Origin of the sequence: Thiocystis violascens DSM 198, from assembly GCF_000227745.2 — a bacterium.
In the GTDB taxonomy this organism is placed as follows: domain Bacteria; phylum Pseudomonadota; class Gammaproteobacteria; order Chromatiales; family Chromatiaceae; genus Chromatium; species Chromatium violascens.
Genome location: NC_018012.1, coordinates 2,494,759 through 2,552,429, shown reverse-complemented (window position 1 = coordinate 2,552,429; position 57,671 = coordinate 2,494,759). Strand labels below are relative to the sequence as shown.

Below are 57,671 nucleotides of genomic sequence, written 5' to 3'. Positions count from 1 at the left end.
AGCAGGAACTGCTCGCCCGCCGCCGGGAGAACCTCGACCAGGAACAGGCGTTCGCGCACCAACGCCGCAACCTTGAGTTGACGGCCTACGATCAGGAGTTGCGCGCGCGGGTTGCGCAAGTACAGGCGCAACTCGATCAAGAGACCAAGGCGCGCATGGATCATCGCCGGAGCGAACTGGCGAACGAGTTGCAGCAGGCGCGCGAGGAATGGGAGCGACACAAGACTCAGGAAGCGGAGGATCTGCGCCAGCACCGGGAAGCCTTTGAACAGTCGCAGGCATTGGCGCGGGAAGAGCTGCGCCTGCGCGCGCGGGAGATCGAACGGCTCCGCGAGGAGCACCAAGCGGCGATCCGCCAGACCGACCGCGAACTCCAGCAGACCGAGCAGCGGCTGATCGGCGAGCTGGATCTCAAGCGCAGGCGCGAAGCGCTTCAGGTGCGTCAAACCGGCATGCGCGAGGAAATCGACCGACTGCGCGGCCTGGAAGCGCGGCAGGCTGCGGACCGTGCCGTGCTGCGCGAGAGCGGGCGCGCGGCGGGAGCAAGGATCGCTGCTCTACGCCAGCAAATCGAGACGGCGGAAACCGAACTTGCCGCACGGCAGACGCAGCTCGCCACTCTGACGCGAACCATCGCCGAAGCAACCGCGCAGTCCGCCGAAACGGATCGGCGAACCATAAAAGGTTTCTGGTCGCGCGGGAACGCATCCAGCGACACCAAAACCCTGCGCGAGTCCACGCGGGATTTGAAAGCGCTCGAAAAATCCGAACGTCTGGAGCGCGAACGCCTCGCGCGCCTGCGCGAGGAATTACAGACAGTGGAAACCCGCAAGCTGAACCAGGACAGCGAACTGGATGAAGCGGAGACCCGTCTCTCGGCGCTCCAGGCGCGCATCCTCTTTTACGAAGACGGCCTCGGCAACCTCCTCTCCTCGCGCCTCGACGAGGATGACGAGGGAAAACCGGTAACCGAGGGCCGGGAGCTTCAGGGCTAAACCGCGCCTAATGTGCGATCGCTTGTGGTGACCTTGAAGCCGTTCGTGGTGAGGCTCTCGAACCATGAACGGCTTCACGCGCCGAAGCCGGATTTCTCGCCCGTCCCCCATTCGACTGGGCTCGGGACGCACGGGAAATCCCTTCACCGAAGGCATCATTCATCGGGGCCTTTCACCCCATCGACTCATCCTGAGCATTGCTGGCGACCGGCGGCAAACCCTTGCCGGGGTTCAGAATCCCGGCGGGATCGAAGCCGCGCTTGATCTCCGACATCAGCCGTAGCGCGACCGGATCGATCTCCCGGCCCACGAAATCGCGCTTTTCCAGCCCGACGCCATGCTCGCCCGAGAGGGTTCCGCCCAGACGCAGCACCAGCGAAAACATGGCGTCCAGGCAATCCCGGGCACGCTCGACCTCCCCGGCATCGTCCGGATCGATCAGCAGGTTGACATGGATATTGCCGTTGCCGGCATGACCGAAATTGACGATACGAATACCGGTCTCGTGCGACAGCCGCTCCAGTCCCTCAATGAACTCGCCCATGCGCGACACCGGGACGACCACGTCCTCGTTGATCTTTTTGGGGGCGATGTGACGCAGGGTCGGCGAGAGCGATTTGCGCGCCTTCCAGAGTGCGGCGACCTCGGCGGCGGAGTCGGCGCGTCGCAGTTCGAGCAGTCCCGCGACCTGGGCGGCGGCGGTCACAGCGTTCAGCGCCGCGTCGATGCAGGCTCGCGGGCCGTCGACCTCGATCATCAGCAGCGCCCCCGCGCCCTCGGGCAGATCGATCTCAGTGAAGTGGCGCACGGTGGCGATGGCGGCGGCATCCATGAATTCGAGCGCGCAGGGGGTGACCGGTTGGGCCATGATGGCCGAGACGGCGGCGGCGGCGGCGTGGATGTCGGCATAGGTGGCGCGCAGCGTGCGCCGGGCCTCGGGCAGCGGGGTCAGCTTCAGGGTGGCCTCGGTGATCAGCGCGAGGGTGCCCTCCGAGCCGATGACGAGCCGCGTCAGATCGTAGCCAACGACGCCCTTGGTGGTCAGGACGCCAGTGCGAAAGGACTCGCCGCATCCATCGACGGCCCGCAGACCCAAGGTATTGTCGCGCGGGGTGCCGTACTTGACCGCGCGCGGACCGGCGGAGTTGTAGGCGAGATTGCCGCCGATGGTGCAGGTCGCCGCGCTGGTGGGGTCCGGTGGCCAGAAGAAGCCGAGTGGCTCCAGTGCCTGCTGCAGGGTTGCGTTGAGCACGCCCGGCTGCACGACCGCCAACCGGTCGGCGGGGACGAGACGGAGAATCCGGTCCATGCGCTCGAAGGAGAGGACGATGCCGCCCCGGTCTGGCACCGTGGCGCCGGTGGTGCCGGTGCCGCGCCCGCGCGCGATCAGCGCAACGCCCGCTTCGGCGCAGAGTCGGACTAGCGCCGCGATCCGGGCCTCGTCGGTCGCGAACACGACCGCCTGCGGCAGCGCGTGGCGGCGGCTGTTGTCATAACCGTAGGGCCAGCAATCGGCCGGATCGGTGAGCAGGCAGCCGTCGCCGGCGATCCGTGTGAGCGAAGAGCGGAAATTAGCGGAAAACGCGACCCCGCTCGCGATTCTGTTCAATGTGTTCGACCTTTTTTTCTCATCATATAAACCGCGTCGCACCAACCGTTGCAGGCACTGCGAGGCTGGAATTGCCCGCGATCAGGCATGTTGCTCTGGACGCGGTTTACTGGTACTCGAAAAGTTTGACCACACGCTTGACGCCGGGGACATAGCGCACCCGCTCGGTTGCCGCATCCGCCTCCGCCGGGCTGACCAATCCCAGGAGATAGACCACGCCGTCCTCGGTGACGACCTTGATCCGGGTCGCGTTGAAATCCGGGAGATCGACCGCTGTCATCGCTAGTTTGGCGCGCGAGGTGATATAGACGTCCTCGGATTGACGCATCAGGTCGGTGTTGGGTCCGATGGTCAATTCATCGATGACGCGCTGAACCTTGGGGAGACGGCTCACATGATCGATCGCCTGGCGAACCACGTCCGCCGATTCCGCCTGGCCGGTCAGAAGGACCGTTCGGTTGTAGCTGGTCACCGCGATTCTGGAGTGCCCCTGAATCGCGGAATCCTGGAGCAATTGATGAATGGCGGTGAGTTCGATCTGCTGATCTTCGGCTACGACCTGTGCTGGACGGCGATCATAGACGGCAGAGGCGCCGACCACTGCTCCGCCCACGACCAGGGGAACGCAACCGGACAGCGCGACCGTTAGCGCCAAACATCCCGCGAGAAAATTCAAATATCTATGAGGAATCGGCGGTAAAAGCATGTTTAATCCACTGAATCTGATTCTGGCCGCTGATGGCGACGACATCGAAGCGGCAGGGTAGGGCGCTGGGATGCGACTGAAGATAGTGCTTGGCGGTCGCGATCAGGCGTCGCTGTTTGCGGGCGTCGACCGTTTCCGCCGGGCTGCCGAAGCGTGTCGAGCGGCGAAAACGCACCTCCACGAACACCAGCATCGCGGACTCGCGCAGAATCAGATCGATTTCGCCGTATCGGCAGCGGTGGTTACGCGCAACGAACTTCAGACCCTGGCGTGTCAGAAAAGACTCGGCGAGGCGCTCCATCTCCTCGCCGACCGACCCGGCGCTGGGTTTCGATTCCTGACTGACCATGGTCATCTCCATCCCGGATCGTTGAAGACTATCCGTTCATTGCGCTTGCCTTATTTGGATCTCGCGCCCTGTAAATAATTCCTTGTCCCTTGTCCCTTGTCCCTTGCCTCTCAGCGCACCTCCGGTTTGTCCTTGTCCGCAGTGACATCGGCCAGGCGCGGGCCAGTTTCGGTAAAGCGTCCAAGCTCAAGCTGGCGCTGGATCCGTCCCAAACGATCGAGCGAGAGTCCGCCGGTCTGTCCCGGATAGTAGGCGCCAGGGTTTTTGGCAAGGTCCGCGAGACGCGGCGCCAGTCGGTAGGCGTCGATGCCCATGGCATGCAGCCGGGCGAGCGGGTCCGTGCCTTTGCTCAGGACGCGGCGCGAGAGCGGTCCCGCGCCGCCGACATCGAGCATCCAGGGAATATCGACGAAATACAGTCCGACCAGTCCCGCGTCGCGTTTGGGGTCGAAATCGCCCGAATAGACATGGGAGGTGGAGATGACGACGATGGGTTTGGTCGACGCGGCTTGCAGGCTGGGGTGAAGTTTGCGCGCCATGTCCGCGGTCGCGACCAGGAACACCAGATCCGCGTCGGCCCCGCCGAGTAGCTTGGCCGCCACCCGGTCGGCGCTGGCCCCGGTCGGCTGGTAGCTTGACTGCCGCGTCAGAGTGCCTCCCTGATGACTCCACTGGCGCCGAAAGGCACCTGCCAGCCGCTCGCCCCAGGCGCTCGCCGGGTAGAGCAGCAGCGCGTGTCTCAGACCCATGGCGTAGGCCTTGCTGGCAACCTCGGCGGCTTCGTTCTCGGGCGAGAGCGAGAATTGGTAGAGGTTTTCGGCGCGTTTGTCGGTTCGGGTCGCCTCGTTGAGCGCCAGGGTCGGAACTCCGAGCAGCCGCTCGGCCGCCAGGGCGTCAACGGCTTCCTTCTGTAAGGGGCCGATCACATAATCGGCGCCGTCCTGGATTGCCTTGGCATGCAGGCCCCGGGAGCGGTCGGCATTGGAGATGTCCGTGAAATTCAGGCTTGGCCGTTGGCCCGCCCGATCCGCGCGGCCGGCGGCCTCGATGCCGTCCTGCACGGCCTTGGCGGCGGCGGCGAAGCGACCGCCACGCGGGAGCAGAATGCTGATCCGGTCGCCGTTCGCATAACCGCCGGCAAGCGTGCCCGTGTAGGCGCTGGCCAGTTCGGGGAGCGCCGGGTGCCCTGAATGCCGTTGCTGCCATTGGCGGTAACGGGCCTCCAGCGGTTGCGGATCGGCGCCGGCGTTGCGTGTCAGCAGGGCGACTTCGGCCCAACCTTTCATCGCGCCGCTTCCTGTGCTCGTGAGATCCTGTAATCCCGTGTTGCCAATCAGGCTTAATGTCGAGATCAGAGAGACCTGATTGAGCAGGCGTTCGTCCTGTTGGTCGAGCAGTCGATCAAGATCGTTGAGGGTTTGAGCGGCGGCGAGGGGCGAGTTGGCAAGGCGCTGGGCGGAGGCAAGGGTTCCCAGCCGCTTGGCCTTCAGTTCCTTGGGTAAGGTCTGAATCTGCATGCGCTCCAGCAATCCGATCGCGTCCTTGGGATGGTCTGTCAGCAGCGCCAGATCGGCCTCGGTCAGCAGCAGCAGATCCCGTTGCGAGGGTGTCATGTCCGGACGGGAGATCGCGTCGACGGTTGTCTTCGCGGGTGCGATTTGACCGCCCGCGAGAGAGGCGCGGGCCGCCTTGAGCTGGAGTTGAGCGCGCGCGGGCGGTTGCGCCTTGGCCGCGAGGGCGAGATAAAGTTCGGCGGCCTCCGCGGTCTTGCCCTGGGCTTCCAGGGAGGTCGCGCGATTCAGTTCCGCGACGGGGATGGGGGCGAGTACCCTGGCCTCCTCTTGGATTGGGTTGACCGCGCAGCCGGACAGGATGGCCGCCAGCAGCAGGGGCGATAGCCGCCACGCGCGGGTCGGGCGCATGGTGGACAAAAGGATGCGGTCAACGCGATTCTTGAGCATGTTCAGTTCCGTTTCAGAGTCTGTCGAGGGCACAAGATGCAGCAGCAACGAGGAATACTATACGTGGTCGCAACGCCGATCGGCAATCTTGCCGACATGACCGAACGCGCGCGTAAGATCCTGTCCGAGGTCGCTTTGGTGGCCGCTGAGGATACCCGCGAGACCCTGCATCTCCTCAACCACTTCGGGATTGCGGCGACGCTGGTCGCCTACCACGATCACAATGAGTCGCGGGTCGCGCCGCGTTTGCTGGCGGATCTGGAGGCGGGGCGCGATGTGGCGCTGGTCTCGGACGCGGGCACGCCCTTGATCAACGATCCTGGCTATAGCCTGGTCGCCGCGGCGCGCGAACGGGGTCTGACGGTGGTTCCCGTGCCGGGCGCCAACGCGGCGATCTGCGCGCTCTCGGCGGCCGGTTTGCCGAGTGATCGGTTCCTGTTTCTTGGGTTTCCGCCGCGCACCAGCAGTCAGCGTCGGACCTGGCTCGGTGAGGTTGCCGACGAGCCCGGCACCCTGATTCTTTACGAAAGCGCGAAACGGGCGCTGGCGACGCTCGAAGATCTGGGCGCGGTGCTCGGCGAGCACCGCCGCGTGGTGCTGGCGCGCGAACTCACCAAACGCTTCGAGACCTTTCTGTCCGGTCAGCCGCGGGAATTGATCGCTCGGCTGGAGGCGGATCCCGAACAGCAGCTTGGCGAACTCGTCATCCTGGTCGAAGGCCGGAGCCTGGATCCGGACGAGGGCGAGCGCATCGAGCAGGAGCGGGTGCTGCGGATCCTGGGCGAAGCGCTGCCGCTGCGTCAGGCGGTCGACCTGGCGGCCCGCCTGACTGGTGCCCGGAAAAATACGCTCTATCGATTGGGTCTCGATCTGGGCCTGGGGGCGGCTGGCGATTGAGGTGCGCGAATTTTCAGCCGCTGCATGATCGCTTTTTCGGTATACTACCCGGCTGGGAGTTGGTCAGGCAGTCGCTCGTTTCGTCCGCGAAACGGGAGGAAAGTCCGGGCTCCAACGGGCAGGGTGCCAGGTAACGCCTGGGGGGCGCGAGCCCACGGAAAGTGCCGCAGAAAAGATACCGCCGATCCCGCGCCCGTCGCGGGAGGTAAGGGTGAAATGGTGCGGTAAGAGCGCACCGCGCCGGTGGCAACATCGGTGGCAGGGTAAACCCCACCCGGAGCAAGACCAAATAGGGGGACATGCGGCTTCGACCGCGACGCGCGGCCCGCGCGTGTTCCCGGGTAGGTCGCTTGAGGCGCATGGCGACATGCGTCCCAGATGAATGGCTGTCCTCGACAGAACCCGGCTTATCGGCCAACTCCCTCCTCATGATCCCCGCGCTCCCGCTCATCCGATGAGCATCCGCGACTTGCGCGCTTTAACTCAAGTCGTTTCTAGATTGATTGCCTCACCTACCTGAAATCAAGCATCTTTTTTTGAGTTCGCATCCATGCTGAACTATGGCGTGTAAGTCGCTGACTGCCAACGCGAATACGCGAACGGATTCTTGACGATGTCTCTGGCGATCACTAAGATGACGTATAAGTGGGTGAGAGTGGGGAATTAGGGGGCAAGGCGCGATCGGCGAGTCGCCAGGGGGACGGTTGGTGTTTCGGGGGGTGGCCATCGTCAATCTGGATGCGAAAGGTCGTCTTGCGATTCCGTCGAGGCATCGCGACCGCCTGCAGGCGTCCTGCGAGTCCCATCTGGTGATAACGGTGGACCGGGATCGCTGTCTTCTGCTGTATCCAGAGCCCGAATGGGAAGTGATCGAGCGTCAATTCGCCGCTCTCCCTGCTCTCGATCCCACTGCACGCGCTCTCCAGCGGCTCTATGTCGGAAATGCACAGGAAGTGGATATCGACGCCCAGGGCCGAATCCTTGTACCCCCATATCTACGCGATTTCGCCGCTTTGGATAAGCGGGTCGCGTTCGTGGGTCAGGGGATTAAATTCGAGCTGTGGGACGAGGCGGCCTGGCAGGCGCGTACCGAGGCGGCCCTGAACGATTCGGCGCTCGGCGAACTGGCGTCGACCACCGGTTTGGGCACCCTGATACTGTAATCGCCGCCGCTCTGAAAATCTTGGTTTTAATATATAAAACAGATGTTTAATGCATAAACCTGTCTTACTGGAGGAGAGTGTGGCGGCGCTGGCGCTAGATCCGTGCGGTCTCTATATCGACGCGACGTTCGGGCGTGGCGGGCATAGTCGCGCCATCCTGGCGCGCCTGGGCGCGGCCGGGCGTTTGATCGCGCTGGATCGCGATCCGGATGCCGTTGCCGCCGCTCGCCCCCTGGCGGCCCTGGATTCGCGCTTTTCCATTTTTCAGGGGCGCTTTGGCGCGCTCGGCGAGGTTCTGGCCCAGGCCGGTCTACGCGGTCAGGCGAACGGAATTCTGCTCGATCTCGGTGTGTCGTCTCCCCAATTGGACACCGCTCGGCGCGGGTTCAGCTTTGGGTCGGACGGGCCGCTCGACATGCGCATGGATCCGCAATCTGGCGAGTCGGCGGCGCAGTGGCTCGCGCGCGCCGATCAGGACGAGATTGTCGCGGTGCTGCGCGATCTGGGTGAAGAGCGTTTCGCCAGACGGATCGGCCGCGCCATCCTTGAGACGCGCGCCAGCGGCGAACTTCTGACCACCTCCCAGCTTGCCGACCTCGTGGCCCGCGCGGTGCCGACCCGCGAGCCGGGCAAGCATCCGGCGACCCGCACCTTCCAGGCGCTACGGATCCAGGTCAACGACGAATTGAACGAGATCCAGCGCTGTCTTGCCCAGATTCCGGATTTGCTGGCGACCGCCGGGCGACTGGTGGTCATCAGTTTCCATTCCTTAGAGGATCGGATCGTCAAACGCTTCATCCGTCAGGAGTCGCGCGGCCCTGTCTTTCCCAAGGGAGTTCCGGTTCGGGCGGCCGAGACGCATGGCTGTCTGCGCGCGCTCGGGAAACCGGTGCGTCCATCGCCCGAGGAAGTGGCGGCGAATCCCCGTGCGCGGAGCGCGATCATGCGCGTTGCCGAGCGGCTTGCCCCAAGCGGTATCGAGTTGGATGCACGGCATGGCTCGGGGAGGGTGTCATGATCCAAAGCCGGGTGTTCATGCTCGCCGTTCTCGCCCTTGCCGTTATCCTGTCGGCCATCGGGGTGGTGCATGCCAAATATCTGACGCGGGTCAATTTCAGCCATTTACAGGATCTGCGTGCCCAGCGCGATGCCATCGACGTGGAGTGGAATCGTCTGCGACTCGAGGAGGCGACCCTGACAACGCATGCCCGCGTCGAGCGCAAGGCACGTTATGAACTCGGTATGTTCGCCCCTCGGATTGGCGACGTACTCCTGATCGAGGAGGCTGGTCATGGCAACCCGTAACCGTCGCCCCCGGCGCGACTTGTCCACGCGCGCCAGGCCCTTGCGCGCGAAACCCAATTTACCGCTGCGCCGCCGTCTGCTGGTGGGATTGCTCTCGGGTGCCTTCGTGCTGCTTTCGGGCGCGGTTTTTTATCGTCAGGTCATCGAGACCGACTTTCTGCAAAACGAGGGCGAGCGACGCTATTTGCGCATCGGCGAGATCGCGGCGCGGCGCGGCATGGTCACCGACCGGAACGGCGAACCGCTGGCCGTGAGCACGCCGGTCGAGACGGTCTGGGCGGATCCTCGCAAACTGGCGCAGAACCTGGATGCGCTGCCGCCGCTGGCCATCGCGCTTGGGTTCGCCCCAGACGCTTTGCGCGAGAAGATCGAGACCAATCGGGAACGTGGATTCCTGTACCTGAAGCGCCGGGTGAGTTTCGACGAAGCGCGTGCGGTAAGGCTGGCGATTGCCGAACACAACATCGACGGCGTCGATTTCGAGACCGAGTACCGGCGTTTCTATCCTGGCGCGGAGGTGTTCGGTCATGTCATGGGGTTCACGGATATCGAGGATCGCGGCCAGGAGGGGGTCGAACTCGCCTATGACCAGCACCTGAAATCCGAACCTGGTTTGCGCCGGCTGATCCGCGACGGTCGCCAGCGCATCGTTCAGGAGGTCGAGCAGATCCGCCCGCCCCGTCAGGGTAAGGATCTGGTTCTGAGCCTGGACCGTCGACTGCAATTTCTCGCCTATCGCGAACTGTTGACCGCGGTTAAGGAACACAAGGCCAAGGGCGGGACCGTGGTGGTGCTGGACGTGAACACGGGCGAAGTGCTGGCGATGGTCAATCAGCCCGGTTACAACCCGAATGCCGACCGCGACAGCGGCAGCGATCGGCGTCGCAATCGTGCCCTGACCGATGTCATGGAACCGGGCTCCACGCTCAAGCCCTTCGTGGTCGCAGCCGCCCTGGAGCGAGGGCTGATAACGCCGACGACGCGCATCGCAACGGGGCCGGGGACGCTCAAGGTTGGCAGCAACGTGGTGAAGGATGTCCATAACTACGGCACCCTGGATGTGACCGGAGTCATTACCAAGTCGAGTAACGTCGGCTCGGTCAAGATCGCGCAGAAGATGGATTATGCCAGCCTCTGGGGACTCTACGATCAGCTTGGATTCGGCCATGCGACCGGTGTCGGCTTTCCCGGCGAGAGTGCCGGACGTCTGCGCCATTATTCGCGCTGGCGACCCTTCGAGCATGCCACCATGGCCTTCGGTTACAGCCTCTCCGTCACCTCGCTCCAGCTTGCCCAGGCTTACAGCGTGCTGGCGGCGGATGGGATCAAGCGTCCGGTCACTCTGATCAAGCGCGATCCGGCGCTTGCCCTCGGCACGGACGAGGGGACGCCCGACCCCGTGTCCAAGGAGATTCGCATCTTGAGCGCGGACACGGCGCGCAAGGTCCGCGCCATGATGGAAACCGTGGTCTCCGACCAAGGGACGGCCAAGCGGGCACAGATTGCCGGTTATCGCGTCGGCGGCAAGACCGGCACGGCCAAGAAAGCGGGCCCTGGCGGTTATGGCGGCGGTCGCTATCAGTCGGTCTTCGCCGGCTTCGTCCCAGCCGGTCGGCCGCGTCTGGCGATGGTGGTCATGATCGACGAACCGGGCGGGAGTTCCTACTACGGCGGTCTGGTGGCGGCGCCGGTTTTCCAGAAAGTGATGGAGGGCGCGCTGCGGCTCTTTAATGTGCCGCCGGACGATCCAGTTCCCTCGATGCTGCTTGCGCATCGGGAGCCGAAGCCATGATGTGGACGCTGACTCAAGCCGTCGCGCAGGCTGGCGGATCCCTGCACGGTCAGGATCGGGCGTTCGCTGGCGTTGGGACCGATTCGCGCGCCGATTGCACCGGGCAACTCTTCATTGCCCTGCGCGGCGAAAACTTCGACGGTCATGACTATGTTGCCGCTGCCCAAAAGGCCGGCGCTGTCGCGGCCTTGGTGGATCGTCCGCTGTCGCTGGATCTGCCGCAATGGGTCGTCGACGACACCCGTCTCGGTCTCGGGCGTCTGGCGGCGGCCTGGCGCGATCGCTTCCCCGGTCGGGTGATCGCCATTACGGGCAGTAACGGCAAGACCACCGTCAAGGAAATGCTCGCGGCCATCCTGGCGCGGGCCGGTCGGGTGCGGGCCACGCAGGGCAATCTCAACAACGACATCGGCATGCCGCTGACCCTCCTGGGGGCGCGCGACGAGGATTTCCTGGTGCTTGAAATGGGCGCCAATCATCCGGGCGAAATCGGCTACATGACCGAGATTGCCCGCCCGGATCTGGCCCTCATCACCAATGCCGGACGTGCCCATCTGGAAGGATTCGGCAGTCTCGGTGGGGTGGCCCGCGCCAAGGGCGAGATTGCGCGCGGGCTCTCCCCGGATGGGCTATTCCTGGTCGCTGGCGATTCGCCGCATCTGGGTCTGTGGCGCGAGTTGTCCGCTGGCCGACGCCTGCTGACCTTCTCTCTCGACGACGGCACGGCGGAAGGCGCTGACGTGACCGCCCGCTCCGATGTCATTCGAGTCGCCTGGGACGATGACGGTTTTCGCACCGAGTTTTCGGCGCGCGTCGACGCGCGCGAGATTCCGCTCAGGCTGCGTCTGGCGGGTCGTCACAACGTCCGCAATGCCCTGGCGGCAACCGCCGCCGCCTTGGCGCTCGGCATCGACGAACGCCTCATCCGCGAGGGGCTGGCGGGGCTGCAACCGGTCAAGGGCCGTTTGTGCCCACGCCGCTGCGGTGAGTTTGGCGTCATTGACGACACCTATAACGCCAACCCGGATTCCATCGCCGCCGCGATCGACGTGCTGGCCGGACTGTCCGGGCGGCGCTGGTTGGTGCTCGGCGATCTCGGCGAGCTGGGGCCGGATGCGCCGCGACTGCACGCGGAGGTTGGCGCGGTCGCGCGCGCGGCCGGAATCGATCGCCTGATCACGGCCGGCACGCTGAGCGAGTCGGCCAGCCGCGCCTTTGGCGAGGGCGGTCGGCATTTCGCGGATCGGCAGACGCTGGCCGACTGGCTGCCCGCCGAACTGGCCGCGGGGGATCGGGTGTTGGTGAAGGGTTCGCGTCTGGCGCGGATGGAATTGATCGTGAATGCGCTGTGCGCTGGGTCGGGACTTTAGAATGCTGCTCTATCTCACCGAATGGCTTGCTGAATTTTATAGCGGCTTCAATGTCTTCCGCTATCTGACCCTGCGCGCGATCCTCGGCGTCATGACCGCTCTCGGGATCGCCCTGCTGGTTGGTCGCCCGATGATCCGGCGTTTGCGAGCCTTCAAGATCGGTCAAACGATCCGTGACGACGGTCCGCAGAGTCATTTGTCCAAGTCTGGCACGCCCACCATGGGCGGCGCGCTGATTCTGGTCGCCGTCGGGATCAGTACCCTGCTTTGGGCCGATCTGGGGAACCGCTATGTCTGGATCGTGCTGCTTACGACCCTGGCCTTCGGCGCGATCGGGTTGGTGGACGACTATAAAAAGCTGGTGAAGCGCGACCCGCGCGGGCTCGCCGCGCGCTGGAAATATTTCTGGCAGACCCTCGCCGGGTTCGCCGCCGCCATTGCGCTCTACGCCTCCGCCGTCTCGCCGGCCGAGACCGCGCTGCTGATCCCCTATTCCAAGAATTTTGCGATTCAGCTTGGTCCCTGGTTCATTCTGTTGACCTACTTCGTCATCGTCGGGGCCAGCAACGCGGTCAATCTGACCGATGGGCTCGATGGCCTGGCGATCATGCCGACCGTGCTGGTGGCCGGCGCCCTGGCGATCTTCGTCTATGCGGCGGGGCATGCGCAGATCGCCAATTATCTCCTGATTCCCTTTCTCCCCGAGGTTGGCGAACTGGTCATCTTCTGCGCCGCTCTGGTGGGCGCCGGGCTGGGGTTTCTCTGGTTCAACGCCTACCCGGCCCAGGTCTTCATGGGCGACGTGGGCGCGCTCGCCCTGGGTGCGGCCCTGGGCGTGGTCGCGGTCGCGGCCCGTCAGGAACTGGTGCTCTTCATCATGGGCGGCGTCTTCGTGGTGGAGACGATCTCGGTGATGATGCAGGTGATCTCCTTCAAGCTCACCGGAAAGCGGATTTTCCGGATGGCGCCGCTGCATCATCATTTTGAACTCCAGGGCTGGCCGGAACCGCGCGTCATCGTGCGCTTCTGGATCGTGACCGTGGTGCTGGTCCTGATCGGGCTGGCGAGCCTGAAGATCCGGTGAACGTCATGGCCCATTCACTGCCACTCGACCCCCGTGGGCTTGGCTGCTCGGAGGGCAAAACGCTGATCGTCGGTCTCGGCAAGACCGGGCTGTCCTGCGCGCGCTATCTGCGCGCCCAGGGCGTGTGGGTGGCCGTCACCGATTCGCGCGCCCGGCCGCCCGGTCTGGAGACCCTGCGGGAAGAACTGCCCGAGGTCGCGGTTTTTGTCGGCGGCTTCGAGCCCGAGGTCTTCGCATTGGCGACGCAACTGGTGGTGAGTCCGGGGGTGCCGATGGCCGAACCCCTGATCCAGGCGGCGCTGGACCGTGGCGTGCCCGTGATCGGCGACGTGGAACTCTTCGCGCGCGCGGCCCGGGCGCCGATCTGCGCCATCACCGGTTCCAACGGCAAGAGCACGGTGACGACCCTGGTTGGCCTGATGGCCCGGCAGGCGGGACGGCGGGTGGCGGTCGGCGGCAATCTCGGCGAACCGGTCCTGGATCTGCTCGCCGACGACATCGATCTCTACGTGGTCGAATTGTCGAGTTTCCAATTGGAGACGACGCCTGGACTGCGGGCCGACGCGGCGGTGGTGCTCAATATCGCGGCCGATCATCTGGACCGCTATCCGGATCTGGCGGCCTATGCCGCAACCAAGGCGGGCATCTATCGGAATGCACGGGTGGCGGTGGTCAATCGCGACGATCCGCGGGTGGTTGCCATGCCGCGCGTGGGGGCGGTTGAGATCGGCTTTACCTTGGGCGAGCCGGACGCGGGCGATTTCGGGTTGCGGTCTTGCGATGGTGTCCTGTGGATTTGTCGTGGAGACGACGCCTTGATGCCGGCGTCCGAGGTGGCGATTCCGGGGCGGCATAATCTGGCGAATGCCTTGGCGGCCCTGGCGTTATGGGCGGCTTGCGGGTTAGTCGGGGACGATGGGTTTCGCTGCGCTCTACCCATCCTACGGAGTTTTCCCGGTTTGCCGCATCGTAGCGAACTGGTCGTCGAGCGGGATGGGGTGCGCTGGTATGACGACTCCAAGGGCACCAATCCGGGGGCGACGGTGGCGGCGCTGGAGGGTCTGGTTCCTGACGGTGCGTCGGGGCGGGCCGTGCTGATCGCCGGGGGTGACGGTAAGGGCGCCGATTTCGCGCCGCTGCTGCCCGCCGTGGCGCGCGCGGCGCGCGCGGTGGTGCTGATCGGGCGCGATGCGCCGCTGATCGAACGCGAACTGGCCGGGTGCGTGCCCCTGGTCCATGCCTCGGACATGCCGGATGCGGTTCGTCAGGCCGCCGGTCTGGCGCGACCGGGGGACTGCGTTCTGTTGTCTCCTGCCTGCGCCAGCTTCGATATGTTCGACAACTATGAACATCGCGGCCGGGTCTTTGCCGAGGCCGCGCGGAGGCTTGCGTCATGACCGCGGCCGTTCGCTCGACTCATCCTGGCCAGCGTCGGCGCGAGCGCATTCCGGCGCTGGATTATCCGTTGCTGGTTTGTGCCCTGGGGCTGCTGGCGTTCGGTTTGATCATGGTCTCCTCGGCGTCCATGTCGATCGCCGAAAAATGCTGCAACGATCCCTTCTATTACACTATCCGGCACGCGATCGCGCTGGGGCTTGCGTTGTCCGCGGGTCTGCTGACCTTCAACGTGTCGGTGGCCCGCTGGGAGCGCACGGGAACCTGGTTGTTCCTGCTGGGCGTTCTGGTGCTGATCCTGGTTTTGACGCCGGGGATCGGACGCACGGTCAATGGCGCGACGCGCTGGATCCCGCTTGGGCCGCTGAATCTTCAACCCTCCGAATTCGTCAAACTGTTCGCGATCGTCTATGTCGCCGGCTATCTGGTGCGCCACGCGGATGCCGTCGCCAATCGGTTGTCTGGCTTCATCCGACCCATGATCCTGATCGGGATCGCGGCGGCGCTGATTCTGATGCAGCCGGACTTTGGGACCACGGCGGTCATGCTGGCGACCGTGATGGGTTTGCTGTTCCTGGGCGGGGTCAGCCTCCTCCCGTTCGCGTTTCTGATTGGGGTGGTCGCGGTGGGACTGGTGGCGCTGGTCTTCCTGTCGCCCTATCGGATGCAGCGCGTCATCTCCTTCCTGGATCCCTGGCAGGATCCCTTCAACACGGGGTATCAGCTCAGTCAGGCGCTCATCGCCTTCGGGCGTGGCGAATGGCTGGGGGTAGGGCTCGGCAACGGGATCCAGAAACAGTTCTTTTTGCCGGAGGCTCACACCGATTTTTTGGCCTCGGTGATCGGCGAGGAGTTCGGTTTGGTCGGCATCCTGGCGCTGATCGCGGCCTTCGCCTTTCTCTGCTGGCGCGCCTTCTCGATCGGCGCCCGCGCCGAGGCGGCGGAGCAGCCGTTCGCGGCCTACGTGGCCCAGGGCATCGCGCTGTGGCTCGGTCTGCAAGCCTTCGTCAACCTCGGCGTCAACGTGGGTTTCCTGCCCACCAAGGGGCTGACCCTGCCCTTCCTGAGTTATGGCAGCAACAGCCTGATCGTTGGCTGCATGGCGGTCGCCATCCTCTTGCGCATCGATCTTACCATGCGTCAACTGGAGTCGGATGCCGGGCCCAGGCGCCGGCCCACCACGTCGGCTTCCCCGGGCGCGAGAAGCGGAGTCGAAGGAGGCTCGCCATGGGCACGTGCATAGGCGTCATGGCCGGCGGTACCGGCGGTCATGTGTTTCCGGCGCTTGCGGTCGCCGAGTGTCTGCGTGCGAGCGGTGCGGAGGTCTTCTGGATCGGCACGCGCCAGGGGATGGAGTCGCGGTTGGTTCCGGAGCATGGCTTCGAGATCGAATGGATCCGCATCGAGGGGTTGCGCGGCAAGGGGCTCGGTCAACGGCTGCGCGCGCCCTTCCGACTGGCAGGCGCGCTCTGGCAGGCGCGCGCCATCCTGCGGCGGCGGCGGCCTTCGCTGGTGCTCGGCATGGGCGGATTCGCCTCGGGGCCGGGCGGTCTGGCGGCGCGCGCGATGGGGTTGCCGTTGGTGATCCATGAACAGAATTTTGTCCCCGGCATGACCAATCAATGGCTGGCGCGGGTCGCCACGGCCGTCTTCGAGGCCTTCCCGGGGAGTTTCCCGCACGGGCGTGGCGCGGTGGCGGTGGGGAATCCGGTGCGTCAGGCGATTCTCGGAATGCCGCCGCCGCGCGAGCGATTGAGCGAGCGTTCCGGCGCGTTGCATCTGTTGGTGCTGGGCGGTTCGCTGGGGGCTCGGGTTCTGAACGAAACGCTGCCCGCCGCGCTGGCGGCGATGCCGGCGGACGCGCGCCCCGAGGTGCGCCATCAGGCGGGCGAACTCACCCTGGAGACCGCTCGCAATGCCTATCGTCTGGCCGGTGTCGAGGCCGAGGTCATGTCCTTCATCCGCGACATGGCGGAGGCTTACGCTTGGGCCGATCTGGTCGTGTGCCGGGCCGGCGCCTTGACGGTGTCCGAACTGGCCGCCGCCGGGGTGGCGTCGGTGCTGGTGCCCTATCCCTTCGCGGTCGATGACCATCAGACCGGCAACGCCCGCTATCTGGCCGATGCCGGGGCGGCGCGTCTGGTCATCCAGCGCGATCTGGACCAGGGCGGTTTGACGACGCTGCTGACCGAACTGCTTGGCGATCGCGCGCGTCTGCTGGCCATGGCCGAGCGCGCGCGCGGTCTTGCGCAATCCGATGCCGCGGCGCGAATCGCTGCCGACTGCCTGGCGCTTGCGCGGGGCGAAACCCTAGGAGCCATGACGCCATGAACGCCCATCTTCAGCATACGGCGGCCCGCATGGGGCGGGTGCGTCGACTCCATTTCATCGGTATCGGCGGTTCCGGCATGAGCGGAATCGCGGAACTCGTGGCGAATCTGGGCTACGAGGTGGCCGGATCGGACCTGCGCGAGAGCGAGACGACGCGCCGACTGCGCGGGCTTGGGATCGAGGTCTTCATCGGCCATCGGGCGGAGCAGGTCGCCGACGCCGACGCCGTAGTGGTCTCCACCGCGATCGATGAAGCCAATCCCGAGATTCAGGCTGCCCGCGCCGCGCGCATTCCGATCGTGCGTCGCGCCGAGATGCTGGCCGAACTCATGCGCTTCTACTATGGCGTCGCGGTGGCCGGCACCCACGGCAAGACCACCACCACCAGTCTGGTGGCGAGCATCCTCGCCGAGGGCGGTCTCGATCCCACCTTCGTCATCGGCGGGCGGCTCAATAGCGCTGGGGCCAATGCCAAGCTGGGCACGACCAAATATCTGGTGGCCGAGGCCGACGAGAGCGATGCCTCCTTTCTCTATCTCCAGCCCATGATCTCGATCGTCACCAATATCGATGCCGATCACATGAGTACCTACGGCAACGACTTCAACCGTCTGCGCGGTACCTTCATGGAGTTCCTGCACCATCTCCCGTTTTATGGGCTGGCGGTGCTCTGTCTCGACGACGACGAGGTCCGGTCGCTGATTCCCATGGTGCCGCGCTCGGTGCGGACCTATGGCACCCGGCCCGAGGCCGACGTGCGGGCGACCGATCTGCATCATGAGGGCATGTACACCTCCTTTCTGGTCCATTGCGCCGATCTTCGGCGTCCCTTGCGGGTCACGCTCAACCTGCCCGGCCGGCACAATGTGCTGAACGCGCTGGCCGCGATCTGCGTGGCGCTGGAGCTTGGAGTCGACGAAGAGGCGATCAGCCGCGCGCTCGCCGGATTCGAGGGGGTCGGACGGCGGTTCGTGGTCAACGAAATCACCGACGCGCAGGGCCGCAACCTGCTGCTGGTGGACGATTACGGCCATCATCCGCGCGAACTGGCCGCCACCCTGGAAGCGGCGCGGGCCGGTTGGCTGGGCCGGCGTCTGGTGCTGGTCTTTCAGCCGCATCGGTACAGCCGGACCCAGGAACAGTTCGAGGATTTCGTGGCGGTGCTCTCCAGCGCCGACGTGCTGGTGTTGTGCGATGTCTATCCGGCGGGCGAGGCGCCCATCCCCGGTGCCGACGGACGCGCCCTGAGCCGTGCGATCCGGGTACGCGGCGATCTCGATCCGGTTTTCGCGCAGACGGTCGACGAGGTGCCCGATCTCCTGCCGAACCTGCTCGTGGATGGCGATATCGTGCTGGTCTCGGGCGCCGGCGACATCGGTGCCCTCGCGGCGCGGCTGCCGCAACTGCTCGCGCGGGGGCTCTGAATGTCCAGCGCCGATTTGATATCTCCGCGCGGCGAGATGCGACTGAACGAGCCGCTTGCGCGACACACGAGCTGGCGGGTCGGCGGTCCGGCGCGACGGTTCTATCGACCGGCGGACGCCGAGGATCTATCGGCCTTTCTGGGACGACTGGATCCGGACGAGCCGCTTCTGTGGCTGGGGCTTGGCAGCAATCTGCTGATCGCCGACCAGGGCTTCGCCGGTACCGTGATCCAGACTCAGGGTTGCCTGACGGGTCTTGAACGACGTGGCGAGACAGGCATCTGGGCCGAGTCGGGGACCGCGTGCGCCAAGCTCGCGCGTTTTGCCGCCCGGCTCGATCTGGTCGGCGTCGAATTTCTGGCCGGTATTCCCGGCACCATGGGTGGCGCGCTGGCCATGAACGCGGGCGCTTGGGGCGGCGAGACCTGGCCCCATGTGCGCCGCGTGCGGACCATCGACCGAACCGGGACGATCCGGGAGCGTGGCACCGGAGATTTCACGCCAGGGTACCGCGAGGTCAAGGGGCCGGAGGGCGAGTGGTTTTTGGATGTCGAACTGGAGCTGACGCCAGGAGACGGCGCCGCGGGTCTGGCGCGCATCCGCGAATTGCTCGACCGGCGCGCCGCGACCCAGCCCATCGGTCTGCCGAGCTGCGGTTCGGTCTTCCGCAATCCGCCGGGCGATCACGCGGCACGTCTGATCGAATCGCTGGGGCTTAAAGGTTATCGGATGGGAGGCGCTCAGGTGTCTGAAAAACACGCCAATTTTATTATCAATACCGGCACGGCGACGGCGACGGAGATTGCCGGCCTGATCGATTACGTGAGGAACGTCGTCGAGCATCGCACGGGGATCAGCTTGATTACCGAGGTGCGTCGCGTCGCGGGAGGGCGTCCATGACCATCGAGACGACCCCATCCGCGGCCGCGACAACCGACCGGATTCGCGCCTTCGGCAAGGTCGCGGTGCTCCTCGGCGGGCGCGCGGCGGAGCGCGAGATTTCGCTCAAGAGCGGTCGCGCGGTCCTCGCGGCGTTGCAGCGGCAGGGGGTTGACGCCCATCCGCTGGATCCGGACGCCACCGTGCTGGCGCAATTGCGCGCGGGCGGCTACGACCGCGCCTTCATCGTGCTGCACGGGCGCGGCGGCGAGGACGGTCAGATTCAGGGCGCGCTGGAAACCATGGGGCTTCCCTATACGGGCTCCGGCGTGCTCGGTTCGGCGCTGGGAATGGATAAATACCGCTGTAAGCTGGCCTGGGCGGGTTGCGGGCTGCCGACGGCGGAGTCCGTCCTGCTGCGCGGCGAGGCGGATCTGCCCGCGGCGGCGGCGCTCGGATTTCCGCTCATGATCAAGCCGGTTCACGAAGGGTCGAGCATCGGCATGGCGCGCGTGGAGACGGTCGACGCGCTCGAACAGGCCTGGCGGAGCGCCTCCGAATTCGATGATCTGGTACTCGCCGAGCGCTGGATCCAGGGTGCCGAATACACCTGCGCCATTCTGGGCCGGGAGGCATTGCCCCTGATCCGGCTGGAGACGCCGAATGCCTTTTACGATTTCGAGGCGAAATATCAGGCTAACAGCACCCTCTACCATTGCCCGTGCGGTCTCGACGCGACGGCGGAGTCCAGACTGCGGCAACTGTCCCTGGACGCCTTCGAGGCGGTCGGGGCCAGCGGCTGGGGCCGGGTCGATCTGATGCTGGACGGGACTGGCCGACCCTTTTTGCTGGAGATCAATACCGTGCCGGGCATGACCGACCATAGCCTGGTGCCCATGGCCGCGCGCGCCGCCGGGATCGATTTCGACGCCCTGGCGCTGCGCATTCTGGACACGAGTCTGAGTCGTGGCTGAGTCGACGCCCGACAGCGTCCCAGCGCCGAGCGGGCCGCCGCCGCGTTCGCGTCTGCGCGCCTTCCTCGGGTTGGCGTTGTTGTGCGCCATGGTCGCGGCTGTCTGGCTGTTCGGTTACTGGGAACCGCGTCTGTTGCCGATCCGCGTGATCGAGGTGGAGGGCGAACTCCATCATCATTCGTCACGCTTGCTGGAGAAAACCATCGGCGAACGGCTGCGTGGCGGGATCCTGACCGCCGACCTCGTCGATCTCAAGAGCGCGGCCGAGGAACTTGCCTGGGTCGGCCGCGTCAGTCTGCGGCGGGTCTGGCCGGATCGGCTGCAGGTGCGGGTCGAGGAACATCGACCGCTTGCCCGCTGGAACGCCGATCGCCTGGTGACCGCCGAGGGGGTCGTCTTCCATCCAGGGACCGGAACGATTCCCGCCGGTCTGCCGGTGCTCGAAGGCGACGACAGCCGGGCGCCCGAGGTGGTCAGGCAGTATCTGAAATGGCGGGAAGATCTGATGCTGGCGGGGCACCTGATTCAGGTTCTCACGCTCGATCCCCGCGGCGACTGGCGTCTTGAGTTGGTCATGGGCACCGAACTGCGACTGGGCACCGGCGCCATCGAGGAACGTCTCGCGCGCTTCATCGCCAGTGCGCCGCAACTTGAGGCGGCGGGTCAACCGTTGGAGGTGGACCTGCGTTACAGCAACGGTTTCGCCGTGAAATGGGCGCCGAGCGCGGAGTCGCCGGTCCCCGCGAACACGGGTCGCTCCAAGCGATCCGGCAATCGAGGATAACTGGATGTCGCGACGTAACGACAAAAATCTGTTGGTTGGACTGGATATCGGCACCTCGAAGATCGCCTGTCTGGTGGGCGAGCTCAAGGACGACGATCAGATCGAGATCATCGGCATCGGTATCCATCCGTCGCGGGGTCTGAAAAAGGGCGTGGTGGTGGATATCGAATCCACCGTCCAGTCGATCCAGCGCGCGGTCGAGGAAGCGGAGTTGATGGCCGGTTGCGAGATCAATTCGGTCCATGCCGGGATCGCCGGCAGCCATGTGCGCAGCCTCAATTCGCACGGGATCACCGCGATCAAGGAGGTCGAGGTCTCGCAGGCCGACGTGGATCGCGTGATCGACGCGGCGCGGGCGGTGGCGATTCCGGCGGACCAGAAGATCCTGCACATCCTGCCGCAGGAATTCATCATCGACAATCAGGAGGGCATCCGCGAACCCATCGGGATGTGCGGCGTGCGCCTGGAGGCGCGGGTGCACATGGTGACCGGCGCGGTCAGCGCGGCCCAGAACATCATCAAATGCATCCGGCGCTGCGGGTTGGAAGTCGACGATCTGGTGCTCGCCCAGTTGAGTTCCAGTTACGCGGTGCTCAGCGAGGACGAGAAGGAACTCGGGGTCTGCGTCGTCGACATCGGCGGCGGCACCACGGATCTGGCGGTTTTTACCGATGGTGCCATCCGGCATACGGCGGTGATCCCGATCGCGGGCGATCAGGTCACCAACGACATTGCGGTGGCGCTGCGCACGCCGACGCAATATGCCGAATTGATCAAGATCCAGCACGCCTGCGCCCTGACTCAACTCGCCGGGAATAGCGAGACCATCGAGGTACCCAGTATCGGCGACCGCCCGCCACGGCGGCTGTCGCGCCAGACCCTGGCCGAGGTGGTCGAGCCACGCTACGAGGAGCTATTGACGTTGCTGCATAACGAGTTGCGCCGCAGCGGTTTCGAGGATCTGGTCGCGGGCGGGGTGGTGCTGACCGGCGGCAGCGCGAAGATGCAGGGTCTGATCGATCTGGCCGAGGAGGTCTTCCACATGCCGGTACGCCTGGGGTTGCCGCAGCATGTGATCGGCATGGACGAGGTCGTGAACAATCCGATCCACTCCACGGGCGTGGGGTTATTGATGTACGCGCGCCAGCATCGCTATGCGCGCGGCCCCGAGATGTCCGAGAATCTCGGCCTCAAGGGAACCTGGTCGCGCATGCGCAGTTGGTTCCAGGGCAATTTTTAGCAGGGGGTTGGCTGTCCGACCCCAAGGGTAGATGGACCGCGGCCTGCGGTCTCGGATCGGCGGGTTTCTGGCCTGCCGGTCATTTCGGGGGGTGGTCGCGTGCGTGGCGCGCGGCTGAACGAGGTTTCAGGTATTGCTAAAACGTTCTTCATATCGGGAGACAGATCAATGTTCGAGCTCATGGATACCCATAGTCAGAATGCCGTCATCAAGGTCATCGGCGTCGGCGGCGGCGGCAACAACGCGGTCAATCATATGTTGGCCTCGACCATCGAGGGCGTGGATTTCATCTGCGCCAACACCGATGCCCAGGCGCTGAAAAGCTCCAACGTCAAGACGATCCTGCAATTGGGCGCGGGCATCACCAAAGGGCTGGGAGCCGGGGCGGACCCCGAGGTGGGTCGGCATTCGGCGATCGAGGATCGCGATCGCATTCAGGACGCGCTCGAAGGCGCGGATATGGTGTTCATCACCGCCGGCATGGGCGGCGGCACCGGGACGGGCGCGGCGCCAGTGGTGGCCCAGGTGGCAAAGGAACTCGGGATCCTGACCGTGGCCGTGGTGACCAAGCCGTTTCCGTTCGAGGGCGCCAAGCGGCGGCGGATTGCCGAGGAAGGGATTGCCGAGCTCGCCAAGTCGGTCGACTCGCTGATCACCATCCCCAACGAAAAGCTGCTGGCCGTGCTTGGCAAGGACATGAGCCTGCTCGACGCCTTCAAGGCGGCGAACGATGTCCTGCTCAATGCGACCCAGGGCATCGCCGAACTCATCACCTGCCGCGGACTGATCAACGTCGACTTCGCCGACGTCAAGACGGTGATGTCCAACATGGGGGTCGCCATGATGGGGACTGGCTCCGCGCGGGGTGCGAATCGCGCTCGCGAGGCCGCCGAGGCCGCCATCAAGAGCCCGCTGCTGGAAGATATCGATCTCGCCGGGGCGAAGGGCATTCTGGTCAATATCACGGCGGGTCCGAGCCTGACCATCGGCGAGTTCGACGAGGTGGGCAACACGGTGCGCGACTTTGCCGACGACGAGGCGACGGTCGTGGTGGGCACGGTCGTCGATATGGAGTTGGAGGACGAACTGCGCGTGACCGTCGTGGCGACTGGACTGGGCGAACGCCGCGCTGCCGTCACCAATAAACGCGCGGGCGGGGAAGCCTCGATTCGACTGGTCTCCGGAGGCGACTTGAGCGATGGTCAGCCGGACTATCGGGAAATGGAGCGTCGCCCGGCGATCTATCGGAAAGCGGGTGGATTGGCTGTGGCTGAAGCGGTTGACGAAAAGGATATGGACTATCTGGACATCCCGGCGTTTCTGCGTCGTCAGGCCGACTGATCAGGGGTTTCCCTCTTGTTGAAGGCCAATAAAAACAAAGGGATTCTGTTGCATCCAACATTAAACTTGAAATAGGTTCGGGAAAACCCTAAGCTAGCGGTAAAGCGCTCCAGTGTGGAGCGCGTAACGCGATGGCGAGCAGGCAAGAGCGGTTGAACTAACAGGAAGGGTTGGTTCAAGCGCTTCTGTCCATGAGCAAGAAGCCGTCAGCCGCCGTGGACCGCGATGGGAGATCCGACCGATGCTCAGGCAACGTACCTTGAAAAATGTGATCCGTGCGACCGGGATCGGTTTGCATACGGGCGAAAAAATCGAGTTGACGCTTCGGCCCGCCGCGCCCGACTCCGGTATTCGGTTCCGGCGCGTGGATCTTGATCGGCCGGTGGAAATCAAGGCGACGCCGTTCAATGTGACCGATACGCGTCTGTCCACGACGCTGGCGAGCGGTGACGTGAAAGTCTCGACGGTCGAGCATCTGCTCTCCGCTTTTGCGGGGCTGGGGATCGATAACGCCTGCGTGGACGTTGGGGCCGCCGAGGTGCCAATCATGGACGGGAGCGCCGCGCCGTTCGTCTTTCTACTTCAGACGGCGGGCGTCCTGGAGCAGAATCGCCCCAAGCGATTCATTCGGATCAAGCGCCAGGTCGAGGTTCGCGATGGCGATAAGGTCGCGCGGTTCACGCCTTACGATGGATTTAAGGTCGATTTTTCGATCGACTTCGACCATCCGGCGTTCAACGCCCGCGCGAATCGCGCCACGGTGGATTTCTCCACCTCGTCCTTCGTGCGCGAGGTGAGTCGCGCGCGAACCTTCGGTTTTTTGCGCGAGATCGAAGCGTTGCGTCAGCATAACCTGGCCTTGGGCGGTAGCCTGGATAACGCAGTCGTGGTGGATGAGTATCGCGTCCTGAACGAGGAAGGGTTGCGTTTCGAGGACGAGTTCGTCAAACACAAGATCCTCGACGCCATTGGCGATCTCTATCTGCTTGGGCACACCCTGATCGGCGCCTTCACCGCGCACAAATCCGGGCATGCCCTGAACAACGCGCTGTTGCGCGCGCTGGTCGCCGACGAAGCGGCCTGGGAGGAGGTGGTCTTCGAGGATTCGGCGACAGCGCCGATCTGCTACGCGCAGCCGATTGCGGCTGTTTAGTCTGCTTCGATATGTCCCGGGGGCGCATGTCTGTTCGCGAGGTTCTTCAGCGCGCGCCGTAAGTCCGGATCCTGTATGGTGTCCGCTGCTTCGAGCAGATGCTTGATTGTGCCGCTCGACAGTCTGGGCGTCGGCATCCGGGGTTGGTGTGGGCGGCTTGTCTCGTCGCGAGCCAGGCGGACTTGAATGTGGGTTTCGGTTATTTCCCGCGTTTTTAACGAGCGAACGATGTCCTCGGCCAGAAAGCGCGCGCGCGTCGTCCAGGCTGGGGAATCGAAATAGAGCGTTAACCGCGTTCCCTCGACACCGACATCCAGGCAGTGCGCTTGCATCGGTTCAGGCAATCGGGAGCGCACGTATTCAAGCAGCGCAATCTCCCTTGCTCGCCGTTCGAGCAGATCGCGCGCGGAGCTGTTGTTTTGCAACAGATCGCGGATATGAAAAAGTGTGATGTTCATTGGTGTTGTGTTCGTGTCGGCCGCGCATCGGCAGACGTGATCTGACTGGCCGATTGGCGAGCCATTGACGAGCATTGTTCCTTGAAGACCTGAAGCAGAGAGAAACGATGTACCACCACGATCGAAGAAAAAACGCTCGCGGACAGGCCGTTGTCGTGCTTTTGGCTATTTTATCCTTTGTCTGCGCGGGCGCTGGGTTGGGATGGTTGATCGGACAATACGCCAATCGTCTTCCCTCCGCCGATCCTCCTCGATCCGCCCCGGCATTCGCCTCCGCATTTCCACCGACGAATACAGCAGAGTCTTCGCCTTCCCGTGCGCGCCAGACAGTCGGTGCAATCGCCTCTCGTCTGGGCGACATGCAGGCCGAGTTGCTGAGGCTGAATGCGCTGGGAGAAAGGCTGGTCGGAATGTCCGGGCTCGATCCCGAGGAATTCGATTTTGCAAACCCGCCCCCCCAGGGCGGTCCGGAATTGGGGCCAGTCCGCGATTACACGATCAAGGAAATCGCCAGCGAGTTGAGCGGCGTTGCCGGGATGATTCAGGATCGTCAGCGCAAACTCGACGTGCTCGAAGATGTCCTCGTGAACAAGGATTTGACCGCGCGCGCGCTTCCGTCAAGCTGGCCGGTAAGCACCGGTTATGTTTCATCCAACTTCGGTTTCCGGATTCATCCCGTCAAAAAGGTCCGTATCTTTCACGAAGGAGTTGACATCGCCTGTCCGCGGGGCACGCCGATCCTTGCGGTGGCGGATGGTGTCGTCACCTTCAGCGGGCGTCGAAATGGCTACGGGCGGGTGGTCGACATCCGTCACCCGGATGGCCTGCTCACCCGTTATGCCCACAATACCGCGAACCTGGTCAAGGAAGGACAGAGGGTTCGTCGGGGACAGTCGATCGCCTCGGTCGGGGCAACCGGTACGGCCACGGGTCCGCATGTTCACTTCGAGGTACACAAAGACGGCAAGGTCGTCAATCCCATGCCGTATTTGAATGGCCGGAGTACGCTGGGTGGCGCTCCGGTACGCACCACCGACCGCTCTCCAGGTTGATTCCGGTTGCGAGGTAGAGTCAGGCAGGTCGATGTTCGCACTTGCGGTCATCGAATTCCGGTATCATTCGCCGATTTATTCGGCAGGTCTTAAATTCATCCGATGGTTACTCGACTGTTCAAAAAGATCTTCGGGAGCCGCAATGATCGGCTCGTCAAGACATTGATGAAATCCGTGGTGCGGATCAACGCCCTGGAGCCCGGGATCGCGCAATTGTCGGATCAGGCGCTTGCCGCGAAAACCGCCGAATTCCGTCAACGGCTCGCCGCCGGCACCGATCTCGACAGCCTGCTCCCCGAGGCATTCGCCGTGGTCCGCGAGGCCGGCAAGCGCGTGCTCCAGATGCGTCATTTCGACGTGCAGATGGTCGGCGGCATGGTCTTGCACGACGGCAAGATCGCCGAGATGCGCACCGGCGAGGGCAAGACCCTGGTCGCTACCCTGGCCGCCTATCTCAACGCACTGCCCGGCAAGGGCGTCCATGTCGTGACCGTCAACGATTATCTGGCGCGCCGCGATGCCTCCTGGATGGGACGTATCTATCACTTTCTGGGCTTGACCGTCGGCGTCATCAATTCCTCCGGCGGCCTGGGGCCCGATATGGCCTCATATCGGTTCGATCCGGATTACGAGCCGCCCGCCGGTCAGGGGTATCGTCATCTGCGGCCCGCGACCCGTCGCGAGACCTACGCCGCCGATATCACCTACGGCACCAACAACGAATTCGGCTTCGATTATCTGCGCGACAACATGGCGTTCACCGCCGAGCAACGGTCCCAGCGCGATCCGTTTTACGCCATCGTCGACGAGGTCGATTCCATCCTGATCGATGAGGCGCGCACCCCGCTCATCATCTCCGGTCCCTCCGAGGGCAGCACCGACCTTTACAAGAAGATCGACGGACTCATCCCCCGACTGACCCGCCAGCCCCCCATCACGAACGAGGAAGGCAAGCCCGATTTCGGCCCCGGCGATTACTCGGTCGACGAGAAGCTGCGCCAGGTCTACCTCAGCGAGGAAGGCCACGAGCATGTCGAACAGATGCTGGTCGAGATCGGCCTGCTCGACGAGGGCGATGGGCTCTATGATCCGAGCAACATCGTGCTCATGCACCATGTCTATGCCGCGTTGCGCGCCCACGCGCTCTTCCAGAAGAACGTCGAATACATCGTGCGCGACGGTCAGGTGATCATCGTCGACGAATTCACCGGCCGCACCATGCCCGGCCGGCGCTGGTCCGAGGGTCTGCATCAGGCGGTGGAGGCCAAGGAAGGGGTCGCCATCCAGTCCGAAAATCAGACCATGGCCTCGATCACCTTCCAGAATCTGTTCCGGCTCTATCCCAAGCTCTCGGGCATGACCGGCACCGCCGATACCGAGGCCTTCGAGTTCCAGCAGATCTATGGCCTGGAAGTGGTCGTCATTCCCACCAACCAGCCGATGATCCGCGAGGATCGCGGCGATCTGGTCTATCTGACCCAGGACGAAAAATATCAGGCGATCATCGCCGACATCCAGGATTGCGTGAAGCGCGGCCAGCCGGCGCTGGTCGGCACCGCCTCGATCGAGACCTCCGAACTCATCGACCGCCTCCTGATCGAGGAAAAGATCCCCCATGAGGTACTGAACGCCAAACAGCACGAACGCGAGGCCGGTATCATCGCGCAGGCCGGCCGTCCGGGCGCTGTCACCATCGCCACTAACATGGCGGGGCGCGGCACCGACATCGTGCTCGGCGGCAATCTGGAGGCCGAACTGGAAGAGGCCGGCCCCGACGCCGACCGCGACGCTATCCGTGCCGCCTGGAAACTGCGTCACGCCGAGGTCGTCGCCGCCGGCGGTCTGCACGTCGTCGGCACCGAGCGCCACGAATCGCGCCGTATCGACAACCAGTTACGCGGACGCTCCGGGCGTCAGGGCGATCCTGGTTCCTCGCGCTTCTATCTGTCGCTCGAAGACAACCTGATGCGCATCTTCGCCTCCGAGCGAGTCGGCAAGATGATGCAGCGGCTCGGCATGCAGAAGGGCGAGGCGATCGAGCACCCCTGGGTGACCAAGGCCATCGAGAACGCCCAGCGCAAGGTGGAAGGGCGCAACTTCGACATCCGCAAACAACTGCTCGAATACGACGACGTGGCCAATGATCAGCGCAAGGTGATCTACGGCCAGCGGCGCGATCTGATGGATAGCGTCGATATCTCCGACACCGTCACCGCCATGCGCGAGGATACGCTCAAGGCACTGATCGATTCGCACATTCCGCCTGAGAGCCTGGAGGAGCAATGGGATGTCGCCGGACTCGGCGAGGTGCTGGTTCAACACTTCGGTGGCGATTGGCCGCTTCAGCAATGGCTGGACGAGGATCACGATCTGCACGAAGAGAGTCTGCGCCGGCGTATCCATGACACTCTGGTTAAACGTTACGAGGACCGGGAAGCGCTCATCGGGTCGCCGAACATGCGTCAGATCGAAAAGGCCGTGATGCTGCAAACCCTGGACAGCCAGTGGAAGGATCATCTCGCCGCCATGGACTATCTGCGTCAAGGGATTCATCTGCGCGGCTATGCCCAGAAGAACCCCAAGCAGGAATACAAGCGCGAGGCGTTCCAGATGTTCTCGGCAATGCTCGACAGCATCAAGCAGGATGTCGTGATCACCCTCGCCAAGCTCCAGGTTCAGGCACCCGATGGCGCGTCCGGTCCGCCGCCCGCGGCGTTCGCCCCAAGTCCGGTCCCGGACAAGGCATTCGAGTTCAAGCATGAGGTGTTCGAGGGGTTCGGCGGCGGCGATTCCGATGACACGGAAGCGCCTCCAGGATCCGGCGAACCGGAACATCAGCCCTTTGTGCGCGAAGGCCGCAAAGTGGGCCGCAACGAGCCCTGTCCCTGCGGATCCGGTAAAAAATACAAACAGTGCCACGGGAAGGCGAGCTAACGCGATGACGCCATCGGAGCCTTCCTTTCGCCCCGTCGCCGGTCTGCGACTGGCGTCCGGCGCGGCCGGCATTCGCTATCCGGGACGCGATGACCTGGCGGTGTTCGAGCTTCCAGCGGGCAGCGCCTGCGCGGCGGTCTTTACCCGTAACGCCTTCCGGGCGGCGCCGGTCACTCTGGCACGGGGTCATCTGGACCGCATCGCGCCGCGTTATCTCCTCATCAACTCCGGGAATGCCAACGCCGGCACCGGACGGCGCGGACTGGAGGATGCGCGCGCCTCCTGCGCGGCGCTGGCCGCACGGGCCGGCTGCCAGCCCGAGGAGGTTCTGCCCTTTTCGACCGGCGTGATCGGCGAGCACCTGCCCGTGGAACGTCTCGCGGCGGCCCTGCCCGATCTCCTGACGCGGCTCGATCCGGCGGGCTGGCCGTCCGTCGCGCGCGCCATCATGACCACCGACACGGTGCCCAAGCTGGTGTCGCGCCAGTTCGCGTTGAACGGCCAGACCGCCACCGTGACCGGGATCGCCAAGGGGGCTGGGATGATTCGCCCGGACATGGCGACCATGCTCGCCTTCATTGCCACCGATGCCGCCGTCGCGCCGGCGCTCCTGCAAGCCTGTCTCCAGACAGCGGTAGCGCCGTCGTTCAACGCCATCACCATCGATGGCGACACCTCGACCAACGATTCCTGCGTCCTGATCGCCACCGGCGGACTCGGCAATCCCATGATCGAGGATGTCGGCACGCCGGACTTCGCGGCGCTGCAGGCCGCCGTCAGCGCGGTCTGTCTGGATCTGGCCACGGCCATCGTGCGCGATGGCGAGGGTGCCACCAAACTGGTCACTGTCGCGGTCGAGCAGGCCGCCGATACGGACGAGGCACGGCGGGTCGCCGATACCATCGCCCATTCGCCGCTGGTCAAGACCGCGCTCTTCGCCTCCGACCCGAACTGGGGGCGGATTCTGGCCGCGGTCGGGCGCGCCGGTCTCCAGGATCTCGACATCGAACGGGTGCGGATCTCTTTGGGCGAGGTGCTGATCGTCGCGGACGGCGGACGCGCGCCGGACTACACCGAGCAGGCGGGAGCCGCCGTCATGGCCGAACCCGAGATCCTGATCCGCGTGGCGCTGGGTCGGGGCGACGCCCAGGCGCGGGTGCTGACCTGCGACTTCTCCTATGACTATGTCCGCATCAATGCCGAGTACCGGAGTTAAATCGCGTCTGGCACTGTGTCCATGCAGACGCTGACTGACTCAGGCAAGGTTGAGCCGATGCACGAGCAACGCATGCCAGACCGGATAGGGTTTAATCAGGGCTTGGTCCATGTGATGGTGGGCGTCATCGCGGACGATGCTGGCCGCATTCTGGTGACCAGGCGTCCGGATCACGTCCATCAAGGCGGACTCTGGGAATTTCCGGGCGGGAAGCTGGAGCCTGGGGAGTCGCTCGAGCAGGGGTTGTCCCGCGAGTTGGCTGAAGAGCTAGGCATCCAGGTTCGGTCCAGTCGGCCGCTGATCCGGGTACATCATCATTATGCCGACCCCTCGACTCCGCTCATCGTGCTGAGCGAAGCCGAAGTAGGGGCAGGTCGCCATGTCCTGCTCGATGTGCGTCGGGTGGAGGTTTACTCGGGAACTCCCGAGGGGCGCGAGGGGCAGCCACTCGACTGGCTGGAACCGGAGGCCATGGATCCCGATGTCTTTCCGGCGGCCGACCGACCCATCATCAATGCGCTGCGATTGCCGTCTCTGTTCATGATTACCGGGGGCGATCCCCGGCGGACGGATGAATTCCTGGAACGTGTCGGGCATGCACTCGATCAGGGCATCCGGCTGGTCCAACTGCGCGCGCATGACCTGGACGATCAGGCTTATCGTCGCCTTGCCAGCGCGGTTTATGCGGTCTGCGACACGCGCCGGGCACGTCTGCTGCTCAATCGGGAGCCGCGACAGGTCTCCGATGTCCCTCGTCACGGACTGCACCTGTCGGCCCGGACGCTCATGAACCTGACCGCGCGACCCGGTCGGTCGCATGAACTGATCGGTGCTTCCTGCCACGATACCGCGCAACTGGAACAGGCCGCGCGACTTGGCCTCGATTATGCTCTACTCTCTCCAGTGAAGCCGACCGCGACCCATCCGGACGCCCTTCCGCTCGGCTGGCAGGGCTTCGCCGACCTCGTCGAACCGATCCCCTTGCCGGTCTACGCACTGGGTGGTTTGGGTCCGACGTCTCTCCAAGACGCCATCGAACACGGCGCGCAGGGGATCGCCGCGATCCGGGGGCTGTGGCCGGACGCTTGATGCCGTTCTGATTCAACGGCGCCGTTCAGGTTCGCCGTTCAACACCAGGAGTCGACCAATGCAGATTCGTTTCGGCTACGAGTTGGTCTATGCGTGCCCGCAACGTACGCCCATGATTCTGACCCTGAACGTTCATTACAGCCGGGTCTCGGACCTGGTCGTTCCCGATCATCTCGTCACCCAGCCGGCGGTGCCGATCACCGCCTATCGCGACGGTTTCGGTAACTGGTGCAGCCGTTTGGTCGCCCCGCCGGGCGAGATCCGTCTCACCACCGATGCGGTGATCAATGACTCGGGGCAACCCGATGCGACGGATCCCGACGCCGCGCAGCTCGCGGTGGAGGCGCTGCCCAGCGAGACCCTGGTCTACCTGCAGGGGAGCCGCTATTGCGAGACCGACCGTCTCTCCGAGATGGCCTGGTCGCTGTTCGAGAAAACGCCGCCGGGCTGGCGCCGGGTGCAGGCGATCAGCGATTTTGTGCATGGTCATCTCACCTTCGGTTATCAGTACGCCCGCGCCACCAAGACCGCGCTCGAAGCCTTCCACGAGAAGCGGGGAGTCTGCCGCGACTACACGCATCTCGCCATCGCCTTCTGTCGCTGCATGAACATTCCCGCGCGCTACTGTACCGGCTATCTGGGCGATATTGGCGTGCCGCCGTCCTCGGCGCCGATGGACTTCTCTGCCTGGTTCGAGGCCTATCTGGGCGGGCGCTGGCATATCTTCGATCCACGCAATCGGGTACCCCGTATCGGACGGGTGCTGATTGCCCAGGGACGCGACGCCGCCGATGTGCCGCTCAGCAATGCCTTCGGTCCCACGACCCTGAAGCAATTCAAGGTCTGGACCGACGAGGTGCCAGCGTCGGCGCCGAGCGCCGGGGGCGGGCCGCCGCGATGACCGACACCGGAATCCGCCAACCTGCCAGCGCCTTGCGCGGTCTGGCGATCACTCTTGGGTTCGTGCAGTTTTTTCTGCTGGCGACCTGGACCCTCTACGCCATCTTTCTGCCCGGATTGCTGGAGTCCGTCGGTGTCGAGAAACGCTGGGCGGGCTGGGTGCTGCTAGCCGATCAGGCGCTCTTTGCCTGTTTCGATATCGCGGCGGGTTTCGCGGCGGACCGCGCCTTCCGGCTCTATGCGCGGATCGGTTATGTCGTCATGGCGGTCAGCGCGCTCTCCTGCCTGGCCTTTCTGTTGCTGCCCTGGCTGCCGGGGCTCGGTGCCGGGCCGTGGGTCTTCCTGAGCATCACCGCGCTGTGGGTGGTCAGTTCGTCCGCGCTACGCTCGCCGCTTTTCGGGCTGCTCGCCCGTCATGCCGCCAAGCCCGCGGTGCCGCGACTGGCCGGATTCGCCCTGGTCGGCCTGGGCGTCGCGGCGGCGGTCTCGCCCTATCTCGGCACCCTGATGACCGGCATCGATCCGCGGCTGCCCTTTGCGGTATCGAGTCTCGCGCTCCTGCTGGTCGCCGCCGGCCTGGTGGTCGCCGAGCGGAGGGTGGGGCCGATCGCCGCGGTCGCACGCGAGAGCGCGCCGCCGACGGTCTCCGCCTGGGGCTTCCTGCCTCTGCTCCTGCTGGCCGCCAGCGCCTTTCAGATCGCGGTGTTTCTCAACGCCGGGCCGCGTTTTCTCCGGGAGATCGATGCGGCGTGGCTGCCCTGGCTGTTACCCGTGTTCTGGATCGGCTTCAGTCTCGCGGTCTTTAACGCGGGCGTGCTCAGTCAACGCTGGGGCGCGGCGCGGGTCTTCGCGCTTGGCTGTCTGGTCGGCGGCGCCGGGCTGGGCCTGAGCGGTCTGCCAGGGATCGAGGCGGCCATCGCCGGTTATGCGATCGCCGGTTTGGGTTGGGGGAGTGTCCTGGCGAGCGCCTTCGGTCTGGCTGCGGACTGCGGACGACCGGGCCGGGTCGCGACCTACACCGGCATTCTCTTTGCCACGCTGGCCGCTGCGGCCTTCCTGCGCATCGGCGTCAATCTGGCAGGCTGGCCTAAGCAGGCCGAACTTGTCCCTCTCCTGACCTGGGCGCCCATAACCGGCTGGCTGCTGGTCGGCCTGTTGATGTTGCGACTGGCTAGGCGGAATCCATAATCAAACTGCCAACTGCCAACCCCTCACGCGCAGCGATAATCCATTACGACCACCGTGACATTATCGCGTCCGCCCGCGTCGCAGGCCGCCTGGACCAGAGACTGGGCGGTTTCCCGAGGATCGGGTTGGTCGAGCATCCGGGCGATCCTGTCCTCTGTCACTTCCTTGAGCAGTCCGTCGCTGCAAAGCAGATACCGGTCGCCGTCGAGCAGCGCCTCGACGCGCCGGTCGACCTTCAGTTCGACGTCGCCCCCGACCGCGCGCACGAGGACATTGGAGAGCGGGTGCAGATCCGCCTGCGCGCGGGTCAGCAGGCCCTGTTCGACCATTTCCTGGACCTGGGTATGGTCGAGCGTGAGTTGGGTGAGATCGCCTTTGCGCAACCGATAGGCGCGGCTGTCGCCGGCCCAGAGGATGGCGCAGTGATCGCCGACCGCCATCACGGCGACGATGGTGCTGCCGATGATCTCGCCGCCTTGCCTGGCCGCTTCATCGACCAGGTGGCGGTTGGTGTCCTCGATGATTCTGCTGACGGTTTCGGCGGCGGCGCCGAGCAGTTGCGGATGCGCGAGCTGGCCGAGCCGATCGACGAGCAGACGGCTTGCCATCCCGCCGTCACGGTGGCCGCCCATGCCGTCGGCGACGGCCCAGAGCCCGAGATCGGGTCGGTCAAGATAGGCGTCCTGGTTGATCTTGCGGGTTTTTCCGGTGTCGGTCGCGCCCCCCGAAATCCAACGACAAGCGGGTGTTTGCAAATTCATGGTGCCTCCGGATCGACAACGATGGACTGAGTGTCGTTCTGTTGACATGGCTCCTCGCGCCGAGCGGCGCCGAGGCCAGGGCGTGCCAGTTCCCACCAATCCCCGCGGCTCCAGTCTCCCGCGAGCAGCGCGCTGAAACCCTCCGGCGGCGGCAAACCCTGGCAGGTCAGAAAAGACGGTGCGACCCGATCCGAGCCGCTTGACCACCAGAGACTATAGGCACAGAACATCTGATCGAGTGCATGCGAGAGCAGGTTCGGGCAGGCGCGAAGCACCTCGGCGGGAGATGCGGCGGGCAAGCGCCAGGCGTTGGAGCGAGGATTGCCGGACGCTGGTTCGCCGCTCGCGCGCAACCTGGAGTCCGGCGCGCCGAGCGCCATGACCTGAGCATCGAAGGTCTCGACGGTACAATCGCCTTCCAGTCCGGTTAGCGCCAGGGTTTCCGCGCGCTCGAACCAGGAGGGCTCGCAGAGGAGGTCGACGAGGTCGGTGTCGCTGTTCAGCGGACAGGCCAGGGTCAAGGGGAAATAGCGTCCCACGCGATCGACGCTCGGCATCAGGATCCCGGCCCATGCGCTCTGCCCGGCGATTCCAGGGGTCAGGACGAAGCGCCACAATGGGCTGGTCAGATAGATGTCCAGCCAGTCCTCACCGAGTTGCGCGCGACTGCTCGCGAGCGATTCGCGTAGCCACAGATCCCATGGCCGGACGAATTCGCCGGGCGCGCGGCGGCTGACGAAATCTCCGAGTTCCGGGAGCTTGCCGTAAAAACCTGGGGTGTGGTCGGTTCGGTCGTTCACAATCGCTCCGGACAGCGAAATTGACGCACTTCCTGGAGGTGAAAGGGGTTGCGCACGCTGACCGCGCGCAGCTCGAAACGCGCGGACAGTCCGCCCAGCGAAAAGGCGACCTGAAATTTTTCCGGTTGATTGGTCGGTTTCAAGGAGGATTTATCCAGAATCCGAAACCAGGCCCATGGGCCTTCCTCGGTCAGACTCGGGCCGCTGCCGGTGGCGTCCATGAAGGTCAGCCGAACCCGTGCCGGTCCGTCCGGCGCGGGCCATTTCAGCCGTTGACTGCGCGGCGGACCCTGTCGGTAATCGACGATCTGTCCGCCGAGATCCAGGATGAACTGCGTTGCCCGCGCATCCATGCTCGTGGGTTGCAACTCGAATTCGACCGCTGGCGTCTTGCCGCCCCCCATGAAAAACGCCTCGCGGATGACGGCCGCGCGTTGGAATTGCGCCAGCACCTCGTTCGGAATGCCCAGGCTGGCGTCGACCCAACGCCAGGTCGGTCGCGAGGTATTGACGATCGGGGCCAGATTCTTCTTGAAAAACGTATCGATCATGCCTTCTGGACCAAGCAGGCGCCCGAAATCGAAGAGCGTCGTCTCGCGCGCGCTACCCTGGACAAAGGGGTAACGGTCGTTGATCGCTTCGCGGCAGAAGGGCAGGATCTCGGAGGTCCAGAGGCTGTTGATCTGGGCGCGCATGCCGCCGGCTTCGAGATTGGCGCTATCCTGCGCCAGGGTGCCGATCCATTCGCCCAGCGGTGCCGGGAGCTTGCCCGCGAGCGCCTTGGTGTCCTGGATCTCGGCGGTCTCTCCGGCGACCAGCAGATCGCGCCCGGATGCCATCGCGGCGGCCACGCCGGTGAGATGAAGCTCCAGCTTGCTCAAGGTGGTCTGCAACTGGTCGATGGGCGCTCGACCCTGTGCGTCTGGGTTCACCAGATCGTGCAGCCAGGTAAAGCGGTTCGTGACATAGGACTCCGGCGATCCGCCGGGCGTGGTATTCGGGGACGGATCGCCCAGATAGCCCTCGACACGCCGTCTAACGGCATCCGGACTGCTGGGGGTCGGAACGGCGGCTTCAGTCGGCTCGGGCTTGCGGTCGAGTTCGGTCTGTCGCGCGGCGGCGGTCAGCAGGCGGCGCAGCGGGGATTGGGTGGGGTCGGCGAGGATGTCCATGACTTGAGCGGCGTGCCGCAGGTCGCGCACGGCGATGAGTTCGAGATCGTCGAGCAGATCCTTCCAGACGTTGGCATAGTCGCGCAGATACAGGTCGCGGATCGCGTCGAGCAGTTGCCGGACGTCCCCGGTTCCCGATTTCAAGCGCGCATCCGGGCCGAGTACCCAGCTTTCCGCGGCGGCCTCCGCGATCAGGCGACTGCTTGCCGCCGTAAACCCGCGATGGTATCCGTCATAGGTATAGAGCGCGGGGACGCCCTGGTTGAGCGGCCGACCGCTACGGCGCACGAACACCAGGTTGGCGTATTCGCCGGCGGCGTCGCTGACCGTGAAGTCGCGGATCGCATTGCCCAGCCCCTCGCGCGTGAGTCGGTCATAGACCCGTTCGGGCAGCGGCGAGCGGTTGAGGATGCCCCGCGCCTGGTCGATCAGACTGCGATCGAGTTCGAGCGGCAGCGGAACCGGGCGGCGCTCCATGAGCGCATCCAGGTGGTCGCGTAGGGCCGCGTGCTGCTCGGTCGTGGTCTCGCGCGGTAGGCTATCCTGCCAGTCGCGTTCGACCCAGCGCTTCACGGCGGTGGGGTCATAGTGGGTTTCGCTGTCCAGCATCAGATAGACGCGCAAGGCCTCGTAGAGCGCGTCGGGGTTGCCGGCGGCGGACTGCCGGATTTGTTCCTCAAGCCGCAGGATGACGCGCGGTAGCAGTACCTTGTTGAGGATGCGCCGATAGGCGAGTTCGGACTGGGAGCCCAATTTCTCGCCCTGATAGAGCCCTAGTCCCATGCTCAGCGGGACGCGGCGGTCGCGTTCGGCAAAACCGCGCGGAATGGCGCGCGCGGCGTCCAGCAAGGGCAGCGCGTCCAGCGGGTCGCGTTCCTCGGGCGTCAGTGCGTCGATGCGCGCCTCGATGTCCACGACACGCTGCGCGACGTCCTCGATATAGGCGCGATTGCGTGCATAGCTGGTGGCCCAGGCGGTCGCCGCGATCAGAAAGACCAAAGCGGCGCCAGCGTAGGCGCCACGGCGCAGCCAGAGACGGCGACGCTCCAGACGCGGGTCGAGTCCGGCCAGGCCGGATTCCTGAAAGATGACCTCGCGCAGCAGACGGTTGAGGAAGTAACTCTTGCCGGTTCCCTTGAAGGGCAGCAGACCCTGACGACCCAGTCCGAAGTTGGCGGCATAGGCGCCCAGGATGCGGTCGATCGGGGTGCCGGTTTGGGTGCCGCTGGTGAAATAGACGCCGCGCACCAGCGGCTGAATCTCGAAGCGGGAGGGCGCGAAGGCGTCGTTCAGGAAGCGCTCCAGCGTTTCCCCGAGCGCGCCGAACTGGCTTGGGAAGCTGAACAGCAGTGTCCGCTTGCCTGGTTCGCGCTCCTGTTCCAGACGGGTCAGCAGACGTTGGTCGAGTCGCGCGTGCAGCGCCTTCATCTCCTCCGGGAAGGCCGTGAGGGGAGCCGGCGAGTCCTCGCGCGGCGCGGATTGAAAGGTCATGCCCCAGACCTGTTCGCGTCCCTCCTTCGTCAGGTCGGCGAAGAACTCGCTGAATCCGGCCACCAGGTCCGCTTTCATGAAAAGCACGTAGACGGGCACCGCAATGCCGAATGACTGGCACAATTCCTGGACGCGCTGACGAATGGCCAGGGCATGGGCGTCGCGCTCGGCCTGGGACAGTTGCATCAGGTCGGAGAGACTGACGGCCACCAGCACGCCATTGATGGGGCGACGCGGACGATGTTTTTTCAGCAGGGCCAGAAAATTCTGCCAGGCCGCCCGGTCCACCTCTTCATAACTGTCCTGGGTGGTATAGCGTCCGGCGGTATCGATCAGCACCGCCTCGTCGGTGAACCACCAGTCGCAATGACGGGTGCCGCCGATCCCGTGGATCGCGTCCTGACCCAGCCGTTCGGCGAGCGGAAAGCGTAGCCCAGAATGGAGCAGTGCCGTGGTCTTGCCGCAGCCGGGCGGGCCGATGATGAGGTACCAGGGCAGTTGGTAGACCCAGCGTCCGCCTAGCTTTTGCTTGCCGCCGGATTCCTTGAGCGTTGCTAGGGCCTGGTCGAAGCGTTCGCGCAGCGCCCGTAATTCGTCCTCCGAGGCGAGCTTGGCCGGATCCGCCGCCGGTTCGGGACCGGCGGCGAGTTGCTCCATGAGCTGACGGTTGCGGATGCGTGCCCAGACGGCAGCGCCGATCTGGGTCAGACCCCAGACACTGAACAGCCCCCCGATGAGGATCCAGCGATGGAGCGCCGAGGCGAGCGGTTCGGCGCCGGAGAAGCCGATCAACGGTCCGACGAACCAGACCAACAGCGCCAGCGCGACCGTTCCGACCAGGCTCAGGAAAAAACGCGACGCGAAAAAACGTTGCAACCACTTCATCGACTCGTCCCCGTGCGCGAGGTGGGCTCGCCGCTGCGGCGAGCCGGCGTCATGAGCATGACCTCAACCCGTCGGTTACGGGCGTCTTTGGGGCTCCCGGCGATCAGCGGATCGACATCGGCGCGGCCCTCGGCGGTGAAGCGGGCGGGGTTTCCCGCGACCTCGACGAGCAGATCGCGGACCTTGTTTGCCCGTTCCTGCGAGAGATGCCAGTTGGAGGGAAAGCGCAGGGTCTTGATTGGGACGCTGTCGGTGTGGCCCGTCACCAGCACCGCGCCGGGCAATTGCGCCAGCGATTCGGCGATGCGCCGAAGGAGCGGAAGATACGGCGGCTTGACCGTCACGCTGCCCGAGGCGAAGAGATCGTCGCCGCGAATGATGACGGTCTGGCCCTGCGGACGGTCGACCACGTCCAGTTGCCGCGCGGCGATCTCGTCGGCGAGCAGGATGCGCAGCGTCAGCGGCGCCGTCGCGCCCGGTTCGTCCGGCGGCGGCGCCTCGGTCAGGGGCATGCGAGGCCGTTCGGTCAACGCCGGCAGCCGCTTGTCCAGGTTGCCGAGCGACAGATACACGGGGTCCGAGTCGCGGTTGAGCGTGAAGGTAAAATAGGCGAACAGCGCCAGCAGGAGCAGCGTCGAAACCGCGGAGAAGACCCAGAGCGGAAGCTGATGGATCAGCGGGTCGCGTTGCTCTTGGATGCCTCGCCAATGGGGTGAGAGTTCGAGTTCGGGATCGCCGCGTTGCGCGCGGATGGTCTGAAAGAGCTGCTCGCGCACCCGATTGAGTTGATCCCGTCCGCCCTCGCGCACCCGGTAACGACCCTCGAAACCGAGCGCGAGACAGAGATACAGAAGTTCCAGCAGAATCAGGTTGCCGCTGGGATAGGCCAGGAGGCGTTCGAGCGCGGTGAAGAATTTTTCCCCGCCCCAGGCTTCGTTGTGGAAGCTGATGAGGAGTCCGCGGTTGCTCCACACGCTCTGACTTCCCCACGGGGTATCCAAGACCGATTCATCGATCAGCGAGCACAGCACATACCGCGCGGGTAGCACCACGGCATCCGCGAACCCCCGGGCGCGCGCGCAGGCTTCGAACTCGCGTATCTGCCGGGTCAGTCCCTCGCGCAGACCTTCGGGGTCCGGATGGGAGGAGGTGCCGCGCACCTGAGCCGCTACCGTGAGAAGTCCGCTGGCGCAGCCGACCAGTGGATTGTTCAGATGTGCCGGCAGCGTCTCGGGATTCCAGCCGGGTAGGGTGCCGGAGACCGCCGGCGTCGGTACGGGCGGGGGCGTTGGCTGACCGGGGACGCGCCGCCCGCCCGGCATCGGGCGGATGATCGTATGGCCGGCATCGCCAGCGGTCGCAAAGGGATCCTCGTCGGTCATGGCTTACTCTCGGATGGCCCAGAGTTCAAGTTTCAGCGCCGGGAATTCACCGCCGATATGCAGGCCGAAGCCGCCACCCGACACCAACTGCTTCCAGAATTCGCTGGCGCGATCCAGTTCAAAATAATCGAAACCCTCGTGATAGGGAATCTCCAATGGGGCGGTCGGCATGGGGCGGAGCGCGATCCCGGGCAGGGCGAGCTTGACCAGTTCCTGAATCTTGTCCACCGGGCCGATCTTGGTCTGCGCGGGGAGGCGGTTGCGCAGGGTCTGGGAGTCCAGATTCGCCTGGGCGGCGAGCACGAAACGTGATCCCGCGAGAAGCGACCGGTCGTCCACCAACGCGATGCGGAACCCGAATTGACGCTCCTTGATCGGGATCTGGATGGCGCGTTCGGCATATTCGCGGTTCAGATAGTCGCGCAGTCGGTCGATCAGGGGCGTGAAGCTGGCGTCCAGATCCTCATGCCGGTAGGGCGGGAAGTCCGGCGGGCGCTTCGCCTCGCTGGCGAAGGTCGCCAGTTCCCCGGCCAGGCCGAGCAGGTAACGATAGATGGCCTCTGGATGCAGTCCCTGGATCCGGGTCAGATGCAGGACGACGGGCTCGGCCCGGTTCATCAATTGCAGCAGCAGAAAGTCGGACCAGTCCGCGACCCCGCCGCGTCCGGCGCCACGCACCCGACCGGCGCGCGTCTCGGCCTGGCGATGGAGCAGCCCCGTCAACTCCTCGATGAAATCGGCCAGCCGCGGGGACGCTTGAACGTCGACGCAGGGCGGAATGTAGGCGGAGTCGAGCAGGATCTGACGATCGGCGCGGCATTCGAGTACGCGCCCGACCCCGCAACAGGCATAGCCATCGCGGGTCTGGCGCTCCGCCATCAGGCGCAGATCGAGTCGGCCAATATCGAGTTGCGTTTCGGTGTCCGAGCCCAGCGTGTTATCGCGCACCGTGAGTTCGCTGGAGCGATAGCGCAGGACGGTTTCGGTCTCGCCGGGGCCGCCACTCTCGGTCGCGCCGGGGCGGCGCAGTGGCAGCGCGAGATAGAGGGTCTGGGCGCTGACGTTCTCGTCGAAGTCCAGCGGCGGCGGCAGCGGGTCGCTCGCCGGGGCGTCGAAGGGGGTTCCGTCGGGCAGCGTGCCCGCGACCTCGGCGAGCGCGAATTTCCCGAACGCGAGCAATTCCACGTCGATCCGCAGACGGCGCAGACCCCAGGCGGAGGGGATGCCGATGCCCGATCTGGCCCCGATCAGATGTTCGAGATAACGATCGTGCTGCTGGAGATGTTGCGGCTGAAGGAACAGACCCTCGGACCACAGAACCTTGTTATCCCAGGCCACGGCGGGCTCCTATCGGTGACGGATCGAGACGGCGTTGGCGCCGACCTCGACCAGAAGGGTGTTGTCCATGCCTGGTTTCAGGCGCATCAGATCGCGCCAGCGCGCCTGGTCGATCTCGCGGAAGGCCGCGATGACGCCGAGATAGGTCGCCTCGGGATTGAGCGGGCGCGCGATCGGCAGAAATTGACCGGGGGCCAGGGTGACCTCGTCACGGGCAATCAGATCGCCGCCTAGCACCTCGCCCTCGCGATCATAGAGGCTGAAGAAATCCGCCTTGGCAAACACGCCCTGGCTTTTGAGTTCATAGAGGCGCACCACCACGGACAATGGCTTGCCGCCGGGATTGCGATTGGCATCCGGCGCGGCGGCGACCTCGACGCGCAGTTGCAATGGCGGTTTCTCCGACGGCACTGGCGGCAGCGTTGGCTTGCCGCCGCATCCTGTCAGGAGAATAAAGGCCAGGCCCGCAAAGGCGCAACCGATCGGTCGGCGTTGACTGCTCAAGATAACCTGCTCTCGTGTCTGAATTCGTTGATAGAGTATGGCCCGGATCCAGGTCATGTACCGCAGGAATCGGCCCGGCCGCGAGGATCGGAACCGCGTTCGCCCCGCCGCGGCCCTCGCGACTCGGCGAGACGCCGAATCTGCTCCTGATAGGCGCGCGCGAAGGCGTCGCCGAAGATCTGCATGAAATCCTCCGCGGCGTCGGCGGCGGCCTGTTCGTAGGTCTCGGTAAAGAGATCCCAGTATCTGGCCTTGCGGGCGATCGGCAGCACCTTGTCGAGCCCGGAGCGGCGGCTGAGACGGCGTTCAAGCTCGGCGGGCTCGAAGCGGGCCAGGAGCGCGCGCAGGGCCGCCTGCAGCCCGGCCGTCATGGCCATCTCATGGGCCTGGATGTCCTCGAAGGCCGAGCGCGCCGCCGGCACCGCCGGCAGGAATCCCGGTGTCGGGCGAAACAGCAGACGATCCAGGATATCGTCCGCTGCGACCGAAAACTTGAAAGGGTTATTCTCGGCGGCGCGAATCGTCGTGACGCCAAGCCGCAACTCGCTTTTGAACTGGGCGCGCCCCATCATGGTCTGGGTCAGACCCGTCGCGAGCACGCGCAACAACTCCCCGGCATGCTGGAGCAACTCCTTGGGGTGCTCGATTTCCGCCGGGTTGCCGGTTCCAAGACCGGTCAGGAATGCCTCCAATTCGCTACCCGAGCCGACGCGCTGCGGTATTGTTCCAGGTCGCGGCGGTTCCGGCCGCCGTGGCGGCGGCAGGTCCGCCGGCGCTGCCTCCGCCCACGACAGATCCAGGCGGTCGGCGTCTCTCGTGTCCGGTTCGTGCGTCACCGGCGCCGGGGGCGACGGTTCCGAGAAGTCTGGCGTTGGCGGCATGACCGCCGGCGATGCCTCGGATGGCAGCGAGTTCAAGTCCAGAGTGACGGTCTCGATGCCGTTCGGTTCTGGAACCGCCAGTGACGGTTGCGACAGGTCTGACGGCGGTCTGGGTTCCGGTTCCGGGGCGGCGGGCGTCCAGGCGTCGCTCAAGAGATCGTAATCGTCCGGAACCGGTTGATGCTCGGCCGGGCGGTAGAAGACGTGTTCGACCGGCGTGTGACGAGGGGGCGCCTCCCGAGCCGGGGCGTCCGCCGCGGGGCCGGCCAGGACGTCATTGAGCGGTGCGGCATCGGCGAAGGGGTCATCGGCCAGGTGCCGTTCGGCGGATCGAGACGGCATCGCCCCTGCGGGGGCTTGGTGTTGGTCACGGCCGCCGCCGGGATCGAGAAGGTCCAGAATATCGGCTGTGCCGCCAACCCGCGCCAGTCCTGGCAGGTCATCGGAAGCGGCCAGGTCGGAAAAGGGGTTGCTGCCGGCGACCGCCGCCGGTCTAGCACCGAGCGTGACGGTGATCTCGTAGGCGCCGACGATCAACCGGTCGCCATCATGGAGGGCCACGGATTGGTGCGAGGGCAGGGGGTCGACGGCGTCGTTCAGATAGGTGCCGTTACTGCTGGTATCCGTGATCCAGATCCCCCCGTCGCGCGGATCGAGCCGGGCATGGCGCCCCGAAACCACCCGCTCCGGATCTTCCAGACAGAGGTCATTGCCGGGGCTACGGCCAAGGGTCACGCCCTCTTCGGTCAGACTCAGACGGACGTCCCGTTCAAAGGTCTGGGTCTGACGGTTCACGACGCGCAGATTTATCTCCATTCATCGGTTCTCCGACGTAAAGAACAACGAATCGCCCGGAATCGAGCCTGACGATGGCATGCTCTGCATGAGGTCGAGCGCCTTCCGCAACCCGCACGACTATCCTACTATAATTTATCGAGCCCCCAAGCAGGCAAGCCCATGTCTTCAACTCAACGCTATCGTCCTTTGTCGGTCAATTCGACGCTCGGCGAGGATGTGCTGCTGCTGCGCGAGATGACCGCCGCCGAGCGGCTCAGCGTCCCGTTCGAGTATGCGTTGACCCTGCTCTCCGAACGCCTGGAGATCGACCCGGACGATCTTCTGGGCACGCCTATGACGGTGGCGCTCCTGCTGCCCGATGGCAAGCGACGTTTCTATAACGGCTATGTCAGCCGCTTTTCTCAGACCGGATTTCAAGGGCGCCATGCACTCTACCGGGCGATCCTGGTGCCCTGGCTCTGGTTCCTGTCGCGCACCGCCGACTGCCGCATCTTTCAGGACAAAACCGTTCCGGACATCGTGAAACAGGTCTTCCGCGATCATGGTTTTACCGACTTCGAGGAGCGGCTCTCGGGCACGTATCGTCAATGGGTCTACTGCGTCCAGTACCGCGAGACCGACCTGAACTTCGTCAGCCGCCTGCTTGAGCATGAGGGTATCTACTATTTCTTCGAGCACCAGGATGGAAAACACACATTGGTGCTTGCCGACAGCGTGAGCGCGCACGCGCCGGTTGCCGGCTATGCGCAGGTTCCCTTCAGGCATCACGAGGCGTCGGTGCTCCGCGAGATCGAGCATCTCGACGATTGGATCCTGGACAAGGAGGTGCGCTCGGGCGCCTTTTCCCACAACGCCTTCGACTTCACCGCGCCGAAGAAAAACCTGCTGGCCAGCAGAAGCAGTCCAGGCGATCACGCCATGGCAACGCTAGAGGTCTTCGACTTTCAGGGCGACTATACCGAGTCCGCCGATGGCGCAACCTATGCGCGCATCCGTCTGGAGGAGGCCCAGGCCGCGCATGAGGTTGCGCATGCGACCGGCAATGCCCGCGGCTTGACCTGCGGCGCCCTGTTCACGCTGACGGAGTATCCGCGGACGGATCAGAATCGGGAATATTTGATCGTTGCCGCGAACGATTTGCTGCAATCCGACGAGTTCGAGACCAGCGCATCCCTTGGCGAAGACGAGGTCTTCCGCTGCACCTTGAGCGCCATCGACTCCAAGGTTCCCTACCGGCCGCCGCGCCTGACCCGCAAGCCCGTCGTCCAGGGTTCCCAGACCGCGATCGTCGTCGGCAAAGCGGGCGAGGAGATCTGGACGGACGAATACGGGCGGATCAAGGTGCTCTTCCATTGGGATCGCTACGGTCGAGCCGACGAAGCCAGCTCCTGCTGGATCCGGGTGGCCCAGATCTGGGCGGGCAAGGGTTGGGGTGGCATCATGACGCCGCGCATCGGTCAGGAGGTCATCGTCGATTTTCTGGAGGGCGATCCCGACCAGCCGATCGTCACCGGCAGGGTCTACAATAAAGACTGCATGCCGCCTTACGCCTTGCCGGGAGAGGCCACTAAGACGAGCCTCAAGAGCAGTTCCAGCAAAGGGGGCGGCGGCTTCAACGAGATTCGCCTGGAAGACAAGAAGGGCTCGGAGCAGGTCTTTATTCACGCCGAGAAGAACCAGGACGTTCGGGTCAAGAAGGATGCGTTCGAGTGGATCGGTAACGAGCGCCACCTGATCGTCAAGTCCGACCAGATCGAGCAGGTCGACGGCGACAAACACCTGACCCTGAAGGGGGACCAGAACGAGAAGGTGGACGGATCCGTCTCGCTCAAGGTCGGGATGGATCTCCAACAGAAGGTCGGAACCAAGGTTGGGATGGACGCCGGACAGGAGATCCACCTGAAGGCCGGCATGAACGTGGTGATCGAGGCCGGCATGAGCATCACGCTCAAGGCGGGCGGCGGCTTCGTGGTGGTCGGGCCGGCCGGCGTGACCATCTCCGGGACGCCCGTGCTGATCAACAGCGGCGGCTCGGCCGGCTCCGGCTCCGGGTGTTCCCCGGACGCGCCCAAGGCGGCCAAGGAGGCGGACAAGGCCGATCCTGGAAAGGTGTCGAGCGCCCAGGCCGGCACGCCCCCGCCCGCCTCGACCCTCGCGACGACGCAGGTCAAGGCGATCGCCAAGGCCAGTTCCAGCACTGGTGCCGGCGCCAATCCTCAGGCCCAGGCGTTGAATGCAGCCGCCCAAAGCGGGACGCCCTTCTGCGAGAAATGCGAGGAGGCACGGCGCGCTCAGGCGGCCCAGGTTTGAGATCGAGGTGAGGCCGGAGTCAATCTACACACAAGTCATGCCGTGCGGGACGCGGTTTCGCCCATGGGGATCCGAAACATGATCGACAAGACTCAAGTACAGGCCTTGCAAGCGAGCCTCTCCGAGGTTCGCCAGCCGCTCTATGCGGTGCTCGACGGCGCATCGATTCCCCATCTGCCTGCGCTCTTCTCCGAACACGGGGTGCCCAACGTCTGTCTGCTCCCCGGAGAGCTTGACCCGGAGCTTGCCCAAGCCGCCCCCTACCTGGCGCAATTGACGGCGGAGTCGTCGTTCACGGAGCTGTTCCTCACCCATGGCCTGGGGCGGCATTGGGGTATCCTTGCCACCTCCAGCGCGGATTTTCGCACCCAGCGCATGCATTTCCGCCAGCTTGTTTCCGTCTGGGATCCGACCGGGAAACCGCTCTATTTCCGCTACTACGACCCGCGGGTTCTGCGCGTCTATCTGCCGACCTGCAACGGCGACGAACTGCGCGCCGTTTTCGGTCCGGTCAGCGCCTATTATGCGGAAGACGAATCGCCCGACACGCTGACGCGCTTTATCCTGGGAGGCGACCGACTCGGGCAGCAGCGATTGACCCTCTCAGGCTCCCCGTCCCTTGCGTAGGAGGCAATGATGCCAATGCACGTTTGCTCCGGGGCCATGCTGCAATGCTCGTTCGGCGTCGCGCCGAGTTCGCTGGTCGTCTTGCCGGTCAACAAAACCATGACCGGCAACATGCCGGCCGCGAACATCATGGACAATAAGCCGATGGTGAACATTCTGCCCTTTGGCATGTGCAGCAGTCTTGCCAACCCCACGGTTGCCTCGGCCACCGCCGCCGCGCTTGGGGTGCTGACCCCGATGCCCTGCGTCCCGTCGACCCCGGCTCCCTGGGCGCCCGGCGCACCGACAGTGCTGCTCGGCAATCTGCCGGCGCTCGACGACACCTCCAAGCTGATGTGCCTATGGGGAGGCGTCATCTCGGTGATCTATCCTGGTCAGGTGCTGGAGCAGATTCCGTGATTCCCGATGCCCTGACGATGCTTTCGCGTCTTTTTCGCCGATGGTCTCTCGGCCGAACGGGCTGACCATGCTGATCATTCGTCAAGAACAGATCGAAGTCTTCAAACGCGATGAATCGAATCGATTCAAGGCGCGTCTGCGCGCGCATGTCTGCGACATTTTTCCGCTGCAAACTGCGCTCGTCGAGACCGCCGCGCTCGATGAATTCATCGACCAGACCATTCGGGAGTCTCGCCGCCATGGCTTCGAGACCGAGGCGACCGTACAGTCTTTTGTGGATCATGCCATTCTTCTCGGCTCGGATTTCTGCCGGAATCCTCTCTATTCGACGCTGGTCGAACCCCTTTTCGATGCGGAGATCGAGAATCTGATTCAGCGTCACGACCTCCTGTACGAACGCGCGTGGAGCTACCTCGATGCGACGCGCGGTCCGGATGGCGCGAACGTGCTACGCGCCGTCGCGCGCTTCAAGGCATGGCTCGCGATCCCGAGGAAACCCCGACCGGCGTTTCTGCCCGAGTTGCTGCAGGACTTGAGTTTGATCTATCCGGAAAAGCAGGCGATCCATCCCCCCGCGGAGCTGACGCTGTTTTGCGACGAAGCGGCCAAGCGAGCCCGCTCCGATGGTTTTAGCGAGCCGCTCGGTCAAATGACCTATGTCATCATCGCCTTTCTGATCGGTCTCGGTTTTTTCCATGACCCGCTCGTGCTGGGGGCCGTGAGGGATGGCCTCGCCGAGCTTGAAAAAGAAGAGAACGCCTCGCGACGGACTGAACGCTTGACCTCGCTCGCCGAGACCTACCTGAACCGGGTCATCGCGGCCGTGCGCTCCTCGACAACCACCGGCTCGGAGCTGCTTTGAGATGGGACTCTGCTCGAAACCCGATAAAGCCTCGGATGTCGCGAAAAAGGGCGGCGGCGACAAGAAGATCGACGATCCCAAAAAACCCTGCCCGCTGGCGGAAGAAGCCAACATCGTGTCCATCGCCTGGCTCGACGGCGGCGACGACAAGGAGGTGGCGACCGCCACGCAATGGGTGAATCTTCCCATGGAGGATCAATGGGTCAATGGCGCCGAGATCAAGAATAAAGACCGTTTGGGAATGAAGCCCCGGCTGAAGGTGAAATTCGACAAACCCGGATCTCATTCGTTTAAAGTCAAGCTTCTGGCGCCGACCGGGACCGCCGCGTATACGGCGACTGAAAAGGCCCGAAATCCGAATTTCAACCATACCGAAGACGAAAAGAGCTATACAACGGACGCGGATGGAACCAAGATCATCGCCAATGACGTCCAACTGGTCGCGGGCGGTGGTTACAAATTCAAGGCGGAGGCGAAGGACAGCAAGGGCAAGAAGGTCACGACGGGCGAACTCACGACCAAGCGGCTGTTCTATTATGTCGAGGCGAAGATGACCGGGCTTGCCTCCGTCCTGTCATCCACTGCGCCGATCGATTCGGAATACGCCAAGCATCACATCGTTCTCAAGCAACTCTCGGCGCTCTCGATCACGCGCCAAACCAATATCGGAAACGATACGGATAGCGGCACGCTCTCGGGCAATGTCAACACTGCCATCGATGCATCGGCAACCGTCAAGGCCAAGAAACCATACCTGCTGGCGGTTGCCTATACCGATCATCTGGCGGTCAAGAACGCCAATGTCACGATCAGCAAGCAACCGGTCGAGGTCGGTCCCGGCAAGCCGAAGGTCGTCATTCCGGTGGTCGCGCGCGGACTGCTGGCCCCCAACGCTGTCGAGACGCGGTATTTGTGGCACGACCTCGTGCCGGGCGAAAGCTGGTTCGTCGAGGCGAAATTCCATCGGGATGGCGGCGGCGTCACCGACATCCCCGCCGCCAAGGTCACCCATAAAGGCACTGGAGACTACTGGGACGAGGTCGAGATCGATGTCACCGGACTGGCCGTCGGGCGCGGTAGGATCGACGTCAAGGTCAACGTGGTCGACCGGATGCGGGGCGGACTGGCCCTCGGCGGCGCCAATCAAGTCTGTGTCTGCACACGCGCCTGGTGGAGCAACCAGCCCGACGCGAAACAGGAGTGCACGATTATCCATGAGATCGGGCACAAGCTTGATATGGTCGTCAAGGGTTCGGGGAAGCAGCCGGATGCGGTGGCGACCCATTACTCGGGCAAAGGCCATGCTGGCGATCATTGCTATCAGGGTTGCCCCGCTGGCGAGGCGAGTTACAACACCGCGGCCAATTTGTCGGCCTCGCAATGCGTCATCTTCGGTGCGGTCAACCAGAAGAACGCCTTTTGCGCGAATTGCGAAAAAGCCGTCAAGAAGCTGGATATCAATTCCGGTTGGTAAGCGCAAACTCCAGGGGAACGATGATGGATTATATGCCGGCCTATTTCGACGCGGTTGTCCTGGGTACCTACGAGCAGGCCGCCTGCTCTCCGGCGGCGGTCTTTCCCGACGGCACGGGCATCGCGATCGCGGCCCCGGAGCGCATTCTGCCTAAACCGGGCGAAACCTTGATCCTGCCGATCTGTGGGTACTTCGTGGTCTCGGTGCTCGCGGCCATGGATGGCAAGCCGCTCACCGTGCATGTCCGCCGGGTCGACAGCAAGGAGACGCTGTCCGGCGAAGTCGTCGAGGAGGGGGCGAACGAACCGATCGAACCCCCGCCAGCGGATGCGCCACGCCCCAGTCGAGAGGCATTCGAGGGTGTCTCGGTGGACGGGTATTTTAATATCGACGCACAACGCCTGCTGCCCCAGCGGTTGACGCCCGGTGCCTACGATGTCGTGGCGACCTATGCGGGCATGAAATCGAATATTGTTCAAGTAACCGTTTCCGCTCCATAATTCTAATCGCGTCCGTGACTTGTGGCGCTGATTCTGAAGCGACGTCGTCGCGCATTCCCGACGACAATGCGCGGAGATTCTGTTATTTTGAAGATGATCGCGAAAGGGATTTCGATCACAGACAGGAGGACGGCTTTGATCGATATCGATAGCTTACTCAAGGAAATCTCTCCCGAGACGCCGTGCGGCGACGATCTGGAGTATGACGCCGCCTATGGCGCGCTCGAACGCGCCACCCAAGGCAAACCGGAACAGCAGTTCGGAAACACCGTCGTCCCGGCCGAAGGCCCCGACTGGGCGCAGGTACAACGCGAGGCGAGCGATCTCCTTGGACGAACCAAGGATCTGCGTGTCGCGGCCTATCTGACGCAAGCCCTCATCCGCCTGCAGGGCTGGGAGGGATTCCGCGACGGCTTGATCTTGATCAAAGGTCTGCTGGAGCGGTATTGGGAGGGCGTTCATCCGCAACTCGATCCGGATGACGACCTTGACCCCACGCTGCGCGTCAATACCATCGCGACACTCGCCGATCCGAATACCTCGCTGGAGGGCTTGCGCGCGGCGCCGCTGGTCAGCGCGCGCGGGATCGGAGCCTTCGGTCTGCGCGACCTGCAACTCGCGACCAAGACGGTTGCCGCGCCTGCGGGCAACGAAACGCCCGCGCCGGAATTGCAGGTGATCGAGGCGGCTTTTCAGGGCGTCGAACTGGATGCGTTGCGGGCGACGGCGGATGCGATCGGTCAGTCGCGCAATCTCGTCGCCGGTATTGAAACGCTGCTCCTGGAGCAGGTCGGAGTCGGCGCGGCCCCCGACCTTGCCGCCCTCAATGCCGTCATCGCGGAGGCACAAAAGGCGGTCGCCGCGCCGCTCGCGCAACGCACCGGGCAACCGGTCGCGTCCGAGGATCTCCCGACCGAGCCCTCCTCGGCAGAGACTCCTGGGCTGACCCCCGGCGAGCGTTCCGTCGTGTCGACAACCCCCGGCGCCATCAAGACGCGCGGCGACGTCGTCCGCACACTCGAACTCCTGTGCGAATACTATCGGCGCCAGGAACCCTCCAGCCCGATCCCCTTGTTACTCAACCGTGCCAAACGACTCGTCTCCAAGGATTTTCTCGAAATCCTGCGAGATTTGGCGCCGGATGGTCTCGCGCAGGCGGAAGTGATTCGCGGACCGGACGCCGACGAATCCGCTTAACTTCAGACACAGCTATCCAGGAGATCTCTCGTGGCCCAAAGCAGCCAGAAATTCATCGCCAGAAATCGTGCCCCAAGGGTTCAGATCGAATATGACGTGGAACTCTACGGGGCCGAAAAAAAGGTCCAGCTTCCCTTCGTGATGGGTGTTCTGGCCGACCTGTCCGGCAAACCGGCGGAACCGCTCCCAGCGGTTGGCGACCGCAAATTCCTGGAGATCGATGTCGATAACTTCGATGATCGACTCAAGGCGATGAAACCGCGCGCGGCGTTTCAGGTGCCCAATACCCTGACGGGCGAGGGTAACCTCAGCGTCGATATCACCTTCGAGAGCATGGACGATTTTTCTCCCGCCGCGGTTGCACGCAAGGTCGGCGCGCTGAGCAAACTGCTGGAGGCGCGTGAGCAACTCTCCAATCTGTTGAGCTACATGGATGGCAAGACGGGCGCCGAGGAGTTGATCGCCAAGGCGCTCGCCGATCCCGCGCTGCTCCAGGCATTGGCCTCGGCCCCCAAGCCGTCGGGCGAGGCGGCCGACGCATCGACGACGACGGAGGGCTAACCCGTGGCTGAAGCAGACACCCTGGCCCAAGAACCCCAAGCAGCCGAAGCCACCCTCGAAGCCGGCGATTTCAGCGCGTTGCTCGAAAAGGAATTTCGTCCCAAATCCGACCGCGCGAAAGAGGCGGTCACCGAGGCGGTCAAGACCCTCGCCGAACAGGCGCTCACCGGTTCGGTCGTCGTCTCCGCCGACGTGGTCAATACCATCGGCTCCATCATCGCCGAGATCGACAAAAAACTCAGCGAACAGGTCAACCTGATCCTGCATCACGCCGATTTCCAGCAGCTCGAAGGCGCCTGGCGCGGCCTGCACTACATGGTCAACAACACCGAAACCGACGAGATGCTCAAAATCCGGGTCATGAACATCTCCAAAAAGGACGTTCACAAGACCCTCAAGAAATACAAGGGCACCGCCTGGGATCAGAGCCCGCTTTTCAAACGGATGTACGACGAAGAATACGGACAGTTCGGCGGCGAGCCCTTCGGCTGTCTGGTCGGCGACTATCACTTCGACCATAGCCCGCCCGATGTCGAGTTCCTGGGCGAGATTGCCAAGATCAGCGCCTCCATGCACTGTCCCTTTATCGCCGGCGCGGACCCCGCCGTCATGCAGATGGATTCCTGGAGCGAACTGGCCAACCCGCGCGATCTGACCAAGATCTTCCAGACCCCGGAATACGCGGCCTGGCGCTCGCTACGCGAATCCGAGGACGCCCGTTATCTGGGGCTGACCATGCCGCGCTTCCTCGCGCGTCTGCCCTATGGCGCCAAGACCAATCCGGTCGACGAGTTCGACTTCGAGGAGGATACCGAGGGCGCCCAGCACGACAAATACACCTGGGCCAATTCGGCCTACGCGATGGCGACCAACATCAACCGCTCCTTCAAGCTGTATGGCTGGTGCTCGCGCATCCGCGGCATCGAGTCCGGCGGCGCGGTGGAGGGACTGCCGACCCATACCTTCCCGACCGACGACGGCGGCGTCGACATGAAATGCCCGACCGAGATCGCCATCGCCGACCGGCGCGAGGCCGAGCTGGCCAAGAACGGCTTCATGCCGCTGATCCACAAGAAGAACTCCGACTTCGCGGCCTTCATCGGCGCGCAATCGCTGCAGAAACCGGCCGAGTACGACGACCCGGACGCCACCGCTAACGCCAACCTGGCGGCACGCCTGCCGTATCTGTTCGCGACCTGTCGCTTCGCGCACTACCTCAAGTGCATCGTGCGCGACAAGGTCGGCTCCTTCAAGGAGCGCGAGGATATGGAACGTTGGCTCAACTCTTGGATCCTTCAGTATGTCGATGGAGATCCGGCGCATTCGAGCGAAACCACCAAGGCCAAATGTCCGCTGGCGGCGGCCGAGGTGACGGTCGAGGAGGTGGAGGGCAATCCGGGCTACTACAGATCCAAGTTTTTCCTGCGTCCGCATTACCAGCTCGAAGGGCTGACCGTTTCGTTGCGGTTGGTCTCCAAGTTGCCGTCGGCGAAGGGCGGTTAGGCGGCAACCCGCCATCGACGCATCCGAGACGATGGCGGTAAGGCGGTTGGCGTACTCGCGCGAGACACGCGTACGCGGTTCATTCATCGACTGACATGAGGAGTTCGCAAATGGCTGTTGATATGTTTCTCAAGCTTGAAGGCGTCAAGGGCGAGGCCCAGGACGACAAGCACAAGGGGGAGATCGACGTCCTCGCCTGGTCCTGGGGCATGAGCCAGTCCGGCACCATGCATACCGGCGGCGGCGGCGGCGGCGGTAAGGTCTCGATTCAGGATCTGTCGATCACGAAATATATCGACAAGTCCTCTCCGGTCCTGATGATGTATTGCTCCAATGGCAAACAGTTCAAGGATGGTCTGCTGACCGTGCGCAAGGCTGGCGGCGATAACCCGCTGGAGTATTTGAAGATCAAGATGACCGAGGTGATCGTGACCTCCTACAGCACCGGCGGCTCGGGCGGCCAGGATCTGCTGACCGAGAATGTCTCGCTGAACTTTGCCGAGGTCGATGTCGACTACCAGCCGCAGAAACAGGATGGCAGTCCAGACGGCGGAGCCATCAAGTACGGCTGGGACATCGCGAAAAACGTCAAGAAATAACCCTTGGGTACGGCATGCCCGAGTGCGCGACCTCTCGTGTCCGCGGTTTGCCACGGACGCGGGAGCATTTCAGGATCGTTGAAACAGGCTTCGGGAGAATCACCCCATGCTAGCCGAAGACCGCTTGCGCGAAGGCGATCTGGAAGGGACTCTACGCCAGCTCCAGGAACAGGTGCGCAAAGACCCCGCCAACGCGAGCTATCGCGTCTTTCTCTTTCAACTCCTGGCCCTCATGGGGCAATGGGAGCGCGCGCTCAACCAACTCGGCGTGGCCGGAGAACTGGACGCCAGTACCCTGGCCATGGTCCAGACCTACCGCGAAGCCCTGCGCTGCGAGGTGCTGCGCGGCAAAATCTTCGAAGGTCGACAGACGCCGCTGATTTTCGGTCGGCCCGACGCCTGGGTCGCCCTCCTGCTTGAGGCCCATCGCCTGATCGCGCAGGGTGCGATCGAGCAGGCAAACGCGGTGCGCGAGCAGGCCCTGGAAGCGGCCCCGACCACCTCCGGTGCTATCGACGGCACGCCATTCGACTGGATCATGGACGCCGACGCGCGCCTGGGGCCGGTCCTGGAGGCGATCGTCAACGGTCGCTATTACTGGATTCCCTTCCAGTGCATCCGCTCCATCGCTGTGGAAAAACCCGAGGATCTGCGCGATCTGGTGTGGATGCCGGCGCATTTCACCTGGGCCAACGGCGGCGAAACGGTGGGCCTGATTCCGACCCGCTATCCGGGCGCCGAGTCGCACCCGGATCAACTGATCCGTCTGGCGCGCAAGACCGACTGGCTGGAGCCCGCGCCCGGTCTTTATCTGGGGCAGGGACAGCGCATGCTGACCACGGACGCCGGCGATTCTTCGCTGATGGATGTGCGCCGCATCGACCTGGACGCGCCCGACGCGGCCGGTTCCGCGCGTGGCTGAACTGACCCAAAAAGAGCGCCTGCAACCGGCGCTCCTCGACCGCCTGACCGACGAAGCGCCGGATCGTCGGCAGGAGTCGCGCGAGCAGCGCGTCCTTTCCATGCGTCAGTTGCGCGCGAGCGTCCTGCGCGATCTGACCTGGCTGCTGAACTGCGGTCGTCTCGACAGCGTTCAGGATCTGACGGAATACCCCTTCGTGGCCCACTCGGTACTCAACTACGGAATCCCGGACATCACCGGACTCACCGCCTCCGGGGTGGACGCGGTCCAGATCGAGCGCGCGGTTCGCCAGGCGATCTGGGACTTCGAGCCCCGTATTCTGCGCCAGACGGTGCGCGTCTCCGCCCGCTTGGATAGCGAGCGCATGAGCCACAACACGCTCACCTTCGATATCGAGGGCGACCTCTGGGCGCAGCCGGTGCCCTTGCGAATCTACCTCAAGACCGAACTGGATCTCGAACTCGGCGAGGTCAGGATCGTCGAGCAGTCCGGGCCTGGCGGCTGACATGGATCCCGATTTTCTCCGCTATTACAACCGCGAACTCCAGTTCATCCGCGAGATGGGCGCCGAGTTCGCCCGCGACTATCCCAAGATCGCCGGCCGGATCGGTCTGGATGGTTTCGAGTGCGCCGATCCCTATGTCGAACGCCTGCTGGAGGGCTTCGCCTTCCTGACGGCGCGGGTCCAACTGAAGCTGGACGCCGAGTTCCCCAACTTCACCCAGCACCTGCTGGAGATGGTTTATCCGCATTATCTGGCCCCGACGCCCTCGATGGCGGTGGTCCAGTGTCAGCCCGACGCGACCAAGGGAAGCGATCTTGCAAGCGGTTTCACGATCCCGCGCGGCAGCAGCCTGCGCAGTCTTCTCGGCAAGGGCGAGCGAACCGCCTGCGAGTATCGCACCGCCGCCGATGTCACCCTCTGGCCCATCGAACTGATCGAGGCCAGGCCGCTGTCGCTCGCCGCAGCGCTGGCCGTGAACGCCGAGAGCGTGAAGGGCGTCAAGGCGGGTATCCGTTTCCGGCTGCGAATCGCGCCCGAACTGACCTTCGACCAACTGCCGCTCGACCGTCTTCGCCTTTTTCTGCGCGGCGGCGACGGGTTGCGGATGCGTCTGTACGAGCAACTGCTTGGCCACGCACTCGCGGTCGTGGTCAGACCGGGCACGCATCCCGCTCCCTGGCAGAACCGGCTCAACGCGGACTGCATCCGGCGCGTCGGTTTCGACGACGCCGAAGCCTTGCTGCCCTACGGTCCCCAGTCCTTTCAGGGCTACCGGTTATTGCAGGAATACTTCGCCTTTCCAGAGCGTTATCTGTTCGTCGAGTTCAGCGGACTCCAGCCGTCGATACGCCGCTGCCACGAGACCGAACTGGATCTCGTCGTCCTGCTCGATCAGGGCGGGGTCTTCGCCGAAGACGCCTTTGACGCCTCCTATTTCGCGCTCCATTGCACCCCCGCGATCAACCTCTTCCCCAAGCGGGCCGACCGGATTCATCTGAGCAACCAGAGTCACGAGCATCATGTCGTTCCGGATCGGACCATGCCGTTGGACCTGGAGGTCTTCAGCGTCACGGACGTTGTCGGCATTGGCACCCACAGCGAACCCGAGCAGGAATTCCTGCCCTTCTACACCTCGCATGACCTGGTCGGCGGACGCGCGCATCGGGCCTATTACACGATCCAACGCATGCCGCGCGTGCCTTCCGAGCAGCAACGCCAGCGCGGACCGCGCTCCAGTTATCTTGGCGGCGAGCTTTTCATCAGCCTGGTGGACGCGGACGAGGCGCCCTACCGGCACAACCTGCGGCAATTGGCGGTGGGCACGCTCTGCACCAATCGCGACCTGCCGCTGCTCTTGCCCATCGGCAAGGGCGACACCGATTTCACCCTGGCTCTCAGCGCGCCGGTGCAGTCGGTACGCTGCGTCGCCGGACCGACCAAGCCGCGTCCGTCCTTTCCACGAGGCGACAGCGCCTGGCGGCTCATCAGCCATCTCTCGCTGAATTATCTGTCGCTCTGCGACCGGGATAGCGAACAGGGCGCCAACGCGCTACGCGAGCTTCTGACCCTCTACAGCGACGTCAGCGATGCCGCGATCCGTGGTCAGGTGGATGGCGTGCGCTCGGTGCGAACGGTGCCCGTCACCCGGCGTCTGCCGCCCGCCTCGGCGGCACCCGGCGCCCGTCCCGAACGCGTCGCCTTCGCCCGCGGACTTCAAATTACCCTGACCCTCGATCCCGCGGCCTTCGAGGGCAGTGGCGTCTTTCTGCTGGGGGCCGTCTTGGAGCAGTTTTTCGCGAAATATGTCTCGATCAATTCCTTTACCGAAACGATCGTCACGACCCCCGATCACGGCGAGGTAATGCGATGGCCGGCGAGAATCGGACGACGTCACACCAGTTAGCTCTGCTGCGCGCGCTGGAAGCCGCCCCCTATGGGTTCGGCTTCTTCCAGGCGATGCGCCAACTGGAATGCGCCTACCGCGAGCGTCCCCGGCTCGGTCAGACCGCGCGGCCGACACAAGAGCCGATCCGGCTCGCGCAACAGTCGTCGCTCAGCTTCGCCCCGTCCACGCTCGCGGCCTTTCAGCCAGGCACGGACAGTGACCCGCCACGGCTGTCGGTCTATTTTCTCGGGCTCTTCGGCCCCAATGGTCCGCTGCCGCTGCATCTGAGCGAATACGCCCGCGACCGTCAGCGCAACGCCGGCGACCCGACCTTCGCGCGCTTCGCCGACATCTTCCATCATCGCGTCTTGGCGCTGTTCTACCGCGCCTGGGCCAACGCCCGTCCTACGGTGAGCTTCGACCGTCCCGAGACCGACCGCTTCGGCGTCTATCTGGCCGCGTTCTTCGGTCAGGGCATGCCTGCGTTCCGTGCGCGCGACGCCATGCCGGATCTCGCCAAGCTCCACTACGCTGGCCACCTGACCGCGCAGACCCGGCACCCCGACGGACTGGCCGCGATCCTGACCGACTTCTTCCGGCTGCCGGCGCGCATCGAGGAGTTTGTCGGGCATTGGCTCTACCTGCCGCCCGAATCCCAATGGCGCCTCGGCGCCTCGCGCGAGACCGGCTGTCTGGGACTCACCGCCATCGTCGGTCCCCGCATCT

General features: G+C 64.3%; 50 protein-coding genes and 1 other RNA gene (2 of these 51 only partly in view). 39 read left to right on the top strand and 12 right to left on the bottom strand.

Features of this window, described 5'->3' with window-relative positions; all coding sequences use genetic code 11:
- A protein-coding gene (locus THIVI_RS11285; RefSeq protein WP_014778727.1) for a hypothetical protein crosses the window boundary here: on the top strand, positions 1–995 show its final stretch. It extends 1,375 nt beyond the left edge of the window; 995 of the gene's 2,370 nt are visible here — the last part of the coding sequence; the start codon falls outside the window, past its left edge; the stop codon is at positions 993–995.
- 172 nt (positions 996–1,167) lie between these two features.
- On the opposite strand, the gene THIVI_RS11280 is transcribed toward THIVI_RS11285, so the two are convergent.
- The 4 genes from THIVI_RS11280 to THIVI_RS11265 form a co-directional block, all read right to left on the bottom strand.
- Positions 1,168–2,604, bottom strand: coding sequence for an FAD-binding oxidoreductase (locus THIVI_RS11280; protein WP_014778725.1), 1,437 nt, complete (start codon positions 2,602–2,604; stop codon positions 1,168–1,170).
- A 106-nt stretch (positions 2,605–2,710) separates the two neighbouring features.
- Positions 2,711–3,259, bottom strand: a complete 549-nt coding sequence (locus tag THIVI_RS11275; protein WP_245537253.1) for a BON domain-containing protein — start codon at positions 3,257–3,259, stop codon at positions 2,711–2,713.
- 25 nt (positions 3,260–3,284) lie between these two features.
- Positions 3,285–3,659 (bottom strand): YraN family protein, encoded by a 375-nt coding sequence (locus tag THIVI_RS11270; protein WP_014778723.1) that lies wholly within the window; start codon positions 3,657–3,659, stop codon positions 3,285–3,287.
- A gap of 110 nt (positions 3,660–3,769) precedes the next feature.
- Positions 3,770–5,620, bottom strand: coding sequence for a penicillin-binding protein activator (locus THIVI_RS11265; protein ID WP_014778722.1), 1,851 nt, complete (start codon positions 5,618–5,620; stop codon positions 3,770–3,772).
- Positions 5,621–5,656: 36 nt separating this feature from the next.
- On the opposite strand from THIVI_RS11265, the gene rsmI reads away from it, so the two are divergent.
- The 18 genes from rsmI (at position 5,657) to lpxC (ending at position 24,752) form a co-directional block, all read left to right on the top strand.
- Positions 5,657–6,517 carry a 16S rRNA (cytidine(1402)-2'-O)-methyltransferase gene (gene rsmI / locus THIVI_RS11260; RefSeq protein ID WP_014778721.1) on the top strand — a complete coding sequence of 287 codons (861 nt, stop codon included), beginning with the start codon at positions 5,657–5,659 and terminating at the stop codon, positions 6,515–6,517.
- 55 nt (positions 6,518–6,572) lie between these two features.
- An RNA gene (gene rnpB, locus THIVI_RS23175) (RNase P RNA component class A) lies at positions 6,573–6,943 on the top strand.
- Between the two features lie 281 nt (positions 6,944–7,224).
- On the top strand, positions 7,225–7,680 hold the full coding sequence (gene mraZ, locus THIVI_RS11255; protein ID WP_041447527.1) for a division/cell wall cluster transcriptional repressor MraZ: 456 nt from the start codon (positions 7,225–7,227) through the stop codon (positions 7,678–7,680).
- A 49-nt stretch (positions 7,681–7,729) separates the two neighbouring features.
- Positions 7,730–8,698: a 16S rRNA (cytosine(1402)-N(4))-methyltransferase RsmH gene (gene rsmH / locus THIVI_RS11250; protein WP_014778719.1), complete on the top strand. Its 969-nt coding sequence runs from the start codon at positions 7,730–7,732 to the stop codon at positions 8,696–8,698.
- A complete protein-coding gene (gene ftsL / locus THIVI_RS11245; protein WP_014778718.1) occupies positions 8,695–8,985 on the top strand; it encodes a cell division protein FtsL in 291 nt (96 codons plus the stop codon). Before rsmH ends, ftsL begins: the two co-directional genes overlap by 4 nt.
- Positions 8,972–10,777, top strand: a complete 1,806-nt coding sequence (locus THIVI_RS11240; protein WP_014778717.1) for a peptidoglycan D,D-transpeptidase FtsI family protein — start codon at positions 8,972–8,974, stop codon at positions 10,775–10,777. The genes ftsL and THIVI_RS11240 overlap by 14 nt, the downstream gene beginning before the upstream one ends.
- Positions 10,777–12,147: a UDP-N-acetylmuramoyl-tripeptide--D-alanyl-D-alanine ligase gene (locus THIVI_RS11235; RefSeq protein ID WP_083845744.1), complete on the top strand. Its 1,371-nt coding sequence runs from the start codon at positions 10,777–10,779 to the stop codon at positions 12,145–12,147. Before THIVI_RS11240 ends, THIVI_RS11235 begins: the two co-directional genes overlap by 1 nt.
- Position 12,148: 1 nt before the next feature.
- Entirely contained in the window at positions 12,149–13,231 is a 1,083-nt protein-coding gene (mraY, locus tag THIVI_RS11230) for a phospho-N-acetylmuramoyl-pentapeptide-transferase (protein WP_014778715.1), read from the top strand.
- A gap of 5 nt (positions 13,232–13,236) precedes the next feature.
- On the top strand, positions 13,237–14,628 hold the full coding sequence (gene murD / locus THIVI_RS11225; RefSeq protein ID WP_014778714.1) for a UDP-N-acetylmuramoyl-L-alanine--D-glutamate ligase: 1,392 nt from the start codon (positions 13,237–13,239) through the stop codon (positions 14,626–14,628).
- Positions 14,625–15,869 (top strand): putative lipid II flippase FtsW, encoded by a 1,245-nt coding sequence (gene ftsW, locus THIVI_RS11220; RefSeq protein WP_014778713.1) that lies wholly within the window; start codon positions 14,625–14,627, stop codon positions 15,867–15,869. Before murD ends, ftsW begins: the two co-directional genes overlap by 4 nt.
- The gene (gene murG, locus THIVI_RS11215; RefSeq protein WP_014778712.1) at positions 15,854–16,957 is read left to right on the top strand and encodes an undecaprenyldiphospho-muramoylpentapeptide beta-N-acetylglucosaminyltransferase; all 1,104 of its coding nucleotides are present in this window, start codon (positions 15,854–15,856) and stop codon (positions 16,955–16,957) included. The genes ftsW and murG overlap by 16 nt, the downstream gene beginning before the upstream one ends.
- The gene (gene murC, locus THIVI_RS11210; RefSeq protein WP_014778711.1) at positions 16,954–18,381 is read left to right on the top strand and encodes a UDP-N-acetylmuramate--L-alanine ligase; all 1,428 of its coding nucleotides are present in this window, start codon (positions 16,954–16,956) and stop codon (positions 18,379–18,381) included. The genes murG and murC overlap by 4 nt, the downstream gene beginning before the upstream one ends.
- A complete protein-coding gene (gene murB / locus THIVI_RS11205; protein ID WP_014778710.1) occupies positions 18,382–19,281 on the top strand; it encodes a UDP-N-acetylmuramate dehydrogenase in 900 nt (299 codons plus the stop codon). It begins immediately after the preceding gene.
- Entirely contained in the window at positions 19,278–20,234 is a 957-nt protein-coding gene (locus THIVI_RS11200; protein ID WP_014778709.1) for a D-alanine--D-alanine ligase, read from the top strand. Before murB ends, THIVI_RS11200 begins: the two co-directional genes overlap by 4 nt.
- Positions 20,227–21,018, top strand: coding sequence for a cell division protein FtsQ/DivIB (locus tag THIVI_RS11195; RefSeq protein ID WP_014778708.1), 792 nt, complete (start codon positions 20,227–20,229; stop codon positions 21,016–21,018). Before THIVI_RS11200 ends, THIVI_RS11195 begins: the two co-directional genes overlap by 8 nt.
- Before the next feature lie 4 nt (positions 21,019–21,022).
- The gene (gene ftsA / locus THIVI_RS11190) at positions 21,023–22,258 is read left to right on the top strand and encodes a cell division protein FtsA (protein WP_014778707.1); all 1,236 of its coding nucleotides are present in this window, start codon (positions 21,023–21,025) and stop codon (positions 22,256–22,258) included.
- Between the two features lie 168 nt (positions 22,259–22,426).
- Complete coding sequence (ftsZ, locus tag THIVI_RS11185) at positions 22,427–23,599, top strand: cell division protein FtsZ (protein WP_014778706.1); 1,173 nt, start codon at positions 22,427–22,429, stop codon at positions 23,597–23,599.
- Positions 23,600–23,840: 241 nt separating this feature from the next.
- Positions 23,841–24,752, top strand: a complete 912-nt coding sequence (gene lpxC / locus THIVI_RS11180; RefSeq protein ID WP_014778705.1) for a UDP-3-O-acyl-N-acetylglucosamine deacetylase — start codon at positions 23,841–23,843, stop codon at positions 24,750–24,752.
- On the opposite strand, the gene THIVI_RS11175 is transcribed toward lpxC, so the two are convergent.
- Positions 24,749–25,210: a DciA family protein gene (locus THIVI_RS11175; RefSeq protein ID WP_014778704.1), complete on the bottom strand. Its 462-nt coding sequence runs from the start codon at positions 25,208–25,210 to the stop codon at positions 24,749–24,751. The genes lpxC and THIVI_RS11175 overlap by 4 nt on opposite strands.
- Before the next feature lie 107 nt (positions 25,211–25,317).
- On the opposite strand from THIVI_RS11175, the gene THIVI_RS11170 reads away from it, so the two are divergent.
- The 6 genes from THIVI_RS11170 to THIVI_RS11145 all read left to right on the top strand — a co-directional run bounded on the left by THIVI_RS11170 (position 25,318) and on the right by THIVI_RS11145 (position 33,589).
- On the top strand, positions 25,318–26,262 hold the full coding sequence (locus THIVI_RS11170) for a M23 family metallopeptidase (protein ID WP_041446954.1): 945 nt from the start codon (positions 25,318–25,320) through the stop codon (positions 26,260–26,262).
- Between the two features lie 102 nt (positions 26,263–26,364).
- Positions 26,365–29,196, top strand: a complete 2,832-nt coding sequence (gene secA, locus THIVI_RS11165) for a preprotein translocase subunit SecA (RefSeq protein WP_014778702.1) — start codon at positions 26,365–26,367, stop codon at positions 29,194–29,196.
- A 4-nt stretch (positions 29,197–29,200) separates the two neighbouring features.
- A complete protein-coding gene (argJ, locus tag THIVI_RS11160; protein ID WP_014778701.1) occupies positions 29,201–30,412 on the top strand; it encodes a bifunctional glutamate N-acetyltransferase/amino-acid acetyltransferase ArgJ in 1,212 nt (403 codons plus the stop codon).
- 57 nt (positions 30,413–30,469) lie between these two features.
- Positions 30,470–31,501 carry a Nudix family hydrolase gene (locus THIVI_RS11155; protein ID WP_014778700.1) on the top strand — a complete coding sequence of 344 codons (1,032 nt, stop codon included), beginning with the start codon at positions 30,470–30,472 and terminating at the stop codon, positions 31,499–31,501.
- 58 nt (positions 31,502–31,559) lie between these two features.
- Entirely contained in the window at positions 31,560–32,402 is an 843-nt protein-coding gene (locus THIVI_RS11150; protein WP_014778699.1) for a transglutaminase-like domain-containing protein, read from the top strand.
- Complete coding sequence (locus tag THIVI_RS11145; RefSeq protein WP_014778698.1) at positions 32,399–33,589, top strand: MFS transporter; 1,191 nt, start codon at positions 32,399–32,401, stop codon at positions 33,587–33,589. The genes THIVI_RS11150 and THIVI_RS11145 overlap by 4 nt, the downstream gene beginning before the upstream one ends.
- A 23-nt stretch (positions 33,590–33,612) precedes the next feature.
- Here THIVI_RS11145 and THIVI_RS11140 read toward each other — a convergent pair whose 3' ends face one another.
- Genes THIVI_RS11140 through tagH form a run of 7 tightly spaced genes read right to left on the bottom strand, consistent with a single transcriptional unit; the run spans position 33,613 to position 43,619 of the window.
- A complete protein-coding gene (locus tag THIVI_RS11140; protein ID WP_014778697.1) occupies positions 33,613–34,350 on the bottom strand; it encodes a PP2C family protein-serine/threonine phosphatase in 738 nt (245 codons plus the stop codon).
- Entirely contained in the window at positions 34,347–35,150 is an 804-nt protein-coding gene (gene tagF / locus THIVI_RS11135) for a type VI secretion system-associated protein TagF (protein ID WP_014778696.1), read from the bottom strand. Before tagF ends, THIVI_RS11140 begins: the two co-directional genes overlap by 4 nt.
- Positions 35,147–38,698, bottom strand: coding sequence for a type VI secretion system membrane subunit TssM (gene tssM, locus THIVI_RS11130; protein WP_014778695.1), 3,552 nt, complete (start codon positions 38,696–38,698; stop codon positions 35,147–35,149). The genes tagF and tssM overlap by 4 nt, the downstream gene beginning before the upstream one ends.
- Complete coding sequence (gene icmH, locus THIVI_RS11125) at positions 38,695–40,080, bottom strand: type IVB secretion system protein IcmH/DotU (RefSeq protein WP_014778694.1); 1,386 nt, start codon at positions 40,078–40,080, stop codon at positions 38,695–38,697. Before icmH ends, tssM begins: the two co-directional genes overlap by 4 nt.
- A 3-nt stretch (positions 40,081–40,083) precedes the next feature.
- Positions 40,084–41,418 (bottom strand): type VI secretion system baseplate subunit TssK, encoded by a 1,335-nt coding sequence (gene tssK, locus THIVI_RS11120; protein WP_014778693.1) that lies wholly within the window; start codon positions 41,416–41,418, stop codon positions 40,084–40,086.
- 9 nt (positions 41,419–41,427) lie between these two features.
- On the bottom strand, positions 41,428–41,922 hold the full coding sequence (tssJ, locus tag THIVI_RS11115) for a type VI secretion system lipoprotein TssJ (RefSeq protein WP_245537252.1): 495 nt from the start codon (positions 41,920–41,922) through the stop codon (positions 41,428–41,430).
- 53 nt (positions 41,923–41,975) lie between these two features.
- On the bottom strand, positions 41,976–43,619 hold the full coding sequence (gene tagH, locus THIVI_RS11110; RefSeq protein ID WP_014778691.1) for a type VI secretion system-associated FHA domain protein TagH: 1,644 nt from the start codon (positions 43,617–43,619) through the stop codon (positions 41,976–41,978).
- Positions 43,620–43,760: 141 nt separating this feature from the next.
- Here tagH and THIVI_RS11105 point away from each other — a divergent pair, with 141 nt between their 5' ends.
- From THIVI_RS11105 to tssG, 14 genes are all read left to right on the top strand, one after another.
- Positions 43,761–45,911 (top strand): type VI secretion system Vgr family protein, encoded by a 2,151-nt coding sequence (locus tag THIVI_RS11105; RefSeq protein ID WP_014778690.1) that lies wholly within the window; start codon positions 43,761–43,763, stop codon positions 45,909–45,911.
- A 78-nt stretch (positions 45,912–45,989) separates the two neighbouring features.
- Positions 45,990–46,538: a DUF4123 domain-containing protein gene (locus THIVI_RS11100; protein WP_014778689.1), complete on the top strand. Its 549-nt coding sequence runs from the start codon at positions 45,990–45,992 to the stop codon at positions 46,536–46,538.
- 15 nt (positions 46,539–46,553) lie between these two features.
- Positions 46,554–46,937 (top strand): DUF4280 domain-containing protein, encoded by a 384-nt coding sequence (locus THIVI_RS11095; RefSeq protein ID WP_245537428.1) that lies wholly within the window; start codon positions 46,554–46,556, stop codon positions 46,935–46,937.
- Positions 46,938–47,004: 67 nt separating this feature from the next.
- Positions 47,005–47,799: a class I SAM-dependent methyltransferase gene (locus THIVI_RS11090; RefSeq protein WP_157174428.1), complete on the top strand. Its 795-nt coding sequence runs from the start codon at positions 47,005–47,007 to the stop codon at positions 47,797–47,799.
- Between the two features lies 1 nt (position 47,800).
- On the top strand, positions 47,801–49,273 hold the full coding sequence (locus THIVI_RS11085; RefSeq protein ID WP_014778686.1) for a hypothetical protein: 1,473 nt from the start codon (positions 47,801–47,803) through the stop codon (positions 49,271–49,273).
- A gap of 20 nt (positions 49,274–49,293) precedes the next feature.
- Positions 49,294–49,773, top strand: a complete 480-nt coding sequence (locus THIVI_RS11080) for a peptidase associated/transthyretin-like domain-containing protein (protein WP_014778685.1) — start codon at positions 49,294–49,296, stop codon at positions 49,771–49,773.
- Positions 49,774–49,908: 135 nt separating this feature from the next.
- Positions 49,909–50,970 carry a type VI secretion system protein TssA gene (tssA, locus tag THIVI_RS11075; RefSeq protein WP_014778684.1) on the top strand — a complete coding sequence of 354 codons (1,062 nt, stop codon included), beginning with the start codon at positions 49,909–49,911 and terminating at the stop codon, positions 50,968–50,970.
- Positions 50,971–51,000: 30 nt separating this feature from the next.
- A complete protein-coding gene (gene tssB, locus THIVI_RS11070) occupies positions 51,001–51,531 on the top strand; it encodes a type VI secretion system contractile sheath small subunit (protein ID WP_014778683.1) in 531 nt (176 codons plus the stop codon).
- A 3-nt stretch (positions 51,532–51,534) separates the two neighbouring features.
- Positions 51,535–53,034: a type VI secretion system contractile sheath large subunit gene (gene tssC / locus THIVI_RS11065; RefSeq protein ID WP_014778682.1), complete on the top strand. Its 1,500-nt coding sequence runs from the start codon at positions 51,535–51,537 to the stop codon at positions 53,032–53,034.
- A 110-nt stretch (positions 53,035–53,144) separates the two neighbouring features.
- Entirely contained in the window at positions 53,145–53,633 is a 489-nt protein-coding gene (locus THIVI_RS11060; RefSeq protein WP_014778681.1) for an Hcp family type VI secretion system effector, read from the top strand.
- Positions 53,634–53,739: 106 nt separating this feature from the next.
- Positions 53,740–54,555 carry a type VI secretion system accessory protein TagJ gene (locus THIVI_RS11055; RefSeq protein ID WP_014778680.1) on the top strand — a complete coding sequence of 272 codons (816 nt, stop codon included), beginning with the start codon at positions 53,740–53,742 and terminating at the stop codon, positions 54,553–54,555.
- Positions 54,548–55,060 carry a type VI secretion system baseplate subunit TssE gene (gene tssE / locus THIVI_RS11050; protein ID WP_041447518.1) on the top strand — a complete coding sequence of 171 codons (513 nt, stop codon included), beginning with the start codon at positions 54,548–54,550 and terminating at the stop codon, positions 55,058–55,060. Before THIVI_RS11055 ends, tssE begins: the two co-directional genes overlap by 8 nt.
- Before the next feature lies 1 nt (position 55,061).
- On the top strand, positions 55,062–56,963 hold the full coding sequence (tssF, locus tag THIVI_RS11045; RefSeq protein ID WP_014778678.1) for a type VI secretion system baseplate subunit TssF: 1,902 nt from the start codon (positions 55,062–55,064) through the stop codon (positions 56,961–56,963).
- Positions 56,927–57,671 carry the 5' portion of a type VI secretion system baseplate subunit TssG gene (tssG, locus tag THIVI_RS11040; protein WP_014778677.1) on the top strand. 290 nt of this gene lie beyond the right edge of the window, so only the first 745 of its 1,035 coding nucleotides appear in the window; the start codon lies at positions 56,927–56,929; its stop codon lies beyond the right edge, outside the window. The genes tssF and tssG overlap by 37 nt, the downstream gene beginning before the upstream one ends.

Excerpts from the sequence above, each read along its gene's own strand:
- THIVI_RS11270 (WP_014778723.1), bottom strand. The coding sequence starts at position 3,659 with ATGGTCAGTCAGGAATCGAAACCCAGCGCCGGGTCGGTCGGCGAGGAG.
- THIVI_RS11265 (WP_014778722.1), bottom strand. The coding sequence starts at position 5,620 with ATGCTCAAGAATCGCGTTGACCGCATCCTTTTGTCCACCATGCGCCCG.
- rsmI (WP_014778721.1), top strand. The coding sequence starts at position 5,657 with ATGCAGCAGCAACGAGGAATACTATACGTGGTCGCAACGCCGATCGGC.
- rsmH (WP_014778719.1), top strand. The coding sequence starts at position 7,730 with ATGCATAAACCTGTCTTACTGGAGGAGAGTGTGGCGGCGCTGGCGCTA.
- ftsL (WP_014778718.1), top strand. The coding sequence starts at position 8,695 with ATGATCCAAAGCCGGGTGTTCATGCTCGCCGTTCTCGCCCTTGCCGTT.
- THIVI_RS11240 (WP_014778717.1), top strand. The coding sequence starts at position 8,972 with ATGGCAACCCGTAACCGTCGCCCCCGGCGCGACTTGTCCACGCGCGCC.
- THIVI_RS11235 (WP_083845744.1), top strand. The coding sequence starts at position 10,777 with ATGTGGACGCTGACTCAAGCCGTCGCGCAGGCTGGCGGATCCCTGCAC.
- mraY (WP_014778715.1), top strand. The coding sequence starts at position 12,149 with ATGCTGCTCTATCTCACCGAATGGCTTGCTGAATTTTATAGCGGCTTC.
- murD (WP_014778714.1), top strand. The coding sequence starts at position 13,237 with ATGGCCCATTCACTGCCACTCGACCCCCGTGGGCTTGGCTGCTCGGAG.
- ftsW (WP_014778713.1), top strand. The coding sequence starts at position 14,625 with ATGACCGCGGCCGTTCGCTCGACTCATCCTGGCCAGCGTCGGCGCGAG.
- murG (WP_014778712.1), top strand. The coding sequence starts at position 15,854 with ATGGGCACGTGCATAGGCGTCATGGCCGGCGGTACCGGCGGTCATGTG.
- murC (WP_014778711.1), top strand. The coding sequence starts at position 16,954 with ATGAACGCCCATCTTCAGCATACGGCGGCCCGCATGGGGCGGGTGCGT.
- murB (WP_014778710.1), top strand. The coding sequence starts at position 18,382 with ATGTCCAGCGCCGATTTGATATCTCCGCGCGGCGAGATGCGACTGAAC.
- THIVI_RS11200 (WP_014778709.1), top strand. The coding sequence starts at position 19,278 with ATGACCATCGAGACGACCCCATCCGCGGCCGCGACAACCGACCGGATT.
- ftsA (WP_014778707.1), top strand. The coding sequence starts at position 21,023 with ATGTCGCGACGTAACGACAAAAATCTGTTGGTTGGACTGGATATCGGC.
- ftsZ (WP_014778706.1), top strand. The coding sequence starts at position 22,427 with ATGTTCGAGCTCATGGATACCCATAGTCAGAATGCCGTCATCAAGGTC.
- lpxC (WP_014778705.1), top strand. The coding sequence starts at position 23,841 with ATGCTCAGGCAACGTACCTTGAAAAATGTGATCCGTGCGACCGGGATC.
- THIVI_RS11175 (WP_014778704.1), bottom strand. The coding sequence starts at position 25,210 with ATGAACATCACACTTTTTCATATCCGCGATCTGTTGCAAAACAACAGC.
- THIVI_RS11170 (WP_041446954.1), top strand. The coding sequence starts at position 25,318 with ATGTACCACCACGATCGAAGAAAAAACGCTCGCGGACAGGCCGTTGTC.
- secA (WP_014778702.1), top strand. The coding sequence starts at position 26,365 with ATGGTTACTCGACTGTTCAAAAAGATCTTCGGGAGCCGCAATGATCGG.
- argJ (WP_014778701.1), top strand. The coding sequence starts at position 29,201 with ATGACGCCATCGGAGCCTTCCTTTCGCCCCGTCGCCGGTCTGCGACTG.
- THIVI_RS11155 (WP_014778700.1), top strand. The coding sequence starts at position 30,470 with ATGCACGAGCAACGCATGCCAGACCGGATAGGGTTTAATCAGGGCTTG.
- THIVI_RS11150 (WP_014778699.1), top strand. The coding sequence starts at position 31,560 with ATGCAGATTCGTTTCGGCTACGAGTTGGTCTATGCGTGCCCGCAACGT.
- THIVI_RS11145 (WP_014778698.1), top strand. The coding sequence starts at position 32,399 with ATGACCGACACCGGAATCCGCCAACCTGCCAGCGCCTTGCGCGGTCTG.
- THIVI_RS11140 (WP_014778697.1), bottom strand. The coding sequence starts at position 34,350 with ATGAATTTGCAAACACCCGCTTGTCGTTGGATTTCGGGGGGCGCGACC.
- tssM (WP_014778695.1), bottom strand. The coding sequence starts at position 38,698 with ATGAAGTGGTTGCAACGTTTTTTCGCGTCGCGTTTTTTCCTGAGCCTG.
- icmH (WP_014778694.1), bottom strand. The coding sequence starts at position 40,080 with ATGACCGACGAGGATCCCTTTGCGACCGCTGGCGATGCCGGCCATACG.
- tagH (WP_014778691.1), bottom strand. The coding sequence starts at position 43,619 with ATGGAGATAAATCTGCGCGTCGTGAACCGTCAGACCCAGACCTTTGAA.
- THIVI_RS11105 (WP_014778690.1), top strand. The coding sequence starts at position 43,761 with ATGTCTTCAACTCAACGCTATCGTCCTTTGTCGGTCAATTCGACGCTC.
- THIVI_RS11100 (WP_014778689.1), top strand. The coding sequence starts at position 45,990 with ATGATCGACAAGACTCAAGTACAGGCCTTGCAAGCGAGCCTCTCCGAG.
- THIVI_RS11095 (WP_245537428.1), top strand. The coding sequence starts at position 46,554 with ATGCACGTTTGCTCCGGGGCCATGCTGCAATGCTCGTTCGGCGTCGCG.
- THIVI_RS11090 (WP_157174428.1), top strand. The coding sequence starts at position 47,005 with ATGCTGATCATTCGTCAAGAACAGATCGAAGTCTTCAAACGCGATGAA.
- THIVI_RS11085 (WP_014778686.1), top strand. The coding sequence starts at position 47,801 with ATGGGACTCTGCTCGAAACCCGATAAAGCCTCGGATGTCGCGAAAAAG.
- THIVI_RS11080 (WP_014778685.1), top strand. The coding sequence starts at position 49,294 with ATGATGGATTATATGCCGGCCTATTTCGACGCGGTTGTCCTGGGTACC.
- THIVI_RS11060 (WP_014778681.1), top strand. The coding sequence starts at position 53,145 with ATGGCTGTTGATATGTTTCTCAAGCTTGAAGGCGTCAAGGGCGAGGCC.
- THIVI_RS11055 (WP_014778680.1), top strand. The coding sequence starts at position 53,740 with ATGCTAGCCGAAGACCGCTTGCGCGAAGGCGATCTGGAAGGGACTCTA.
- tssF (WP_014778678.1), top strand. The coding sequence starts at position 55,062 with ATGGATCCCGATTTTCTCCGCTATTACAACCGCGAACTCCAGTTCATC.